This window comes from Martinezella sp. CNPSo 3795, from assembly GCF_057784475.1.
Window position 1 is genome coordinate 1 of sequence record NZ_JBXSOQ010000016.1, and the last position, 56,486, is coordinate 56,486.

Genomic DNA, 56,486 nt, shown 5'->3' on the forward strand with positions numbered 1-56,486 from the left:
TCGAGCTCTGTCCGCCGATGTGACGATTCAACCCCCAATTCAGCATTTTTACGCCTCCTCCGAGGCTCCGTGTGCCTCGGCTAAAATACTGTCCCTTTTTCGTTTCCAAATCGTATACTGGTTGTGGCTTGTTGAAACACCATCACCGATAGGTCTACTGCTTGTAGACTTCTTCCGGATTGAAATGCAGGTGATCGTCGACCACGCTCAGCACCGGCTTCCCATCTTCGAGCTCGACTGTTCGGTAGAAGCAGGAACGGCGGCCAGTATGGCACGTCGCATCATGTCCGGCGACCTCCACTTTCAGCCAGATTGCATCCTGATCGCAATCCGTTCGGATTTCCTTCACCGTCTGAAGGTTTCCGGAGGTTTCACCTTTTTTCCAGATCTTACCGCGCGAGCGGCTGAAATAATGCGCCGTGCCGGTCTTGATCGTCAGCGCGAGCGCCTCGGCATTCATGTGCGCGACCATCAGCAATTCGCCATCATGCGCATCCGTCACGATCGCGGTGATCAGGCCGCGATCGTCGAAACGGGGCGTGAAATCGCCTGCATCCTCCAACTCGGATTTATCTTCGGAAGGAGCATTGAAAATCAGGTTCATTTCCGGCTCTTTCGTTGAAGCTCGGTCAGCGACCCCGGACCAAGGACATGAAACGAGCCTGCTCGGCCGGATCGGCCTTGAAGGCACCCGTGAAGGTCATCGTCAGCGTCGAGGAACCCTGCTTCTTTATGCCGCGCATGGACATGCACATATGTTCGGCGTCGATCATCACGGCGACGCCGCGCGGACGCAGGGACTCGTCGATCGCATTGGCGATCTGAGCCGTCATGGCTTCCTGCGTCTGCAGGCGGCGCGCAAAAATATCGACGACACGGGCGATTTTCGACAGGCCGAGGACACGACCGCTCGGCAGATAGGCGACGTGCGCCTTGCCGATGATCGGCACCATATGATGTTCGCAATGCGAATAGAACGGGACGTCCCGCTCAAGAACGATATCGTCGTAGCCCGAGACTTCTTCAAAAGTGCGGCCGAGCACATCCTCGGGATTCAGCTCGTAGCCGCCGAACAGCTCGCGATAGGCCTTGGCAACGCGCGCAGGCGTATCGAGCAGGCCTTCGCGACGCGGATCATCGCCGGCCCAGCGAAGGAGAACGCGGATTGCGTCTTCAGCTTCCTGCTGCGACGGGCGTTCGAAATCAGTGACTTGCGGAAAGTTCTTTACAATGGCGTCCATTACCTGTGGTTCTCCTGATCCGCTGTGCGGATATCATCTTGTCGGACTCGCCACTGGCATTCCCCGAGGTACGGAGATTTTGTACCTTTGGCGGGCTCCGGGGCGTTCTGGCTGGCGGACAAGCCTGCCGTCCTGCACGGTTTCCCATCAAACTTACAGAAGACCATTGCATTTCGATGGTCTTCGAACGACATACATATAGTATGGCATTGTCCCTGTGAAAGTGTCCTAAACGGACACGCTGTGTTTTTTGTTACGAAACACGAACAGGTGCATCGGAGCAAAATCTGTGATGGACGACATCTACAACAGCAAAATCCTAGAGTTTGCCGGCAATATCGGCCGCATCGGCAGTCTTCCTGACGCCGATGCCAGTGCCCAGGCCCATTCCAGACTGTGCGGTTCTCGCGTAAAAATCTGGCTGAAAATGGACGGCGATGTCGTGACCGATTTTGCCCATGACGTCAAGGCCTGTGCGCTCGGCCAGGCGTCATCGTCGATCATGGCGCGTCATGTGGTCGGCGCTACTGCAGATGAAGTACGCAAGGCCCGCGAGGATATGCTCGCCATGCTCAAGGCCGACGGCGAAGGGCCTGACGGGCGTTTCGAAGACATGCGCTATCTGAAGCCGGTCAGGGATTACAAGGCCCGTCACGCTTCGACCATGCTGACATTCGATGCCGTTGTCGACGCGATCGGGCAGATCGAGGCGGCGCGTCAAGGTGAAATTATCGAGGCTCTATCGTGATTACTTTTATGTGGAGCAGGTATACCCCTCTCTGTCACTTCGTGACATCTCCCCCACAAGGGGGGAGATTATTGGGAATACACTGCAATCTACTAAAAGTACTACCAGGTATAGGGAGGTAGCCGCTCATGTGCTATCTCTGTTCAATACAGGATGATGAGGATGAAGGTGGAGCTGCGGCAGGCTCCAAACGAATCTCCCTCCTTGTGGGGGAGATGTCACGAAGTGACAGAGGGGGGTACGCGGCACGGCAGGTCGGCCGGAACTATTCCGGACCTTTCCGCAAAACACCGGACCGGCTCCTCGGCATGGGCCTCATTCGCCTTTATCAACTGACGCTTTCAGGCTTCACCGGCAACTCCTGCCGCCACATCCCGACCTGCTCGGAATATGGCTATGAGGCGATAGCGCGCCATGGGCTTTGGGCGGGTGGCTGGATGACGCTGTTTCGTGTGGCGCGCTGCGGACCGGGAGGGACGAGCGGGCTCGATCCAGTGCCCAGCGAGCTGGAGCGCCGCTATCATTGGTGGACGCCCTGGCGCTATTTCCGCCTTGGGCAAAAGGCCGCCTGACCGTTGGCAGTCTATGTCGCGCTGCTCTACAGCATAGTCCTTGGCCCAGGCCGCAGAGTTATCATGTCCGATCTCAAGGCCATGGCGGAGAGTTTGGGCTTTCGCAACGCCCGAACGCTTGTTGCGACCGGCAATCTTGTTTTCAAAGCCGAGCCGCAGCCAATCGCATCGGTCGAGGCACAGCTTGAGGCAGGTTTTGCTACGGCTTTCGGCAAGCATGTCGATATCATCGTCCGCGATGCCGATAGATGGCTGAGGCTCGCCGACGGCAATCCCTTTCTCGACGGGATCGGCAGCGAGGTCATCGTTCGGGTGATGCGGCAGCCACTCGAACCCGAAATTATCGATGTGCTTGCGAAATACCGGCAGGACGAGCGCATGGCCGTTGTTGATGGCGATTTATGGATCGATTTCGGCCTCAAGGCCAGCGAGACGAAAATGCTACCGGCTTTGACGACAAAACGGCTCGGCATCGGAACGATGCGAAACTGGAACACCGTGCGCGGTTTGGCCGAGATGATCGGCCGCTAACGCGGCTTTTCCTTTACTAGAATGCGAAATACAGCTATCAGGCGCGCGGACATAAGTAAGCATTTACTTAGTCCCTAACTTTTAAAACCACCCGCATTCGTTGGCGGGACTGGACAAGGAGAATATCGATGTCCCAATCCGTTTCCCTGACATTTCCCGATGGTTCCGTGCGCAGCTTTGCTGCCGGCACGACCGGTCGCGATGTCGCCGAATCCATTTCCAAGTCGCTGGCCAAGAAGGCTGTCGCCATTGCGCTCGACGGCACGGTCCGCGACCTTTCCGATCCGGTGACCGACGGCAGGATCGAGATCATTACCCGCTCGGACGACCGCGCGCTGGAACTGATCCGCCATGACACTGCTCACGTTCTCGCCGAAGCCGTTCAGGAGCTCTGGCCGGGAACGCAGGTGACGATCGGTCCGGTCATCGAAAACGGCTTCTACTACGACTTCGCCAAGAACGAGCCCTTCACACCCGATGACCTCCCGGTCATCGAGAAGCGGATGCGCGAGATCATCCAGCGCAACAAGCCGTTCACCAAGGAAATATGGTCGCGCGAGAAGGCGAGGGAAGTCTTTGCCGCCAAGGGCGAGCGCTACAAGGTGGAACTGGTCGATGCCATCCCCGAAGGTCAGGATCTGAAGATCTATTACCAGGGCGATTGGTTCGACCTCTGCCGAGGTCCGCACATGGCCTCGACCGGCCAGATCGGCAATGCTTTCAAACTGATGAAGGTTGCCGGCGCTTACTGGCGAGGCGACAGCAACAATCCGATGCTGACCCGCATTTACGGCACCGCGTTTGCCGAGCAGGCGGATCTCGACAATTATCTGCACATTCTTGCCGAAGCCGAAAAGCGCGATCACCGCCGTCTCGGCCGCGAAATGGACCTGTTCCATTTCCAGGAAGAAGGCCCTGGCGTCGTCTTCTGGCACGGCAAGGGCTGGCGCATGTTCCAGACGCTGGTGTCCTATATGCGCCGGCGGCTGCAGGGCGATTATCAGGAAGTCAACGCGCCGCAGGTGCTCGACAAGTCGCTTTGGGAGACCTCGGGTCACTGGGGCTGGTACCGTGACAACATGTTCAAGGTCACCGTCGCCGGCGACGATACCGATGACGATCGCGTCTTTGCGTTGAAGCCGATGAACTGCCCCGGCCATATCCAGATCTTCAAGCATGGCTTGAAGTCTTACCGCGAACTGCCGATCCGCCTTGCGGAATTCGGTGCGGTCCATCGCTACGAACCCTCGGGTGCGCTGCATGGTTTGATGCGCGTGCGCGGCTTCACGCAGGACGATGCGCATATCTTCTGCACTGACGAGCAGATGGCGGCCGAGTGCCTGAAGATCAACGATCTCATCCTGTCGGTCTATGAGGACTTCGGCTTCAAGGAGATCGTCGTCAAGCTTTCGACCCGCCCCGACAAGCGCGTCGGTTCGGATGAGCTCTGGGACCGCGCCGAAAGCGTGATGATGGACGTGCTGAAAACGATCGAGGCGCAGTCCGAAGGCCGCATCAAGACCGGCATTCTGCCGGGCGAGGGCGCTTTCTACGGCCCGAAGTTCGAATATACGCTCAAGGATGCCATCGGCCGTGAATGGCAATGCGGCACGACGCAGGTCGACTTCAACCTGCCGGAGCGCTTCGGCGCGTTCTACATCGACCAGCACTCCGAAAAGACGCAGCCGGTGATGATCCACCGCGCCATCTGCGGCTCGATGGAGCGCTTCCTCGGCATCCTGATCGAGAACTTTGCCGGCCATATGCCGCTCTGGGTCTCGCCGCTGCAGGTCGTCGTGGCGACGATCACCTCGGAAGCCGACGCTTATGGCGAAGAGGTAGCGGAAGCGCTGCGCGACGCCGGCCTCGATGTCGAGACCGACTTCCGCAACGAGAAGATCAACTACAAGATCCGCGAGCATTCGGTGACGAAGGTTCCGGTGATCATCGTCTGCGGCAAGAAGGAAGCCGAAGAGCGTTCGGTCAACATCCGCCGCCTCGGCAGCCAGTCGCAGACCTCGATGTCGCTGGACGAAGCGATCGCATCGCTTTCGCTGGAAGCAACGCCGCCGGACATTCTGCGCAAGCGCGAAGCAAGGCGGGCCAAGGCCGCCTGACGGCCGACCGATATCTGGCGGCACCTTCAGGGTGCCGTCAGAGAACTGACATACGACTTTCATATAATTGATGAATCAAAGCGTTGCTGTGGCTGCAGCATGTGACGCAACTGAGACCATAGGAGCGGGGCAGCCCCGTCGCGCACTTGGAATTCAAAGAATTATCCTACGCCAACGAACGGGACACGCGGATCAAGCGCTGGTTCATCCGCTCCATCGAAGGCCTTTCCGGCCGAGACCGTTATGCCCGGCTCTACGATATCTGGCGCACCGATATCGTCGGCAAGAGCGAGCGGGTTTTCGGCAAGATGCTCGATCTCATCGATGTGCGCCTGCTCATCAAAGGCGAATGGCCGCCGAACCAGATCCCCGAGGCGCCGATCGTCATCGTCGCCAATCACCCCTACGGCATCGGCGACGGCATCGCGGTGCTGGCGCTTGCCGAGCAACTGGGGCGCCCCTTTAAGGTCCTGATCAATAACGAATTGTTGAAAGTGCCTGAGATGCACGACTATTCGCTGCCGGTCTCCTTCGAGGAAACCAAGGAAGCGATGGCGATCAATATGAAGACCCGGCATGAGGCTGTTCGCCTCTTAAAGGAAGGCACAACGATCATCGTTTTTCCGGCCGGTGGCGTTGCAACCGCCAAGAAGGGTTTCGGCCGGGCAGAGGATCTGCCTTGGAAGATATTCCCGGCAAAACTCATCCAGGCCGCGCGTGCGAGCGTCATTCCCATCTATTTCGAAGGACAGAACGGCAGGCTGTTCCATCTGGCGAGCCGCATCTCGATGACTTTGCGCATCTCGCTGCTGATCCGTGAATTCCGGCGTCTCTCCGGCAGCACCATAACAGCGCATATCGGTGCTCCCAGGAGCTGGGAGGCCCTCAGCGAGGGCAGTGACCGCAAGGACCTGCTGACGAAGCTCTATGGAGCGGTCTTCTCCATGGCACCCCCTAGAAAGATGCTGCGGCGTAAGGCCGGGTGAGCGGAAAGGGTTTCGAGCTTCTCATCACCGAGCGATGACTGCATTGATAGCGCCAGCCGGTGATTAAACGCGGGGCTCCGCTGTCAATCCATGCTATCGCCGTCGTCGCCACCAGCGGCAGGCGCCAATTGTTCATAGGTGGGCAGCGGTTGCTGGTTGGTCGTGGCCGGCGGCGTCTGGCTCTGGCGCATCGGCGGCATCTGGATCGGCAGCTGCCGGGCCGACTGTTCGGTATCGGCATCCTGCGGCTGCTGCTGCTTCATCAGCACTTCCACATCCGTATTCATACCGGCGGCGACCGTGAAATCGCGCTGATAGATCTTGTCCTTGTTGCGGGCAACGGCAGTGTAGCGGCCTTCCGCAAGCACCATGGTCGGAAATGCACTGACGCTTTCGCCAACGATATCGCCCGCTGCCGTCAGGATCGACCAGGCCGTATCGGCGATCGCCTCGCCGCCGGCATCCGAGACCAGCTTGAACGTGAGCTTTGCCGCCCTGTGTTGAATGGTCGCCTCGGTCACCTTGCCGGCTTCCACCTGGATATCGGCGCGGATGACGGCATTGACCTCGCCATATTCGGAAACGACGTGATAGGTGCCGGCACTGAGGCCAACCAGCGTGTTCGGCTTGACGTCGTCCATGACGAGGCCGCGTTCGCCGTCCTCCTTGGTTTCGCTCGAATAGATCGAGAAGCTCAGTTCGTTCGGAGGAATACGGACATCGGGGCCGGATACGGCATTCAAGACCATGCCGCCGGCGTCGAGAACCATCGTCTGCTTCTGGGTCTCGCCGCTTTCAGGCACGCTCAGCCGCTTGGTGACACCGGCGCGGCCGAAAGAGACATTGACGAAGTAATCGCCCGGCAAAAGGTGAAAGGAGGCCGAGCCTCCGCGCGAGCTGGCAACCAGCGGCAGTTTGCCGTCTGCTCCCGCTATCGGGCTGAAAACGTACCAGGCAAGGCCCTGCTGCTGGGGGCCGCTCTGGGGCGTGAGTTTGGCTTCGAGGGAAACGTCGCGCAATGTGCGCGCAGGCGAATTCTCGCCATTCGGGGCCACGAAGGCGTTGAGCTTCGGCATCTTGACGCTACCGTCGAGCTGCTTGAATTCCTTGAAGGCATCCTGGGCTGCGACGGCGGTGCTCATGCTCGCAAGCATTGCGAAAGCCGCGCTCAATCGGCGAGCGGATGAAATGCCTGACATGGATACCAACCGATTGACTTCCGATAAAACACACGCCACTTCAAAACCAATGCGGTGGCAAATTCAAGACCTCATCATACCACAAGCCAAAATGAAGGCAGTTCCTCAATGAAAACCGATATCAAACTGGTCGACTATCTCGCGGTGCGCCGATCCATCCCTGCGTTCCAGATGTCGGAGCCGGGACCGGACAAGGCTGAGATCGAGGAGATTCTCCGGTTGGCCTCGCGTGTGCCGGATCACGGCAAGCTCGCGCCCTGGCGCTTTATCGTCTATCGCGGCGAGGAACGCGCTCGCATCGGTGAAGAGCTATTGAAGCTTGCACTGGAAGCTAAGCCTGACCTGTCTGAGGAAATGATTCAGGTCGAACGCACTCGTTTCACCCGTGCCCCGGTGGTCATCGCCGTCGTCAGCAAGGCGGCGCCGCATTTCAAGATCCCGGAATGGGAACAGCTCATGTCGGCGGGCGCGCTTTGCATGAACCTGCTGATTTCAGCCAATGCCCATGGCTGGGTCTCCAACTGGCTGACCGAATGGTTTGCCTTTGACGAGCGCGCCTATCCGTTGCTCGGTGTCCAGCGGAGCGAGAAGGTCGCCGGCTTCATCCATATCGGCTCGACAAGCTTTCCTCCGGTCGAACGCCCACGCCCGGAACTTGCCGAAACGGTAACATGGGTCGGCGGCGAGGACGCGTGATGTTCTATACGACGGATACCAATCGTCATGGGCTGGCGCATGATCCGTTCAAGGCGATCGTGGCGCCGCGGCCGATCGGCTGGATCGGCAGCAAGGGCAGGGATGGTTCGCTGAATTTGTCGCCTTATTCCTTTTTCAACGCCGTCAGCGACCGGCCGAAGCTGGTGATGTTCTCCTCTGCCGGCAGAAAGGACAGCGTGCGCAATGTCGAGGAAACCGGCGTCTTTACGGCCAACCTCGTCAGTCGCCATATCGTGGAGAAGATGAACCATTCTTCCGTTGCCGTTCCCTATGGCGTCAATGAATTCGAACTTGCCGGACTAACCGCAAAACCTGGCGAGCTGATCGATGCCCCCTATGTTGCCGAGGCCTTTGCCGTGCTCGAATGCCGGGTAACTGAAATCCTGCAGCCCAAGGGTCTCAATGGCGAGGTATCGGAAAATATCATGGTCATCGGCCAGGTCGTCGGTATCCATATCGACGAGACGATCATTCGCGACGGCAGGCTGGACATGGCGCTGGTGCGTCCCATCGCGCGCATGGGCTACATGGATTATAGCGAGGGCAGTGACGTCTTCGAGATGATCAGGCCAAAGGCGCCCTGATGGGCGCCACTCGTGCTGGTAGGCGAAAGGTTAATAAGCAAGGTAAACGTCCCGTAAACCTTTGCCCGATAACGTGAAGCATATGAATTTGCGGGGCAAGAATCGCCCCGTTGATATCGGGGCGTTACGTGATCATAGAAGCATTCCTTCGCTGGGCTGAGACCGCCAAGGCAGAAAGCAGGACGCGGGCGGCCAATGCACTCGGCAGGGCCTATCTGCAGTCGGAGATGCCGAAGGACGAGCGCGCGGCTGCCGAGATGGCAATGACCTATCTGCTCGACGACCCGTCTCCCCGCGTGCGGCTGGCGCTTGCTGAGGCGGTCGCGCATTCGGCCACCGCCCCGCGGAACGTCATCCTGTCTTTAGCCGAGGATCAGCCTGAAATCGCCGGGCAGATCATCCTATTTTCGCCCGTGTTCACCGATGCCGACCTCGTCGATCTCGCATTGCGGGGTAGCGATGTGACGCGGGTGTTGATCGCGTCTCGCGGCGAGGTGCCACGTGCGGTCTGCGCTGCACTTGCCGAGATCGGCGGCGAGGCTGAAATTCTGTGTCTGCTCGAGAACGATGGTGCCTTGCTTTCGCAGGCCTCGCTCAAACGCATCGCCGAGCGAATGGGTGACTGCGCCGACATACGCGGACTGCTTCTTTCACGAGACATCTTGTCCTCAGATATCAGGCACCTGCTGATGCGCCAGGTCAGCAACGCGCTTTTGGAATCGCCCCTCGTCCAGAGTTTTATCGACAGATCCAGACTACAGCAGGTAACGCGTGAAGCGACCGAATCCGCAACCGTCACGATCGCGGGAACGGCACAGCACGAGCAATTGCCCGATTTGGTCGAGCATCTCAGGCAGGGCGGCTGGCTGACGCCGGCGTTCCTGATGCATGCGCTATGTTCCGGCAAGGTCGATTTCTTTGCCTGCGCGATCACCAATCTTTCCGGATGCGATGAACGGCGCGTGCGCTCGATCGTTTCCAGGGGGCGCGCCCATGCCCTGCGGGCGCTTTACGAAAGCGCCGGACTGCCTCGGGATATCAGCACGATCTTCGTCGAAGCGACGATGATATGGCGCGAATCCTCCCGCAAGAACGGCAGTGCGATGCTGGAAGATGTGTCTTCGCGATTGATGCGCAAGTTCCACCTTGCGGAGCCAGTCCCCGCCGCAGCAACGCAGTTGCTCGACATGGTCGAGAAGCTTGCCAATGCCGAGAAACGGCAAACTGCGCGGAGCTTTGCCGCACTGGCGACGCTCGCCGCCGCGTGATATCCAGCGGGCATTCTATCTCTCAGAGGTTCATCTTGTCACTGACGATTGCTATCGAATCCCCGCGTCAGGAGGGGGTTATCCGCCTTCTCGACATGTCGAGCGCCTATGCGGAATCGCTCTATCCGGCGGAGAGCAACCACATGCTCGATCTCTCTTCCCTGGAGAAGGCCGAGGTGACCTTCTGGGTTGCCAGGGTAGAGGGCGCGATCGTCGGATGTTGCGCCTTGGTGGAAGCCGGCGACGGTACAGCGGAGATCAAGCGCATGTTCGTCGATCCGATCGCCAGAGGCCGCAGTGTCGCGCGCAAGCTCATGGAGACGCTCGAAGCGGCAGCGCTCGAAAAAGGCCTTTCCGCGGTGCGGCTTGAAACCGGCATATATCAGCCGGAAGCGATCGGCTTATACCGGAAATTCGGATATCTCGAAATTCCCGCATTCGGCAGCTATCAGCCCGACCCGCTCAGCCTGTTCATGGAGAAGCGGCTGGAACAAACCAGCTGAGCAATCAGCCTTCGGCAGCGTCCCGAACATGCAGCTGCAGTTCGGGTTCCTGCGCGTGCTGTTCCTCGGTCAATTCAGCCTCACGAATCCATTCGCGCCAGATGGCAACGATGATGGCCATCAGCACCGGACCGATGAAGAGCCCGAGGAAGCCCATGGTCTTTACGCCGCCCACCAGACCGAAGAAGGTGGGGAGGAACGGCAGCTTGATCGGACCGCCGACAAGCTTGGGACGAAGCGTTTTATCGACAATGAAAAGCTCGATCGTGCCCCAGAGAAAGAGGGCAATACCCGCCCAAAGCGAGCCGCTGGCGACGAGATAGATCGACACAAGCGACATGGAAAGCGGTGCGCCGCCCGGCACGAGAGCCATCACGCCCGTCAGTACGCCGAGCGTGATTGCGGACGGAGCGCCGGCGATCCAGTAGGCCACGCCGAGGACGATGCCTTCGCCGATGGCGATTAGCGTCATGCCCATGACGGTCGAACTGATCGTCGCGGGTACGACCCGCGAAATCCGTTCCCAGCGATTTGGGAGAATCTTCTCGCCGAGCAAGTCGACCTGGCGGACGAAGGTCGCGCCGTCGCGATAGATGAAGAACAGCGCAATTAGCATGAAGAGCAAGGTCAGCACGACGTGGAATGCACCACCACCGGCTGCAAGAACCGCTCTGTAGATATTGCCGATATGGGCACCGCTCACCAGCTGCGCCAACTCACCGAGCGAGCCCGGGCTGCCGACATATTGCGTCCATTGCTCGCCGAGCCAGGAGCCGACGACCGGCAAAGCGAGAATCCATTGCGGCGGCGGCGCACCCTCGCGATTCACATGGATCGCCCAGCTGAACCACTCGCGCACCTCACCAGCCATATAGATGGCGGATAGGACGATAGGCAGGACGAGGAAGGTGACGATGAATGCGATGGCGATAGTGGCGGCGAGTGTCGTATTGCCGCCGGTACGACGCACGATATCGCTATAGAGCGGCCAAGTGGCAAAGCCGATCACCGCTGCGGCAAGGACCGGTACGAGAAAGCCATAAAAGAAATAAATACCGGCAATGGCAATCAAAATCAGCAGCCAGCGCGCTGCGGAAATGGATGGGATCAAAGGCATGCGCGCATGCGCACTCGGTCCCAGCCACCGATGCTCCCTCGGCTTATGACGTTCAAATACACCCACCGGTCTTACTTCGCCCCTCTTTACTAGATCATCCGGTTATGGGGTATGATCTAGGCCGTTTCAAGAGCAACGGCTTTAAGCTTCTTATTCAGCCGTCATGACAATAGCACGACCGTCCTGCGCGCCGTAATTAAGTTATCGAGAGGCGACGAAGCATCTTGAACGCAGAAGACTGAGTTTTTGTGTCGAATCTGAAACTTTTATCAGCGAGGAGGATCAACAAATCCGTTTCGGCGGTTGGTCTGCTGTCAGATATCCAGATCCTCGGCAAAGGCGGCCCGCTCCTGAATGAAGCGGAAGCGAGCATCGGCCTTGGTGCCCATCAGATTGTCGACGGCGTCGCGCGTTCCCTCGAAATCGACTTCATCGATCTCGACGCGCAGCAGCGTGCGCTTAGCCGGATCCATCGTGGTCTCCTTGAGTTGGGCCGGCAACATTTCGCCCAGACCTTTGAAGCGGCTGATCTCAACCTTGCCTTTGCCCTTGAATTCCGTGGCCATCAGCTCCTGCCGGTGGGCGTCGTCGCGGGCATAGATGGATTTCGAGCCCTGGGTGATCTTGTAGAGCGGCGGGACGGCCAGGAAGAGGTGGCCCTGACGGATCAGCTCCGGCATCTCCTGATAGAAGAAGGTGATCAGCAGCGAAGCGATGTGGGCGCCGTCGACGTCGGCATCGGTCATCACGACGATGCGCTGATAGCGCAGGTCTTCCTCGCGATATTTCGTGCGGGTGCCGCAGCCGAGCGCCTGGACGAGATCGGTGATCTGCTGGTTGGCCGACAGTTTCTCGCGACCGGCGCTGGCGACGTTCAGGATCTTGCCGCGTAGTGGCAGGATTGCCTGGTTGGTGCGGTTTCGTGCCTGCTTGGCCGAGCCGCCTGCCGAATCGCCCTCGACGAGGAAAAGTTCGGCACCTTCCGCTGCGCTCTGCGAGCAATCCGCCAGCTTGCCCGGCAGGCGCAGCTTGCGCACGGCGGTTTTACGGTTGACTTCCTTTTCCTTGCGCCGCCGCAGGCGCTCCTCGGAGCGCTCGATCACCCATTCCAGCAGCTTTTCAGCTTCAGCCGGATTGTCGGCAAGATAGTGATCGAAAGGGTCGCGCAGTGCGTTTTCGACGATGCGCTGGGCTTCGACCGTCGCGAGCTTGTCCTTCGTCTGGCCGACGAATTCCGGCTCGCGGATGAAGATCGACAGCATGCCGACGCCCGAAATCATCACGTCATCCGTCGTGATATTGGCCGCACGCTTGTTTTGGGTGAGATCAGCGTAGCTCTTCAGGCCCTTGGTCAAGGCAATGCGGAGGCCTGCCTCATGGGTGCCGCCTTCAGGAGTCGGAATCGTATTGCAATAGGAATGGATCTGCGGGTCGCCGCCATACCATGTGATCGCCCATTCGAGCGAGCCGTGGCCGCTTTCCTTTTCCGATTTGCCGGCAAAGATCTCGCGGGTAACAGTGAACTCGCTGCCCATCGTCGCCTTGAGATAATCCTTAAGGCCGCCCGGGAAATGGAAGACCGCCTTTTCCGGAACATCGGCGCCTTCCGGCGCCAGCTCGGGATCGCAGCCCCAGCGGATTTCGACGCCGCCGAACAGATAGGCTTTGGAACGGGCCATGCGGAAAACGCGGGCCGGATCGAAGCGGGCGTGATCGCCGAAGATCTGCGGATCGGGATGGAAGCGGACGCGCGTGCCGCGGCGATTATGCACGTCACCTAGCTCTTCCAAACCGCCAATCGGCAGGCCGCGCGAGAAGCGCTGGCGATAGAGCTTGCGGTTGCGGGCAACCTCGACTTCCAGATCATCCGACAGCGCATTGACGACGGACACGCCGACGCCATGCAAACCGCCCGAGGTCTCATAGGCCTTGCCGTCGAATTTGCCGCCGGCATGCAGCTTGGTCATGATGACTTCGAGCGTCGACTTGCCAGGTACCTGCGGATGGTTTTCCACGGGGATACCACGCCCATTATCCGTGACGGTCAGATAACCTTCCCGATCGAGATAGACCTCGATGAAATTGGCGTGGCCGGCCACCGCCTCGTCCATGGAATTGTCGATGACTTCGGCGAAAAGGTGGTGCAATGCCTTCTCGTCCGTGCCGCCGATATACATGCCGGGACGCATGCGGACGGGCTCGAGTCCCTCGAGAACACGGATTGAGCTTGCGCCATATTCCTCTGACGACGAAGTCGTCGGAGCCGCGCGCTGTGCAGGCGCGGCGGCTGGCTTTTCCGGCTTTGCGGCCGGCTTTTCCGCTGCTTCCGGTTTCGGCGAGCGGGGGAGGCCGGAGAAGAGATCGTTGCTGTTATCCATAGAACTTCGAGCTACTAGATTTGTCCTAGAGGGGCCAAACCCCTTTAATATCGCATTTGTCGCCGCTATTCGCGAATCATCGTGATTCTGCCAGAAACGGCGCACAAGAGCGATGGCGCCCCGTGACGGGGAAGATTCATGAATGAGATTTGCGTTGCTGAGTGACGAATGGCAACCCCGATGGCTGATTTGAGGAAGTATCCGTATGCGAATGTCCACAGCTCATTTGCCTATCCTGCCCGCAATCTCGGCCATTTTGCTTCTGGCGACGGGGCAGACCGCCTCTGCAGATATGTTGAAGCCGTTCAAGGACGAGCTGTTTTCCAGTCAGACGGTCATCGAAAGCCACGACAACGGCGCGTTCCAGACGATCGACTACCAGGAAATGCGAGATATCAACGGCCGCGACCAGATTCCGGAAAAGCGCGTCAAGCCGGCCTATGTCGATACCGGCGTGCGCTGGAAAGCCCAGGAAGACGAAACGCTTGCGATCGGCGGCCGCAAGGTTGATGTCACCCGCATAGGTCCCGCATCGCAACAGGCATTTACCGTGATCTTTATCCATGGCCGCGGCGGCGACCGCCGGCTCGGCTCCAACGACTATACGTTCGGCGGCAATTTCAACCGGCTGAAGAACCTGGCCTATCGCAACGGCGGCACGTATTACGCACCGAGCGTCAGAGGTTTCGACAGCAACGGAGTTGCCGATATCGCCGAGCTCATCCGCTATTCCTACGAGCAATCCGCCGGCAAGCCCGTCATCCTCACCTGCGCTTCCATGGGCAGCTTCATTTGCTGGGGCATTACGCGCGATTCCGAAAGCGTCAAGCGCCTGAGGGGCATGGCGATCCTGAGCGGCGTCACCGATCCTGATTTCACCAAGAGCGCCTTCTACAAGGCAAAGCTGCCGCTCTGGTTCACGCATGGCAGCAAGGATCCGGTCTATGCGGCTGCGGACCAGCAGGCGCTGTTTGAAAAACTCTACAAAGCGCATTATCCGACACGCTTCACGCTTTTCGAGACCGGCAATCATGGGACGCCCGTCCGCATGACCGATTGGCGCAAAGTTCTCAACTGGATCGTTGATCCGCAAGCGTCATAAACGCTCGCGCAATCCGACTTATTTTCCGGGTAAGCATTTTTCAAACGATTTGAGCTGGTTCCGGCCGCATTCGATAACTTTCCTTTCTCTTTCCTTTTTGTTAGTCCGAAGCTGGATCAAGGGGGAGAATATCGGAATGACGAAGACCATACGGCCGCTCCTGGCCGGAAACTGGAAGATGAACGGCACACGCGCGAGCCTGGATCAGATCAAGGCGATCGCGGACGGCGTCAAGGCGCCGCTGTCGGAGAAGATCGATACGCTACTCTGCCCCCCGGCCACCTTGCTCTATGTCGCGACCGCGCTTTGCGACGACAGCCCGCTCGCCATCGGCGCTCAGGATTGCCATCAGCAGGTCAGTGGCGCCCATACGGGCGATATTTCGGCCGAAATGATCGCCGACTGCTTCGGGACCCACGTCATCGTCGGCCATTCAGAGCGCCGCAGGAATCATGCCGAAAGCGACATGCTGGTGCGCGCAAAGGCGCAGGCAGCGCATGATGCCGGGCTGATCGCCATCATCTGCATCGGCGAAACGGCTTACGAGCGCAATAGTGGCCAAACGCTCGAGGTGCTGAAGCGGGAGCTCGTGGGCTCCATTCCGGATGGCTCCACGGCACAGACGACCGTGATCGCTTACGAGCCAGTCTGGGCGATCGGCACCGGCGTGGTTCCAACCCAGGAAAACGTCGAGGAGGCACATGCCTTCATCCGCGCCGAACTCATCGAGCGCTTCGGCAAGGAGGGGGCGAATATGCGAATCCTCTATGGCGGATCGGTCAGCGGCGCCAATGCGCGCGACCTTCTGGATGTTCCGCATGTCAACGGTGTGCTTGTCGGCGGACAGAGCTTGAAAGCGGTCGACTTCCTCGCCATTTATGCCGCATTCGAACGGCAGTTCGCCTGAAGCAACCACTTGCCCGGAATTCCAGCCTTAAAAGGGCTTGGAATAGGCGAGAGCCTCATGTAAAGAGCCGCGAGCTTTTATTTTTGATGCCCGCACCGGGCAGGACTGGATCTATGCAAACCGTACTGCTTGTCATCTATCTCATGGTTGTCGTCGCCCTTATCGGCGTGGTGCTGATTCAGCGCTCCGAAGGTGGCGGCCTTGGCATCGGGGGCGGCTCGGGCTTCATGTCTGCGCGCGGTACGGCCAATGCGCTGACGCGCACAACGGCCATTCTGGCAACGCTGTTCTTCGCGCTTGCCCTCGGCATGAACGTGTTGTCCCGCTTCGAGGCTCGCCCGACCGACATTCTCAACCGCATTCCGAGCACGGCGGGTCAGGGCAACGGCATTCTCGATTCGCTTGGCGGCCAGAAGGGTGCTGCTCCGGCAAACACCCAGCCGAAGCCCGCCGATAATAGCGGTGTTCCGAACAGCGGTGCCGTCGCTCCGCAGTCGCAGGCAACACCGCCTGCCACGACGAATCAGGCAGCTCCTGCCCAGCAGGCTCCGGCCGCGACCGGTCAACAGACCGCGCCGGCGACGACCACTCCCGCGCCAGCCGACAACGGCGGCGTCCCGACCGGTAAGTAATTCCGGTCGCCGAAGATCATCCCCGGCAGGTCCTCGGATCTGCCGGTTTTGTTTTGTCCATATTCCGCGTTCTGTAGCCAAAATTCCGGAAACGAATTTTAGGGCTAGCGGAATCATTTGTGAAAAGGTATCCGGTGACTCCCATGGCGCGATATGTATTCATCACTGGCGGCGTGGTTTCTTCCCTCGGAAAAGGAATTGCGGCTGCGGCTCTCGGAGCGTTGTTGCAGGCTCGTGGTTATCGAGTCCGCCTGCGCAAACTCGACCCCTATCTGAACGTGGACCCGGGCACGATGAGCCCGACCCAGCACGGCGAGGTCTTCGTCACCGACGACGGTGCGGAAACCGACCTCGATCTCGGCCACTATGAGCGCTTCACCGGCCGCTCGGCCACCAAGACCGATAACATCACCACCGGTCGCATCTACAAGAACATCATCGACAAGGAACGCCGCGGCGACTATCTCGGCGCGACCGTTCAGGTCATTCCGCACGTTACCAACGAGATCAAGGATTTCGTCACCGAAGGCAATGACGACTATGATTTCGTCATCTGCGAGATCGGCGGCACGGTCGGCGATATCGAAGCCATGCCTTTCATGGAAGCGATCCGCCAGCTCGGCAACGATCTGCCGCGCGGTACGGCTGTTTACGTCCATCTGACGCTGATGCCCTATATCCCCGCTGCCGGCGAGCTGAAGACCAAGCCGACGCAGCATTCGGTCAAGGAACTGCAGGCACTCGGCATTCATCCTGACATTCTGCTGGTTCGTGCCGATCGGGAAATCCCCGAAGCCGAGCGTCGGAAGCTTTCGCTGTTCTGCAACGTGCGGGAATCTGCCGTCATTCAGGCGCTCGATGTCGCCAACATCTATGACGTGCCGATGGCCTACCACAAGGAAGGCCTCGACAATGAGGTTCTCGCTGCTTTCGGTATCGAGCCGGCCCCGAAGCCGCGCCTGGAGCAGTGGGAAGAGGTCTGCAATCGCATCCGCACGCCGGAAGGCGAGGTGACGATTGCCATCGTCGGCAAATACACCGGGCTCAAGGATGCGTATAAGTCGCTAATCGAGGCACTGCATCATGGCGGCATCGCCAACCGGGTCAAGGTCAAGCTCGAATGGATCGAATCCGAGGTCTTCGAAAAGGAAGATCCGGCGCCGTATCTTGAGAAAGTTCACGGCATTCTCGTTCCCGGCGGCTTTGGCGAGCGCGGTTCGGAGGGCAAGATCCTGGCAGCCCGCTTCGCACGCGAACGCAAGGTTCCGTATTTCGGCATCTGCTTCGGCATGCAGATGGCCGTCATCGAAGCGGCCCGCAATCTGGCCGGTGTCGAACATGCCTCGTCGACCGAGTTCGGCCCGACCAAGGAACCTGTCGTTGGCCTGATGACCGAATGGCTGAAGGGCAATGAGCTGCAGAAGCGCACGGCATCCGGCGATCTCGGCGGCACGATGCGCCTCGGCGCCTACAAGGCGGCCCTGAAGAAGGGCACGAAGATTTCCGAGATCTACGGCTCCACAGATATTTCGGAGCGTCATCGCCATCGCTACGAGGTCAATGTCGACTACAAGGACAGGCTGGAAGATTGCGGCTTGACCTTCTCCGGCATGTCACCGGACGGCGTTCTGCCTGAAACGATCGAATATGCGGATCATCCGTGGTTCATCGGCGTCCAGTATCATCCGGAACTGAAGTCCCGTCCGCTGGAGCCGCATCCGCTGTTCTCGAGCTTTATCGAAGCGGCGACGGAACAGAGCCGGCTGGTTTAAGATTTGCAAATCGCTTGCGGTAGTCGCTCGGGCTCACCGCAAGCCTCTCCCGAAAATGATGGCGCATGGTGGCGAGCGATCCAAACCCGCTCGCCGCGGCTACATCGTCCAATGAAATGGCCGTTTGCTTTTCAAGCAGATCGCGGGCGCGCCGCAGCCGCTCGCTGAGCAGCCATTCCCCCGGCGTCATGCCGGTGGTCGCCTCGAAACGGCGCTGGAAGGTCCGCACACTCATGCCGGCCCGCGCTGCAAGTGCCGCAATGGGCTGATCTTCCTGCAAACGCTCGCGCATCCATTCAAGCAGCGGGCCTAAACGAGCTCCCTCACGCTGTCTCAAAACCGGCGTTTCGATATATTGCGCCTGGCCGCCCTCGCGATGGGGTGGAACCACAAGACGGCGGGCGACGCTGTTGGCAATATCCGGTCCGTAATCGCGGCGCACGACATGCAGACAGAGATCGATGGCGGCGGCACTGCCGGCGGCGGTCAGCACCTTGTCTTCATCGACATAGAGAACATCGGCATCGACTAATATATCCGGATAGCGCGTAGCAATGGAATCGACGTAGCGCCAATGTGTGGTCGCCCTGCGGCCGGCGAGTAGACTGGCCGCGGCAAGGACTGCGACGCCAGAGCAGAGGGACATGATGCGGACACCACGGCGGCTGGCCGCTTGGAGTTCGGCAATCAGCAGGGCAGGGACCGGCGTTCCGATACCGCGCCAGCCGGGCACGATGATGAGGTCGGCATCGGCAAGGACTTCAAGACCGTGGTCGACCTGTACCGTCAACCCGCCCGCGGCGCGCAGAGGGCCATCCTCGATCGCGCAGGCGGAAAAGCGATACCAGTCCTTGCCCATTTCCGGGCGCGACAGGCCAAAGATCTCATAGGCGACGCCGAATTCGAAGGTGCACAGCCCGTCATAGACGAGGGTGACGACATGGGGGCCGCGGAGATTGGGGTGATCTGAGTTTGGCATGATTTTGACGCTATATGGCATTTCGGCCAATTTCAACCATGGGATCGCTCAGGCATGAATGCACCGAACCAAATAAGGAGCGTTCCATGTCCCTCGTCAGTGAAATTCCTGCTGCAGATCCCAGTCTCGTCGCTGAGCACTATGCCAAGAGACTTGGCTTCGAAACCGATTGCTCCGACGTCTACCAATCCATGACATCGGGCAATGTCGATTTCGTCTTGTTCGATGTCCGCGGCCCGGCCATGTTCCAGGAGAAGCATATCCCGGGTGCGATCAACCTGCCGCATGGCAAGATGACCGCGAGGAAGATGGCGGAATGGCCAGACGATACACTCTTCGTCGTCTATTGCGCCGGACCGCATTGCAACGGCACCGACAAGGCGGCCTGGCGTCTGGGCACACTCGGTAAGCGCGTGAAGGTCATGATCGGCGGCATGACCGGCTGGGCCGATGAGGGGTATCCGTTCGAGAAGGACTGAGCGCCAGGGGCAGAACCGGCATAGACGGGTCTGCCCATTTTTACGACACTGCGAAAAACTTCGGCATCTACGTCATTCGACTGTCGCGCTGCTTTCGTTTCCGTGACATTGTGCGAGTAAGCATAACGGGAACAAAAGTATGATTCTCAATCCATTTGATGATCGCGCGGAAAGGCCGCGGGCGAAGATCGCCTTCACCTTCGCGCTGCTGATCGTTTTCAATATTGCCGCCTGGATCTGGGCTTGGGTCGCTTTTGCAGACCGTCCGTCTTTGCTTGGTATTGCCCTTCTTGCCTATATGTTCGGCCTGCGCCACGCCTTCGATGCCGATCACATCGCCGCGATCGACAATGTCGTGCGCAAGCTCATTCAGGAAAAGAAGCAGCCTTATGCCGTCGGCTTCTTCTTCTCGCTCGGTCATTCCTCGATCGTCGTGATCGCCTCGATCCTGATTGCCGCAACGGCGGCTGCCATGCAGAGCCAGCTCGATTCCTTCCACGATATCGGCGGCGTCATAGGTACGACGGTTTCGGCGGTCTTTCTGCTGCTGATCGGCGTTGCCAATCTCTTCGTCCTTAAAGGCGTCTGGTCCGCTTTCAGAAGGGCGCAGAGGGGTGAGCGGATCGCAGAGGAAGACCTCGACACGCTGCTTGCCGGCGGCGGTTTTCTGGCACGCATCTTCCGTCCGATGTTCAAGGTCGTCACCCGCTCCTGGCACATGTATCCGATCGGCTTCCTTTTCGGCCTCGGCTTCGATACCGCAACGGAGATCGGGCTTCTCGGCATTTCGGCCGCTCAAGCCGCACAGGGCATGTCCTTCTGGACCATCCTCGTCTTCCCGGCGCTGTTCACCGCCGGCATGTCGCTGATGGATACGCTGGATAGTACGCTGATGACGGGAGCGTATGGCTGGGCCTTCGTCAAGCCGGTGCGCAAGCTCTGGTACAATCTGACCATCACTGCGGCTTCAGTTGTCGTCGCCGTCTTCATCGGTGGTATCGAGGCTTTGGGGCTCATCGCCGACAAACTCGGCCTCGAAGGCAGCTTCTGGAGCTTCGTCGGCGAACTCAACGACAACCTTGCCAATTTCGGCTTCGCCGTCGTCGGCATCTTCTTGCTGAGCTGGCTGGTTTCGACCGTGCTCTACAAAGCCAGAGGCTACGACAACTTGCAGATCAATCGCTCATGACGCATCATCGCCCCAGGGATCGGGCATACCGTGACTGGAGATCGCCGTCCGCGGCTCCAGTCGCATGCGATGAGGGGCCACAATCATGATCCACGCAAGCAATGTTCGCAGCCTAGTGCTGGCAGCAGGCAGTCTATGCATCGTCAGCGCCGGCACGGCTTCTGCACAAGCCGTCGCAAATTGCCCATTGCAGCCTGCCGTCAGCACGACGCGCCAGGTCTTGAATTGCGAAGCTGGGCTTAGCGTCACCGTCGAGCGTGGCGCTCACTACCGGTTTGCAGACCGAAACCATGATGGTCGGACGGATGCTGTCGTACTCGACAGCAAGGCAGCACTGGTTGATGTCGATCGCAACCGTGTTAAGGGCGGATTCGAAGTGGTGACGCCGCAGGCGATCGCCGCCGTGCGCGGCACGCGCTGGGCCGTCGACGTGAAACGGGGCTATACCTCCGTGCTTGTCCTGCGCGGCCGGGTCGCGGTCAATAAGGTATCGACCGGGCAGGGGGTTACGCTAGGCCAAGGACAAGGCGTCGACGCCGACCGGGGGCGCGCCGCATTGCGTGTCACCCAATGGGGACAGCCGCGCATAAATGCTTTGATGGCGCGCCTCGGCCAGTGAGATTCCGACATCATGCGCAGACCGCCGCTGCAGACGCTGATTGCGCTTTTCTTGACTGCCGTCTGGGGGATGGGCCTGGGCGTCGCGCATCTGCGCGGTGACATTCCCTTTGTCGACGGCGCCGAAGCGACGCTCACGAACCTCCGCAATACGCTCGGCGGCAGCTTCCAGCCACCCGATCTCGTCACGATCATTGCCATAGACGATGAGACGTCGCGTATGGCGGGACACTATCCTTTGCCGCGCGCCACGCTCGCCAAAGTGATCGATGTCATCGCCGCATTGGGGCCGAAAGCCGTCGCGCTCGATCTGCTTCTGGTCGATGCCGGCGACGAGGCCAACGATGCAGCATTGGAACAATCGCTCAAACGGACCAAGGTTGTGCTGGCCGCAGCCGGCATCTTTCCCGAAAGCCGCCAGCGCGTCACAGAAGATAGCAAGGAACCTCTCGCTCGCGTGCCCAGTGCGCTGCAATTCCTCGAACCGCAGCAGCGGTTCGCCGACGTCGCAAGCTATGGTATCGTCAATGTGCAGACCGACAAGGCGGGCACGCCGCGTTTCGTGCCTTTGCTGTTTCGCAGCGGCGAGCGGATCGAACCATCCTTTTCGCTGCGTGTCGTTTCCACCGCAACCAACGAGCAGACAACCGTCATCTCCGATCATATCAAGATCGGTGACAGGTCCATCCAGACCGATACCGGCTATCTCATGCCGCTCTCGTTCTACGGTCCGCGCGGAACGATCCGCACCGTCAGCGCCGGTGCTGCGCTCAATGGGCACTTGCCGGAGGCTGCGATCAGGGATCATATCGTCGTTATCGGCGCGACCGTTACCGGCGGCGGCGATGTCTTTCCAACACCCTTCGATCCCGTTCTACCTGGGGTCGAGGTTATCGCGACCTCGATCACGCATCTGATTGCCGGAGACGGGCTGGTACGCGACCGCAACGTCCGTTTTATCGACCTTTATTTCGCCGTCGGCCTGCCGCTGCTCGTCATTGCCCTTCTCTCCTGGCGGCGCAGTGCCATCGGCCCGATAACAATACTCGGCGTCATGCTTGTCTGGTTCGCAGTCAACGTCAGCGCATTCAAGCATGGAATATGGCTGAGCGCAGCACTGCCGATTGCTGCGACCGTACCACCAATGCTGCTATTTGGCGCTGCGCAGCTTTGGCTCGACCGCAGGCGAGCGACGCGATTTGCCGAGCAAAGCGAGCTCCTGCAGCGCATCGAGGCGCCCGGTCTTACCGAGCATCTTGCGCGCGATCCCGATTTTCTCGCAAGCCCTGTGCAACAGGAAGCGGCCGTCGTCTTCATCGACATCAACGGCTTCACAGGTCTTAGCGAGGCCATTGGCCCAGCAGCTGTTCGGGAACTGCTGAACGGCTTCTACAATCTCGTCGATGAAGAGGTAACCGCATCCGGCGGCGCCATCACCAGCTTCATGGGTGACGGAGCTATGATCCTTTTCGGCCTGCCGCAGCCGAAGCCGAGCGATCCCGCCAATGCGGCGCGCTGCTGCATTCGTCTCGCCGCGCGGATGAAGGGCTGGCTCTCAGCACTGCCGGAGACAGTCGCTTCCCGCATCGGTTTCAAGATCGGTGCGCATTGCGGCACCATCGTCGCCTCCCGGCTGGGTGGTGAAGGACGACAGCAGATCACCGCAACCGGCGACACCGTTAACGTCGCAAGCCGGCTGATGGAGGTCGCCGCCAGCAATCGCGCCGAAATCGCCATCAGCCATGAGCTTTTGCTTTCCGCCGGTCAGGACAGCGCGCCTTTCAATGAGGGCAGCCTCGATGGCCCGATCGAAACAGGCTTGCGTGGTCGCGCCGGGACCTTGACCATATGGCTTTGGCGCAGCCGGCCGTGATCAAACCAGCCTCCATCTGCCTGGTTTCATTCTCCCCACATCGGAATGATTGAAATCACCAGGAGGCACGCAAGAGAGATATTGACCGCGCGCCACTGCCATGCCGCTTTCAGCAGACGTCCGAGCATCTGCCCGAGAAGGCACCATACGGCGAGCGAGAAGGCTGCGATAAGGCAGAAAGTCACACCGAGCAATATACCAAGTCTGACGGGACTTTCTGCCAACGCAGCGAAAGAAGCAGCAGCCCCCATCGTCATGGCCCAGCCCTTGGGATTGTGCCAGAGCATCCATACGCCGGCGAGGAAGCCTGTCGGTCTCGCCATCTGCCCCACCTCGCGCGGCTGGCCGCTTCTGCCGATCCGAACGGCGAGCCAGAGCAGATAGAGGGACCCCAGCGTCTTCATGGCGATCTGCAGCATCGGCAGGGCCATCAACACGCTGCCGAGCCCCGCAGCCGCAGCGCAGGCCATGGAGCCCAAGCCGAAGGCAAAACCGCCCATGACGGGTATGGAGCGACGGAAGCCGAAATGCGCGCCGGACGCAGTCGCGAGCGTGGTCGCACCGCCCGGCGTTATGGTGGAAACCAATGCGAAGAGTATCAGCGGCAGCAGAGGTTCGATTGTCATATCCAGCCCTTCTCTAATTGAAAAAGGCATAGGCGCAGCTCTGGCATCATGAAATCGAATATTGAAGGATCAAGGCATTAGTAATTATAATGCTTAGATGATCCGAAACTTCGATATTACCCTCATCAGAACCTTCGCCACCGTTGCCGACCAGGGCAGCATGACAATTGCCGCCAATATGCTGCATATGACCCAGGGCGCCGTCAGCCAGCAGATCAAGCGGCTGGAGGATATGCTCGGCTGCGCTCTGTTCGAACGGGACAGGCGCGGATTGCGGCTGACGGAGGCCGGTGAACGCCTGCGCGGCAATGCCCGCCGCCTATTGGCGTTGAATGACGAGATCTGGGACGACATGACGGAAAGCACTGTTCGCGGTGGCGTCCGCCTCGGCGTTCCCTATGATCTTGTCGGAGCGACGCTGGCGCCCGTGCTGAAATCCTATGCCCAGCGCCATCCTCAGGTGGAGATTTCTCTGATCTGCGCATCGTCTCCGGAGCTGCTGGATGAGTTGGGGAAGGGAACCGTCGACCTCTGTGTGGCGGAGGAACCATACGGCACGTCGCAGGGCGAATGCCTTGCTGTGGAGCGGCTCGTCTGGGTTGGAGCGAAGGCAGGCAATGCCCATCGCAAGGTACCGCTGCCGATTTCGATGGTTGCCGATACCTGTGCCTTCCGATCATCGGTCTTTGCCGCACTCAGCAAGGATGGGTTGCGCTGGCGGACGGTCTTTGAGAATGGCAATATCGAAGCGACCACGGCGACGGTGCGCACGGATCTGGCTATCACCGCCTGGCTCGCTTCGACCGTTCCAACCGATCTCGATATCCTCACCGGCGAGCAGGGTCTGCCCGAGCTGCCGGTCTTCTCAATCAACCTGCATTTGCCGAAGGGCGGCGCAACACCGCAGGCGCTGGAGCTTGCCCGCCATATCCGCGAGGGCATGACGCGGCCGCGCCAATCCGCGGCCGCCTAAATTCCGTCTCCTTGATAAAACCGCCTATGCCGCCTTCGGCAGCGGACCGACATAGCGCGACTGCGGCCGGATCAGACGCCCATCGAGCGTCTGCTCGCGGGCATGGGCGATCCAGCCGACCGTGCGGCCGATCGCGAAGACGCCGGTAAACGAACTGCGAGGAAAGCCGAGAGCATCGAGCAGCAGGGCGGTGTAGTATTCGACGTTGACGTCCAAGGGCCGATCCGGTTTGCGCTCCTTCAGCAACGCCAGCGCCGCCGCCTCAATGGCTTCCGCCAGCGCGATACGTCCAGCATCTGCCTGGCCGCTCGCAAAGATCGGCTTTAATGCAGTCTTCAGCGCATCGGCGCGCGGATCGCGGACGCGATAGATGCGGTGACCGAAACCCATCAGCCGCTCGCCACGATCGAGCGCGTCAGACAACCATGCCCGGGCATTTTCCGGTTTGCCGACGCCGTCAAACATGTCGAGGACAGGGCCGGGGGCGCCGCCATGCAACGGACCTTTAAGGGCGCTGATTGCGGCGAGCACAGAGGAGGTCAGACCGGCATGAGTCGAGGCGATGACGCGGGAGGCGAATGTGGACGCATTCAAGCCGTGATCGGAAATCGTCACCAGATAGGCATCGAGGCCTGCGGTCTGCTCTGCGGTCGGGCTTCGACCCGTCAGCATGCGCAGGATATCACCGGATTGGGACAAGGATGCATCCGGCTTTATCGGTGCTTCGCCTTTCTGCAATCGCAAGATGGCCGGCAGGAAAACGGCCGGTGCCGCCATCAGGCGGATCGCGGTGGCGAAATCCTCACCGTCGGCCACGCGCGCCAGCAAGGCCCGCACAGCATCCACGGGTGGTAGCGCGAGCAGAGCGGCATCGGCGGCCTTCACATGCGTGAAAAGCGCAACGCGTGCCGCGCCGAGCTGAGTTCGGAGGGAAGCTGCGTCGATATGTTCGTCAAACAGGCCATCCAGCAGCAGCGCCGCAACATCCTCGAAGCGGCTGGTTGCCATCAGATCATCAAGCGACACGCCGCGGATGATCAAGCGACCGGCAGCGCCGTCGACGTCGGACAGCTTGGTTTCTGCGGCAATGACATCTTCAAGACCACTTTTCATTACGGTTCTCCTTTGACTATCCGATTAGATCGGATCTATTCCTATTGACGTCAATCTTGACGCAATTGATCAATATGAGGACCGATGAGCTGGCTGACGGCAGAGCAGGCGCTGAACCTGCTGGGAACGAAATCACAGACGCTCTACGCCAATGTCAGCCGCGGGCGCATTCGTGCGAAAGCCGATCCCACGGATACGCGGCGCAGCCTCTATTTTGCCGATGACGTCAAGCGATTGGCCACCCGCCACGCCGGACGGCGCAAGACCGAGACGGTGGCCGCCGAGGCCATTCAATGGGGCGATCCGGTATTGCCATCGGCACTGTCGACGGTTTCGAACGGAAGGCTTTTCTATCGCGGCAAGGACGTGGCGATGCTTGCCGAAAGCGCAAGCCTCGAAGATATCGCGCGGCTGCTTTGGGACATGAAGCGGCCGTTGCGATTCGATCCAAGCGAGGCGTGGCGGAAGCCGCCTTCCTTGGATAGTGCTTTCTCCGCGCTTGCCGAGCGCATAACAAGCGATCTGCCATCACTCGGGCGTTCGCTTCCGGCACTGCAAAATGAAGCCGAAAGCGTGTTTGGTACGGTGGCTGAGGCCCTGGCCCCGGGCGCGTGGGATCAACCACTGCATCGCCGTCTCGCGACTGCCTGGGACCGCCCTGATGCCGCCGATATGATCCGCCGCAGTTTCGTCTTGCTTGCCGATCACGAGCTGAACGCTTCGACCTTCACCGCAAGGATCACGGCATCCGCAGGCGCCACGCTATCCGCCGCCACTCTATCCGGCCTCTCCACACTGACAGGTCCGCTGCATGGCGGTGCATGGCAGAGCGTGCGTACGCTGATCGCGCGGGCAGCCACGACGGGGGTGGATGAGGCGGTCCGCAGCTATCTCGCGGAAGGACGGCCATTGCCGGCTTTTGGCCATCAGCTTTATCCTGATGCCGATATCCGGGGAGAGGCGTTGCTTGGCTGCTTCACGCTGCCGCCGCTCTTCGCCAGAGTTCGCGATGTCGGCGAGCAGCTGGTCGGAGAACGCGTCAATGTTGACTTCGCCCTGACGGCGATGACCCACGCCTATCATCTCCCGGAGAATGCGCCGCTAATCATCTTCGCGCTGGCACGGACGGTCGGATGGCTTGCGCATGCCATGGAGCAGGCGACCAGCGGTAGGCTCATTCGGCCGCGCGCGCGTTATGTCGGTCTGCCGGTACCATGATCTCATCCTTACCGGACGTAGGGCGCTTTTTGCTCAACTCACCGGCAGGTGACAAACAGCTTCGATATTGTGGCCATCAGGATCGAGAATGAAAGCGCCATAGTAGTTCGGATGATAATGAGGGCGCAGACCTGGGGCACCGTTATCGGTGCCGCCGGCGATTATCCCGACCCGATGGAAGTCATCGACGAGCTCCCTGTTTGGGGCGGCAAAGGCGATATGGGTGCCTGTTTGCAAAGCATCGCGCTGACCGATCCAGAAGAAAGCCTTCTGGCCAATGCCGTAACCCGCAAATCTTTCGCCTTCGGCATAAAGGCGTTCTATGCCTATGGAGCGCAGTAGTGTGTCGTAGAAGATCTTCGATCGCTCGATATCGCGAACCCCGATCGTCACATGATCAAGCACATCACCCTCCAAAAGTGCGATTGAACTCTATTAACGCTGACCAACGGCGCCAACGTCGCGGTCGGCAAGCTCGACCCAACCAATGACAAGTTTGCGGTTGGCAATCAGCCAGATCGTTGCCAGCGCGACCAAACCGACGACGATATTGGCAGCGACGAAGAGAATGGGAGCAAGTTGCGTCACTGGACCGACATCGCCACGTTCGACAAGGCGCATGGGGGCGGTTGCCAGTGCGGTCGCGCCGAAGGTGAAGGCCCAATAAGCGGGGCTGAAGCCTTCTTTCATGATCCAGGGCAGGAGGCGCAACATGATCAGGGCCTGCAGCAAGCCGTAGCCGATCATTGCGTGGACGAGCATGTCGGGAGGGCTTTGTGTGGCGCTGATATAGGCTAACGCACCGACAGCCGGCGGAGCCAGTTGAATTCCGAGGGTTGGTCGCAGCGGCGCGGCCAACGCCGGCCCCGTCAGCAGGCGATGCAGCAGGGCGGATTCGATAGCAAGCCAGGCGAAGAAGCCGGCGCCGAAGAAAAGCTGCGCCCATTGCGGAAAGCCGAGTGCGGCGCCGACAATAGCAGTCACGAAACTGCCGGCGACGTTTGGCAGATAGAGCACGGCTGTCGTCGTGGCAATATCGCGTTCGCCCTGCCAGAGCCCTCCGGTTCGCCAGACGGAGAACGCCAGGGTATAGACGGCGCCGATCAGGAATATTGTTTCGGCGCCGATACGCGAATAGGGCAGCAGGCCACCGGCCACCAGCATGGTTGCGACACCGACAAGGCCGATAAAGCAGCATTGGACAGGGTGCGCCACTTCCTTGAATGCCTCCTCGCGCGCCACCATCCACTTCAAAGCGTAGAGCACGATCAGCACCAGCCAGACGGCCAGCGCAATAAAGGTCAGAAATTCACCGATCAGTACTGGCAGATGCCAGATGCGGGCACCCACGCGCCAGGCATTGGCTAGACCGGAAAGCCCAAGAACCATGCCGAAAAACGAAGCTGGAACCAGCGGTAGTTTCAAAGACGCAGCCATATGCCCCCTTTGACGCTCTATGTGAGCGCCACCCTAAAGAGAATGATGCAAAGAACCCGAGATCGATGCTAAATCCATCAACATGAATGAAGCGCAAAATACAGCTTTCCTCGAAACCGGCAAAGCGCGATCATGGCGAAAAGCGGGAGGTCAGACCAGGCGACATCACAGATGCGTGAACGGGCGAATTTTCCTTCGCTGACCGGCTTATGCATAGCTCGCCCGTCATTTGTTCATTGGAAAATGCTGCGAAATGTCTCTATTGAACATTCAAACGATTAAAACCGTCCTAGGAGACTGACATATGCAAATCGGAATGATTGGCCTTGGCCGTATGGGCAACAACATGGTGCAGCGCCTGATGAGAGGCGGTCACAGTGCGGTTGTTTTCGATGCGCGTCCGGAAAGCATCGCCGGGCTTGAGCAGCTCGGCGCCACCGGCAGCAAGTCTCTCGCGGATTTCGTATCGAAGCTCGCTAAGCCGCGCGTTGTCTGGCTGATGTTGCCGGCGGCAATCGTCGATCAGGAATTGGCGGCGATCGTCCCGCTGCTGGAAGAGGGCGACATCGTCATCGATGGCGGCAATTCCTATTATCACGACGATATCCGCCGTGCCGAAGAGCTGAAGCCGAAGGGCATCCATTACGTCGACGTCGGCACCAGCGGTGGCGTTTTCGGTCTGGAGCGCGGCTATTGCCTGATGATCGGCGGCGAAAAGGAAACCGTCCAGCATCTATCGCCGATCTTCGCGACACTTGCCCCCGGTGTCGGTGACGTCGCTCCGTCGGCAATGCGCTCGGAAGAGGCTGCCAAGAACAGCACGGCGGAGCAGGGCTATCTGCATTGCGGCCCATCCGGCGCCGGCCATTTCGTCAAGATGGTCCATAACGGCATCGAATATGGCCTGATGGCTGCCTATGCCGAAGGCTTCAACGTTCTGCGCCATGCCAATATCGGCAAGCAAGACGCGGAGAAGGACGCCGAAACCGCGCCGCTCTCCCACCCGCAGTATTACCAGTATGATCTCGACATCGCCGAAATCTCGGAAGTCTGGCGCCGCGGCAGCGTGATCACCTCTTGGCTGCTCGACCTCACGGCCGATGCCCTGCACGGCGATGCAGCGCTTTCGCAATATGCCGGCCGCGTTTCCGACTCCGGCGAAGGCCGCTGGACGATCTCGGCCGCGATCGACGAAGGCGTTCCAACGCCGGTGCTGAGCGCTGCGCTTTACGGCCGTTTCGCTTCGCGCGGCAATGACGACTACGCCAACAAGGTTCTCTCTGCCATGCGCGCCGGCTTCGGCGGCCACCATGAGAAGCCGGCGAAGTAATTGGTTGGTCTATCGATCTGATGATAGCGAGCCGGGTGGGTCAAACCTCCCGGCTTTTTCTTGTCCGCTTTTATTATCCCGATACGTCGAGCCGGAAACCGCCTTGCACTTTTCCTGGGGGACCTTCAGCCCAGCAGATCGGGCCGCAGGAATATGACCGGAGTGGGCGAACCGACTTCCAGCTGCGAGGCATGTGGCGGGCGGACGACCAGGCAATCGGCACGCGAAAAGACTTTCATCATCGACGAATCCTGCTTCGAGAAGGGCTCGGCGAGCCAGCCGCCGTCGGCAGCTTTCGTCAGCGTTGCGCGGACGTAATCCTGTCGCTGATCGTTCGCCGCAAAGGACATGGCGGCGCGTGCAAAGCCTTCGCGCTTTATCGGCGGCAGGGATGCGAGCTTTCTTATCAATGGCTCGAGAAAGAGCAGGCCGCAGACAAGGCTGGAGACGGGATTGCCGGGGAGGCCGAGGACATGCATGTCGCCGAGGCTGCCGACCATCAGCGGCTTGCCGGGGCGCATGGCAATGCGCCAGAAATCCAGCTTCATTCCTGCAGCCACCATTGTCGCCTGCACCAGATCGTGATCACCGACAGAAGCGCCGCCGAGCGTGACGATGATGTCGGCCTTGGCCACCTGCGCACGGCCGATGGCGGCGGTGATATCGTCGCTGTCGTCGGCGACGATGCCGAGATCAAGCACATGCGCGCCTGCATTGCGGGCCAGTGCAGCGATGCCGAACGTGTTGGACGCGATGATCTGCGAGGGACCCGGTTCATTGCCGGGAGCCACGAGTTCATCGCCGGTCGCGAGAATCGCCACCAGCGGCCTCCGGTAGACATCCAAGGCCGGATGGTTCATGGCCGCGGCGACGGTGAGCCGCGAAAAATCCATCACCGTGCCGGCGGGAAGCACCGATTCGCCTTCCAGGAAATCCTGTCCGCGCGGGCGAATATGCTGCCCCTTGCGCAAGGGATAGGTCGTACGGATGCGATCTCCCTCCAGGCGCTCGGCGTCCTCCTGCAAAAGTACCGAATCGGCACCGGCCGGAACCGGCGCACCGGTGAAAATGCGAACCGCTTCGCCCTTGCTGACGGTTCCGTCGAAAGCATGGCCGGCAGCCGAGGCGCCGATGACCTGCAGCTCAGAACCCGGCAGTGCCGCATCATCGAAGCGCAGCGCGTAACCGTCCATCGCCGAGGCATCGAAAGGCGGTTGGGTCAGGCGGGCGGCAAGATCCTTGGCCAGAACCCTGCCTTCGGCCATATCGAGCGGAACGCTTTCAACACGGTGGATCGGCGCGGCACTGTCCAACAAGCGCGCTTGCGCTTCGACAACGGGTAGCAGGCTCATATATCAGGCCCTCGGATGGCGGAAATCCCCCGATTTGCCGCCGGATTTCTCCAATAGAGTGATTCCGCCGATTTCCATGCCGCGATCGGCGGCCTTGGCCATGTCGTAGATCGTCAGGCAGGCGACGGAAACCGCCGTCAGCGCTTCCATCTCGACGCCGGTGCGGCCGGTCAGCTTTGTCGTCGCGGTGACCCGGAGACCGGGTAGGGCGGCATCCTCTGCGATATCGACGGAAACCTTCGTCAACATGAGGGGATGGCAGAGCGGGATGAGATTGCTGGTCTGCTTCGCTGCCATGATGCCGGCAAGCCGCGCCGTGCCGATCACATCGCCCTTCTTAGCGTTGCCGTCGCGAATCAGCGCCAAAGTCTCGGGTTTCATCTTGACGTAACCGGCCGCGGTGGCGCTGCGGGCCGTCTCGGCCTTATCGCCGACATCGACCATGTTGGCTTCGCCCGAAGCGTCGATATGCGTGAGAGCAGCCTTCTCGGTGCTCATCTCACTCGGCCGCCAGAATGCCGGTTTCGCCGTTCAGCAGCAGTTTGGTTGCCGCCGTCACATCGTCCTTGCGCATGAGGCTTTCGCCGACGAGGAAGGTGCTGATACCGACGGCCTCGAGACGCTTGCAGTCGGCGTGTGTGAAGACGCCGCTTTCGCCGACCAGCAGCCGGTCCTTCGGTACCATGGGCGCCAGCTTCTCGCTGACCGTCAAGCTTACTTCGAACGTGCGCAGATTGCGGTTGTTGATGCCGACCAGCGGCGAGGACAGTTTTAGTGCACGATCCATCTCTTCGGCGTCGTGGACCTCCACCAGCACATCCATGCCGAGGCCGAAGGCCTCGTCCTGAAGACGCTCGGCGTCATCGTCCGAAAGCGATGCCATGATCAGCAAGATGCAGTCTGCACCCCAGGCACGGGCTTCCTGGACCTGGTACGTGTCGAACATGAAATCCTTGCGCAGTGCCGGCAGCGAGCAGGCCGCGCGGGCAGCCGTCAGGAATTCCGGAGCACCCTGGAAACTCGGTGTATCCGTCAGCACCGAAAGGCAAGCCGCACCGCCGGCCTCGTAGGCCTTGGCGAGGGCAGGCGGGTCGAAATCGGGGCGTATCAGGCCCTTGGACGGGCTTGCCTTCTTGATTTCGGCAATCAGGCCGAACACACCGGATTCCTGCCTGGCAAGCAGCGCCTTGTGAAAGCCGCGCGGTGCGGACTGGTCAGCCTGCATGGCCTTGAGATCGGAAAGGGAAAGCTTGGCCTTGGCAGCGGCGATTTCCTCGCGCTTGTAGGCCTCGATCTTTCTAAGGATATCGCTCATGATGTCCTAGTCCTGTCCTTCTTCATTGGAAACGGCAATGAGCTTTTCCAGTGCAACGGCGGTGGCGCCGCTATCGAGCGAATGAGCCGCGAGCTTCATGCCATCATGCAGCGTTTCCGCCTTGCCGGCAATGACCAGCGAGGCCGCCGCATTGGCAAGGGCGATGTCGCGATAGGCGTTCTTTTCGCCGGCGAGCACTGCGCGAAGGGCTGCGGCGTTCGCAACGCCGTCACCACCCTTGAGATCGGCAAGGTCAGCATGTTGCAGGCCGAAATCGGCCGGTGTCAGTTCGAAGCTACGAATCCTGCCGTTTTCCAGGGCCGCTACGGAGGTCTTGCCCGTCGTGGTGATCTCGTCCAAGCCGTCGCCGTGCACGACCCAGACGCTCTCTGCGTTGAGATCCCTCAGCACCTCGGCCAGCGGCAATACCCATTGTGGCGCGAAGACGCCCAGCAGCTGACGACGAGCGCCGGCAGGATTGGACAACGGACCAAGGAGATTGAAAATCGTGCGCGTGCCGAGTTCGACACGCGAGGGGCCGACATGGCGCATGGAAGAATGATGCAGCTGCGCGAACATGAAGCCGATACCGGCTTCCCGAATGCAGCGAGCAATCGTCTCAGGTCCGATATCGAGCTTGATACCCAATACGGATTGCGTGTCGGCGGTGCCGGCCTTGGAGCTTTGGGCACGATTGCCGTGCTTGGCGACGGGCACACCCGCGCCGGCGACGATGAATGCCGCCAGCGTCGAGATATTGTATGTGCCAAAGCCATCGCCGCCGGTGCCGACGATATCGATCGCATCGGCAGGCGCTTCCACCGGCAGCATCTTGGCGCGCATGGTCGTCACGGCGCCGACGATTTCATCCACCGTCTCGCCGCGAACGCGCAGCGCCATGAGAAATGCACCGATCTGCGACGGCGTGGCCTCGCCCGACATCAGGATTTCGAATGCCTGCCGGGCTTCGTCCCGCGTCAGCGCCTCACGATTGGCCACCTTGGCGAGGAAAGGCTTCAATTCTGTCATTGATGATCCATCCTCCCGTATGGGTCTAGCGGGACATCGCCTGTTCGGCGAGGCTCTGGTTGACCGTTACGGCGTATTTGGACTGCAGCTGGCCGACTATCTGGTCGAGGATGTCGTCGCCGGCAGCATTGGCGATCTGGGCCACCTGCTGATCGTCGTTGCTCAGCGCATCGGTCGTCGGATTGTCGTTGACATCGGTGACTTTGAGCAGGATCTGCGTCGTGTCATCGGCGCCGACAGCGTTGGCGGCCGTATCGACCGGACCGGAGAAGGCGGCAGCGATACCGCCGCGACCCAGAACCGGATCATCCGTCGAGCGCGTGATGCCGGTCTTGCTTTCAACAGCGATGCCAAGCGGCGCGGCGATATCGGCGAGCGACTTGCCTTTCTGCGCTTCCTGCTTCAGCTCGGCGGCCTTGGCGGCAAGCGCGACCTTCTGCTGCTCGGCGGTCCAGTCGGCAACTGCCTTTTCACGGACTTCGGAAAGCGGGCGATCATGATCGGGCGTGACGTTCATGACATCATACCAGATGTAGCCATCATTGCCGACCGTCAGGGGAGCAGGGTTGCCACCCTGATCGGCCTTGAAGACCTCCGAGATCAGCTGCTGGCGGGCCGGCAGATCCTTGATCTCATTGCCATTCTGATCGAGGCCGGTCTGGTCGATCGCATCGATGGTAACGAGCTTCAGCTTGAGTTGCGATGCTGCATCCTGCAGCGATGCGCCGGAGCCGCGCAGGTCTTCGAACTTGTCGTGGACGCTGGTGATTTCATTGGCAGCGTTGCCGAGCGCAATCTGCTTGCGGATATCTTCCTTGACGTCGTCGAAATTCTTGGCCGTTTCGTTCTTCACATTGGTTACACGCAGGATGACCGGACCGAATGAACCGTCCACGACGGGCGTGGTGCCACCTTCCTTGGAGACGGCAAACGCCGCTTCGGCAACGGTCTTGTCCGGAACCTGATCCTTGGTGAAGGTGCCGAGCAGCACGTCGGACGGCTTCTTGCCCTGATCGGAGACGAGCTGATCGAAGGTGGTTCCCGTCTTCAGCGCATCGGCTGCGGCATTGGCGAGATCCTTGTTGGCGAAGGTCAGCTGCTCGATGGTGCGCGTTGCCGGCGTGGTGAAGCTGTCCTTGCGCTTGTCGAACTGCGCCCGCACTTCGTCATCCGTGACACTTGCCACATCGGCAATATCCTCGGCCTGCAACTTCACATAGGCGAACTTGCGGTATTCAGGCGCACGATATTTCGACTTCACGCCATCGAACCATTTCTGCAACACGTCGTCGGCCGGCGCCTTGACGGGATCGATATTGGCATTGGTCAGCAACAGATAATCGATGCTGCGGGTCTCGTCGTGATACTGCTTGACCGCATCGGCAAGAACCGCCGGTGCGACAAAGCCGTTGGACACAGCTTCGACGATTTGGCTGCGGATCGCGACTTTGCTGCGCTCCTTGATATAATCATCGGGCGATATGTTGCTGTTGCGCAGAAGCATATCGAACTTTTGGCGGTCAAAGGCACCGTTCGCAGCCTTGAAGGCCGGATCGTCGCCGATGAGCTTGGCAAGGCGGTCTTGCGAGAGGCCGAGGTTCATGTCAGCGGCGAGCTGATCGAGCGAAGCGCCGGCGACGAGCTGCGCCACCGTCTGTTGCCCGATGCCGAAGGCGCGAGCCTGCTCCGGTGTGATCTGCATGCGCAGCTGCTGGCTGATCGCCTGGATCTGGCGGCGATAGGCAAGGCGGAACTCATTGGTATCGATGTGCTGATCGCCGACTGTGACAACGGTATTGCTGCCACCGCCCGTGATAAGGGACCGCTCGACGCCCCACACGCCGAAGGCCGCCGCAAGAAGAAGCAACAAACCTTTGGCAACCCAGGTCTGGGCGATTTTTCTCAGCACGTCGAACATCGGAAAGCAAACCTCGTCATCATCAAGTCTTCGCCCGCAGGCGAAACAATCGGAGTTCCTTAGAACAATCCGAACCGGAATTGAAGAGCCAGTGGGGAAATCGCCTGATGAGGTGCAGCCATGCCGGAACCTTTGAGAAGCGGCAGCGTTCTAGCAATGCGGAAACATAAGGAGCACACGATGGCAGAGACCAAATCAGCCTCTACTCAGTCGTCTTCGGCGCGAGCACAAACGGAAACGGCAATGGAGGATCTTGCCGCCCAGGTCGCAGCCTTACGCGAAGATCTGGCAAAGCTGTCACAAAGCGTGGCGGCTGTGGGGCAGGGAGCGAAATCTGTCGTCGCGGAGGAAGCCCAGGAGATCACGGAGCAGTTGCGCGAGAGAGTTCGAGAAGAGCCGATTTTCATGGTCGCTGCCGCAGCAGGCATCGGTTATCTGATCGGCCTTCTGAGCCGACGCTAGTCAGGACGAGCTCTCGACGGGTGGACGAGCCACTCCGAGCGACCGCAGCTGCGAAACCGCCGAAAAAGGCGCGGACGATTCGTCCGCGCCTTTTCAATTGGTAACCGCAAACGCCCGTATGCAAGAATTGCAGAATATATGCATTGCACCACAACCGAAGCCTGCTGCGATATCTTTGTGACACTCCCTGCGACATGTTGACCATCGCCATTTGTTGAACGCGCACCCTCTTGTATCACGTGGGCGCTTACTATACGTAACAACAATTATAAGGTTGCTTATGAATAGCAGGCTCCCCATACAATGATTTCGACCCCCACCGTTGGTTTTCTCCTCCATGACGTTGCGCGACTCCTTCGGAAGAGATTCGAGCAGCGTGCGAAGGATTTGGGCCTGACGCGCTCGCAGTGGCAAACCCTTGCCTACCTTGCAAACAATGAAGGTATCCATCAGGCCGGACTGGCCGAAATTCTCGAAATCGAGCCGATCACGCTGGTGCGTATTCTGGACAAGCTCAGCGAACGGGGGCTGGTGGAGCGCCGGCAGCATCCGAATGATCGGCGCAGCTGGCTACTCTATATGCGCGAAGAGGCCCGGCCGTTGATGGACGCCATGCGCAGCATTGGCGAACAGTCGCGCAAGGAAGCGCTCGAGGGCGCCTCTCAGGAAGATCAAGAGCGCCTCTATGAATTGCTTACCCTTATGAAATCGAACCTGGTTAGCGCCTGCCGTTCAAAAGCAGTCGATAAAGAGTTACAACATGGCTGAAGCATCCTCCCCACTTCGCGTACCCGCGAACGCAAACTCCTCCGAACAAAATCAAGCTCCCGTCGCCGAGGCTCCATCCTCAAACCCGGCGCCCCAGCCTTCCACGACTGCGCCGGCCGCACCGGCAGCGCCCCCGGAGGCGCCGCGCAAGCGCCGTGGCATGACGCGACCAGTCCTGTTTGCGCTGCTTCCGGTCGCGCTTGTCATCGGTGGCTACTACTACGTCACCGGCGGGCAGATCATGTCCACGGACAATGCCTACATTCAGGCCGATATGGTCGGTGTTTCCACCGACGTTTCCGGCACGGTAATCTCGGTCGACGTGCATGAAAATGAGGTGGTGAAGAAAGGACAGGTGCTTTTCCGCCTGAAGCCCGATTCGTTCCGGATCGCGCTTGAAGGTGCGAAAGCGCAACTCGGCAATGCCAGGAACCAGATCCTGAACCTGCAGGCGAGCTACAAGCAATCCCTGTCGGAAATTGCGCAGGCGCAGGCCGACATCCCGTACTATCAGACGGAATTCGACCGCCAGCAGAACCTGATCACCAATTCGGTCGCTTCCAAGGCGGCTCTCGACCAGGCCAGACACAATCTCGAAGCCGCGCAGCAGAAGGTATTGGTCGCAAAGGCCACAGCCGCCGCGACTCTCGCCCAGTTGGGCGGCGAAGGCACTGCCGATCTGCCTCCGGAGCAGAACCCGCTCTATCTGCAGGCAAAGGCTGCGGTTGACAATGCGCAACGCGAACTTGACGACACCGTCGTCAAAGCCCCCTTCGACGGCGTGACCGCAAACGTACCCTCGCTGCAGGTCGGCGCTTATCTGACGGCTTCCCAGCCAGGATTCTCGCTGGTTTCCACCACGCATCTATGGATCAACGCCAGCCCGAAGGAAACCGAACTCACCTATGTCCGGCCCGGCCAGAAGGTCGATATCTCGGTCGACGCCTATCCGGGTGTGACCTGGAAGGGCACGGTTGCCAGCATAGCGCCGGCATCCGGTTCCAGCTTCTCGCTTCTGCCGGCGCAGAACACGACCGGCAACTGGGTGAAGGTCGTCCAACGCATACCGATGATCATCAATATCGACGACACGGCGGGCAAGCCTCCGCTGCGCGTCGGAATGAGCGTCGTCGCCGATGTCGACACCGGCCATGCCCGCGGCCTGCCTGATTTCGTCACCAACCTGCTGGGTCATTCCCGCGGTCAGGATCATGAGTAATACCGCCACCGCTTCTCCCGCGGCGCCCGTTGCCAATCGTGGTGCGATCACCGCCTGCGTCATCCTGTCCGTCATCATGCAGGCGCTGGATACCACCATCGCCAATGTCGCCCTGCCGCATATCCAGGGCGACGTTTCCGCCAGCGCCGACCAGATCAACTGGGTCCTGACGTCCTATATCGTCGCTGCGGCGATCATGACGCCGCCCTCCGGCTTCCTCTCGGCAAAATTCGGCCGCAAGCGGGTCTTGCTGGTGGCAATCGCCGGCTTTGTCGTTGCCTCGGTGCTGTGCGGCCTGTCGGAATCGCTGATACAGATTGTGGGCTTCCGCCTGCTGCAGGGCCTGTTCGGCGCTTCGCTCGTACCGCTGTCACAGGGCATCCTGCTCGATATCTACAATGTCGAGGAGCGCGGCCGTGCCATGGCGCTGTTCGGGGTCTCGGTCATGGTCGGGCCGGTTCTGGGTCCCGTCATCGGCGGCTGGCTGACCGACAATATCAGCTGGCGCTGGGTATTCTACATCAACGTGCCGATCGGTGCGCTCGCCTTCTTCGGCATCGTCGTCTACGTGACGGAAACCAAGCTCGATGCACTCGCCAAGCTCGACTGGTTCGGCTTCGGCATGCTTTCGATCGCGATCGCCGGTTTGCAGCTGTTCCTCGATCGCGGCGAGCAGCTCGACTGGTTCTATTCGAGCGAGATCATCGTCGAGGCGCTCGTCTGCGTCAGCGCCTTCTATCTCTTTCTGGTGCACATGTTCACGGCCGAGCGAAGCTTCGTCAATCCGCGGCTCTTCATGGACCAGAACTTTGCCGTCAGCATCCTGTTCATCTTCATCGTCGGCGTAACCTATCTGGCTTCGCTGGCGCTGATGACGCCTTATCTGCAGACGCTGATGGGCTATCCGGTCGTCACTGCCGGTATCGTCATGGGGCCACGCGGCCTCGGCACCATGTTCTGCATGTTTCTGGTTGGGCGGCTGATCGGCAAGGTCGACACCCGCTGGCTATTGTTCATCGGCCTCGCGCTGACGGCCTGGGCCATGTACGACATGACGGGCTGGACGCCGGATGTTTCGCAATGGACGCTGATTTCGGTCGGCTTCGTCCAGGGTGCCGGCCTCGGCTTCCTCTTCGTGCCGCTGACAACCATTGCCTTCGCGACGCTACCTGCGCAGATGCGCGGCGAAGGGACCGGCCTCTACAACCTCTCGCGTAATATCGGCTCCAGCGTCGGCATTTCGGTCGTCTCGATGCTGATTACCGAGAATACGCAGGTCAACCATGCCAATATCGCCGCCTATGTCACGCCATTCAATCGGTATTTCGGCCTCACGGCCGCGCAAGGGGTGAGCCCGATGACGGCAGTCGGTCGTGCGACGCTCGATGGGATGATCACGACGCAGGCGACCATCATCGCCTATATGGACGATTTCAAGCTGCTGATGCTGATGTCGATCTTCGCCATGCCGCTGCTAGTGCTCTTGCGCAAGCCGAAGGCACCGCCGGCGGTCGATCACAGCGTCGCGATGGAATAGCTACGCAGCCTTTCCAGTTTCACTGCGTGGCTCAACGGCTGCCGGGCACCACCCCGGCGGCCGTTTTTGTTCGATCATGGAAAACGGCGGCTGATAAAGCGTGAGCCGGCAGCACCGAAACGCCAAAGGGGATCGATGTTCTTCGTGATGCCGATGCGCTTGCCGGCAACGATCGGCACCGGTTCCGCAAGCGAAAGCGAAAACGGCGCCGCATCCAATGAACGGCCATTGAGATCGATATCGACGGCCAGGGCCTGCGAGAGCTTACCCGGCCCGTTGCAAAGCGAGACGATGTCGGCCAGCCCCCGCCGCTGGATCATGTGCGCGATGCCGTTTTCCGGCTCGATCGCCCGGATGAGCACGGCGCTCCCCTTGGTGCAAACGAAATTCAGACACCAGTGAATGCCGTAGGAGCGGTAGACATAGACATGGCCGGCCGGTCCAAACATGGCCGCATTGCGCGATGTCGGACCGTTATAGGCGTGAGATGCCGCATCATCCGGTCGATAGGCCTCCGTTTCGACGATTCGGCCGCCCACCTCCGCAACAGTGAAGCGCATCCCGATCAGATCGGACGCGACCACGACGGCGTCCCGGCTGAAAAAAGCGGTGAGGGCAGGGCCGGCGAGGGGGGTGATACCAAGAGACAGGGAATGATCGTCAGAAGCCATGGAAGGAAACTATCCCGGATAGCCGAAGCCATCAACATGGCGGCGATCATCAAGTGCTTGGTCCGGCGTACTGATAATTGACAAAAGATAAGTATCACTTATTAATAGCTTGCTTCAGTCAGATTTGACCCCTGACCTGGCGAAGGTGGCCCGGCCATTTCAGCGGCCGGGCCACCTTATTTTTAGCGCGCTGACGATATGAAGTTCCCGCAGCGCCACCCGGCTCGATGAATATTCCTCAATCGCCGTTCCAGCCGACATCGAGAATGCGAAGGAGCTAGGCGGAACAAGTTGACGCGGCGACCAAAGCTGCTAAAAAGCCAGCCGTCGAGTGATTGGGCAGAAAACCGGTAGCCACACCCGGTTTCGAAAAATCAGCACTATGTGGATTTTTCAGGCCTTTTCAGTTGCTTGGAAGAGTGTCCGAGTGGTTTAAGGAACCGGTCTTGAAAACCGGCGTGCGGGAAACCGTACCGTGGGTTCGAATCCCACCTCTTCCGCCATATCCATATGAAATCATTAGATTTTATGGCCGATGGCCCTCCCATCCCATACACACCATATTAGCCATTCTTGATATTCTTAGTCACGCAGATTGCCATCGAAAATGAAGCGCGACGTGTCACATTAAGAATCCTTGCCTTGTCATGCCCTTCACAACACCAATTTCGAAGGAGATGACAATGATCCGGCAGAGCATCGCAATCGTGTATCATAGCGGCTACGGACATACCGGCCGACAAGCCGAGGCCGTCAGGGCGGGGGTCGAAGAGGTTGATGGCGCGGAGGCTATGCTGTTGACCGTAGATGGGGTGGAGCGCCACTGGAGTGATCTCAATGCGGCGCACGCGATCATCTTTGGCTCCCCGACCTATATGGGCGCAGTTTCTGCACCATTCAAAGCGTTTCAGGAGGCGACGTCGAAGACAGTTCTTGCGAGGGGCTATTTGTGGAGGGACAAGATTGCAGCCGGTTTCACTACCTCTGGGTCACGATCCGGTGACAAGCTTTCGACGCTGATGCAGATGGTGATCTTCGCAGCCCAGCACGGAATGCATTGGGTCGGTCTCGATCTGCCGCCGGCCAACTGCTCTTCGACAGGTTCGGAAGAAGACATGAACCGCCTCGGCTTCTGGCTTGGTGCAGCGGCGCAGGCCAATACAGACGAAGGCCCGGAGACGGCGCCACCGGCATCCGATCTCGCGACCGCACGCCATCTTGGCCGTCGGGTAGCGCTGACGGCGCTGCAGTTTACTCGTGGCCGCGAGGTCAATCCATTTGCGCGCGAGTTCGCAGCCAATGAATGAGGCGCCGTCCGACCCAATCTTCGCTGAGCTGCGTCCGCGCCTTGTCAGGCTCGCCTACAGAATGCTCGGATCGGTCACGGATGCCGAGGATATCGTGCAGGATAGCTGGTTGCGCTGGCTGGCGACCGATCGCGCTTCCATTCGCGAACCGGCGGCATTCCTGCGGACAGTCGTCACCCGGCTTTGTCTGAACGAGCTGAAATCGGCCCGTCGTCGCCGGGAGTCCTATGTGGGTTCCTGGCTGCCCGAGCCGATTTTCGATCCGGAAGATGGCGATGCCGCTGACGATATAACCATGCCGCTGATGCTGGCCTTGGAGCGTCTTTCGCCGCTGGAGCGAGCCGCCTTTCTTCTGCATGACGTGTTCGGCATGAGTTTCGATGAGATCTCGTCGGCAATTGGTCGTGAGGCTGCCGCATGTCGCAAGCTTGCCAGCCGGGCGAGGGCACATGTCACCGAGGCCCGGCCGCGTTTTGCGGTCGGGAAGGAAGAAGGGCTCAAGCTTGCCGAGGCTTTCTTCACGGCGTCGAGAACGGGAGACATGGCCTCCCTTCAGGCTCTGCTTTCAGAGGATGTCGTTGTCTATGCCGACGGCGGCGGCAAGGTGCCGACATCGCAGCGACCACACATCGGGCTTTCTGCCACCATGCGGCTTCATGAGCGACTGGCGCGAATTTTCCGCGCGCATCCCTCGCAACTGATCCACTATGCCGTCATCGATGGCTTGCCGGGCTTCGTGACAATAGAAGGCGACAGTGTCGTACAGACCACCGCGCTGCAGGTCGAACGGGAAAAAATCGTCGCCATCTATTGCACCCGCAACCCGGACAAACTGCAGCACATTATCGGCGCGTTAGAATCGGCGACATCTATCACGACAAACTATTGATGCATCTTGATACAGCAGCCTGAGAAAACTGCGCCAAATCTCTCCTTCGCAATCCCAGCGCAATGACAAACCGAGTGCATCTGTTGCAGTCCGGCACGACTGGTGGCGTTCAGAAAGCAGACCGTTACCGTCGCGGGATGGATGTGATCGACACGACTTGCGGCCGGCAGCGCTTTACTGAGCGTTAACCATGATCTTCGGAAATTCTTCGGTGCGCTCAATTTGCATCGCAAAATGGACAAAGTGCAATCATGATTAAAGCACCGTTAGGTGATTGGAGCGTAGCAGGATACCGGAGCGAGGGATTACCGGTAGCAGACCTCCGTCAAAGTAATGAGTAGCGGCTTGGGACAGATGACATTCGAAAATCGGGCGGTGACATACACAACGGCCATGCGTTGGTTTGCTCTCTCACTGATGTGCGCAACCATTACGGCCTGCGGGACGTCTCAGAAGGTTGCTTCGACACGCAAGCACGGCAAGGAATATTTCTCCGAGAAGGAATATGGCGTTAAGGCGAGCCCTCGCGTCGTCAATAACGGACCGGTGCCGAAGGGCGGCGGCCGCTTCATGGTCGGCAATCCCTATCAGGTGAAGGGCAAGTGGTATTACCCCAAGGAAGATTTCGGCTATAACAAGGTCGGCATCGCTTCATGGTACGGCTCGGCTTTTCACGGTCGTCTCACCGCCAACGGTGAAGTCTACGACCAGCAGTCGCTGACTGCCGCCCATCCGACCTTCCCGCTGCCAAGCTATGCCCGCGTCACCAATGTTGAGACCGGATCCTCCATCATCGTTCGCGTCAACGATCGCGGCCCATACCATCCCGGCCGCATCATCGACCTTTCGAACAAGACGGCACAACTGCTCGACCTTCAGCATAGCGGCACGGGCAATGTGCGCGTGCAATATGTCGGCCGCGCCCGCATGGACGGTCATGACGAACCCTATCTGATGGCCTCTTACATCCCGAAGGGTTCGCGTCTGCCCAGCATCAACCCGGGTGGCCAGATCGCAACCGGCGTGATGGTGGCCTCTGCCGGCCGGATGACTGCCGATCAGCTGCCGGATTCATATACCCCAACACCGACGCGCGCCAGCCGCGAGGTGCGCAGCTTTGATGCCGCGCCGGCGATTGCACCCGTCCCGCGCCAGTCGCCCTATTCAGCAACGGCCTTCGCCGACTCCACCCCGGATGGCGGTTACAACGCCACCAAGCGCAACGACCCGCCGCCGATGACGTGGAATGGCGGAGCGATGCCTGCGGCGGAAGCGGCGGACCCGACCATGATCGTGCTTCCGCGGATCGGCCCGATCCCCCGCGAGCGGCCGGATTTCTCTCCGCGCCTGGCAAGCCAGAAGGACCAGTCCCTTGGCTCCATGGCTGCCGGATATCAGGAAGCGCCGGTTAAAACAGTTTATGTCGACCTCGCTTTCGATGCCGTCATGGTTCGCAATGACGGCCTCACGCAGGAATCGATTCTCTCGTCCTATCGCCGCCAGCATCAGGGTACGACGCAGGTCGATTGATCGGCGTCATTGCCTGAATCTTAACCCGTCACTAAAATAATCGTGCCGGTGGTCGGATGAAGGGGACGATATGCCAAAGCGCTTGATTCTTTTGTTCCTTTTTCTCCTCGGGTTCGCGAATGTCACGGCCGTCGCGCAGCCGGCCGCACCGGGCGCTTTCGACACGAAAGCCGCGCAGGCGTTCATGATTGAAGCCTCGACCGGCACTATCCTGCTTGCCAAGAACGAGGATCAGCTGATTTCGCCGGCGTCGCTTGCGAAACTGATGACGCTGGATGTCGTTTTCGACGCGATCGGGCGAGGGGAGATCAACCTCGACACGGAATATCCCGTCTCGGAAAATGCCTGGCGCACCGGCGGCGCTCCCTCGCGTGCATCGACAATGTTCGCAGCCCTGAAATCGCGTATCCGCGTCGGCGATCTGATCCAGGGTATAGCCGTACAGCAGGCGAACGACGCCTGCATCGTTCTGGCCGAGGGTATGTCGATCAACGAACGCGAATTCGCGCGGCGCATGACGGCGCGTGCCCGCGAGATCGGCATGTCGCGGTCGACCTTTATCAATTCGACCGGACTGCCCGATGCCAACGACCCCAATGGCGGCGGCAGGGTTTCCGCGCGGGAGATGGTCATGCTGGCGCAGGACCTGCAGGAGAAGCACCCGGATCTTTACAAATATTTCGGGCAGGCCGACTTCACCTGGAATAAGATCTACCAGCGCAACAAGAACCCGATGCTTCTGCTCAATATCGGTGTAGATGGCCTGGGGCTGGGTTTTGCCGAGAGTGAGGGCTTTTCGATCGTCGCCTCCATTCAGCGCGATGGACGCAGGCTGTTCCTGGCACTCGGCGGGCTGAAGAGCGACAAGGAACGCATCGAGGAGACGCGACGCGTCCTCGAATGGGGACTCAGCAATTTCAAGAGCCAACGCATCTTCGCCGATGGCGAAGTGATCGGCAACGCCAGCGTCTATGGCGGCGCTGCTTCCACCGTCGGCCTGCAGGCGAAAATACCCGTCGACGTCTATGTGCCGATCGAGACACCGGATCGGCTTTCGGCGCGTATCGTCTATCGCTGGCCTCTGACAGCGCCGGTGGCCGCGGGTTACGAAGCCGGCACCCTTCGCGTGTTCCTGGGTGCGCGTTTGGTGCGGGAGCTGCCACTCTACACGAAAGAATCGGTCGGGCAGGGCACATTGGGTCGCCGCGCCTTCGATGCCCTCATGGAACTGACGGAATCACTGCTGTTCTCCTGGCTGTGGGACAAGCCTTTGCCGACCTGAGTGGGCCGCAAGGCTCGCGAAATCTCTGTTCACACCCCATATAGAGTGGCGGAGACCGGGACATGCACGGTTCCACCTGGACATGTCTTGGGTTAAACAGGATGCGTATCGCACGCCGCACGCATGGCATGCGAAAAGTGCAGGACATGATCATTGGCTGATGCAAACGGATTATTCGTAAGCTTCGAAGGCGGCGAGGGGGCCGGCAAGTCCACCCAGATTCGCCGCCTGGCTGAACGGTTGCGCGAGCGTGGCCATGAGGTCCTGGTAACGCGCGAACCCGGGGGCTCGCCCGGAGCGGAAGCGGTGCGGCACGTCCTGCTTTCAGGTGCTGCGGAAATGTTCGGCACGCGCATGGAGGCGATTCTGTTCGCTGCTGCCCGCAACGATCATGTCGAGGACGTCATTCGCCCGGCACTTTCGCGCGGCACCATCGTCCTTTGCGATCGGTTCATGGATTCCTCGCGCGTCTATCAGGGCGTAACGGGCAATCTCGAGCCTGACTATATCGAGGCTCTGCAGAGGGTTGCCGTCAACGGCGTCATTCCGCATTGCACGCTGATTCTCGACATTCCCGCCGAAGTCGGTCTGGCGCGCGCACGCAAGCGCGCCTCCGCCGTAACCGCACCAGATCGCTTCGAGAAGGAGGAGATGCAGACCCACGAGAAGCGCCGCGAGGCGTTCCTCGATATCGCCGCCCGCGAGCCCGAGCGTTGTCACGTCATCGATGCCCAGAGGTCGGAAGATGAGATCGCCGCTGAAATCGCCGGGATTGTCGACAAGCGGCTTGGTGCAGCCAATATCGCCGCGGGATCGGAAGCGGCGCAATGAGCGATGAACGTCCGGGCGTCCTCGACGGCGCTATTCCTCCGCAAGACAATGCGAAGCTCTTCGGCCATGAAGAGGCGGAAACTTTCCTCGCGCAATCCTATCGCTCCGGCAAGGGCCACCACGCAATGCTGATCGAAGGGCCTGAGGGCATCGGCAAGGCGACGCTCGCCTTCCGTTTCGCCAATCATGTCCTCTCCCATCCCGATCCGGCGTCAGCGCCGGAGACGATCGGCGATCCCGATCCGGGATCGGTCGTCTCCAGGCAGATTTCCGGCGGAGCATCGCACAATCTGCTGCATTTGAGCCGGCCGGTCGACGACAAGACCGGCAAGATGAAATCCGCGATCACCGTCGACGAAGTGCGCCGCGCCGGAAAATTCTTTTCGCAAACCTCTGGCACCGGCAACTGGCGCATCGTCATCATCGATCCCGCCGACGATCTCAACCGCAGTGCGGCCAACGCCATCCTGAAAATCCTCGAGGAACCGCCGAAGCGCGCTTTGTTCCTCGTGCTTTCGCATGCACCGGGCCGGCTTCTGCCGACGATCCGCTCACGCTGCCTGCCTTTGAAACTTGCGCCGCTCGGCAATGATGCCTTGCGCAAGGCACTCGAAAATCTTGGCGTGCCGGCCGGGCAGGGGAGTGAATTGCTCTCCGCTGCCAAGGGTAGCGTCAGCGAAGCGCTCAAGCTCCTGAACTACGGCGGCGGCGAGATCATCGAGGCCTATCGGCAGGTGCTTTCGGCTGATGGGCCGGCGGCTCGCAAGGCGATGCACCGCCTCGCCGACGCGCTTTCCGGCAAGGACAGCGACACGATCTTTGGCTTCTTCCTGTCGCATATCGGCGATGACATCATAGACCGGGCTCGCGCTGCCGCGCTTGGCGGCTCCATTTCCACGGCCGAGAGGCTGGCCCGGCTGCACTCTGAGACCACTGAGCGATTGAACGTGTCCCAAGCGTACAATCTTGACCGCAAGCAGACGCTTATCACCATTCTCGGCGAACTCAAGCAGCAGCTTTCGGCATAGACAGATCGTAATTCCCTGCGAAAGCCACCGCGAAGTTTCCTGTGAATCGTGTCAGGGAAAGATCAGCTTCCAGGCGACAACCGCCAGCGTGACGGCAAGGATGATGCGCACGGACCGCTCATGCAGGCGCGGCGCCAGCAGACTGCCTGCGACGATGCCCGGGATCGACCCTATCAGAAGGGCGAACAGCATCGTCCAGTTGATCTCGCCGATAAGCCAATATCCCATGCCGCCGATCAGGGTCAGCGGCACTGCGTGGACGATATCGGAGCCGACGATTTCGCGCACGTCCGTCTGGGGATAGAGCACCAGCAGGACTGTGACACCGAGCGCACCCGCGCCGACCGAGGTCATGGTGACAAGAATGCCAAGTATAAGGCCGAGTATGACGGTCAACAGAGCGATATTGCGTGGTGATATCGTTCCGCGTTCGCCGCGCCATTTACGGATGGCCTCAATGATCTGGCCACGAAAAATCAGCATCAGAGCCGTCAAAAGCAGCAGGCAGCCCAAGGACAGCGTGATGGTATGAGCAACGGCGGGGCTCTCGCGGTTGACGCCGGCCATGATCCAGAGCATGGCGAGCGCCGCCGGCACGCTGCCTGACGCCAGAAGGCTCACGACCTTCCAATTGACCCGCCCGTGCATGCCGTGCACGGCCGTTCCCGCCGTCTTGGTGATTGCCGCGTAAAGGAGGTCGGTGCCGACCGCTGTTGCCGGATGAACGCCAAAGAGAAGCACGAGGAGGGGAGTCATCAGCGAACCGCCGCCGACCCCTGTAATGCCTACAAGCATGCCGACGAAAAAGCCGGAAAAGGAATAGAGCGGCTGAAAGGAATCAATCAAACTCAATATCACGGCCTCTTGAAGCCGTTAGGCAGACCAATACATAAAATGATGAAATCCACGGCCACTTCTGTCCTGCGCTCCACTCTTCGGAAGGGGTAAAGGCGAGGCGGAGCCGAGTCAAGCAAGGCACCATCCCGAAGTTCCGAATGCTGCGGGCGCGAAACTTGGTGTTTCGCTCATGACAAACATGCGCTAAAGCGAGCGGAGCAAGAATAACAGCGACGTAACAGTAAAAGCGGGCCATTGCCTCACATGACCGAAAAAACTCCGTTCTACATCACCACCGCGATCGCCTATCCCAACGGCAAGCCACATATCGGCCATGCCTATGAGCTGATCGCCACCGACGCGCTGGCGCGATTCCAGCGCCTCGATGGCCGCGACGTCTTCTTCCTGACGGGTACGGACGAACATGGCCAGAAGATGCAGCAGACGGCGCGGGCCGAAGGCATGGACCCGCAGCAGCTCGCCAACCGCAATTCCGATGAATTCCAGGCGATGGGGAAGCTGCTGAACGCGTCGAATGACGACTTCATTCGCACGACGCAGCCGCGCCACCATGAGACCTCGCAGAACATCTGGAACCTGATGGCCGATGCCGGCGACATCTACAAGGATTCCTATGCCGGCTGGTATTCGGTGCGCGACGAAGCCTATTACCAGGAAAACGAAACCGAACTGCGCGCCGACGGCGTGCGCTACGGGCCTCAGGGCACGCCAGTCGAGTGGGTGGAGGAGGCAAGCTACTTCTTCAAGCTCTCCGAATACCAGGACCGGCTGCTGAAGCACTACGAGGAAAATCCGGATTTCATCGGTCCGTCCGAGCGCCGCAACGAAGTCATTTCCTTCGTCAAATCCGGCCTCAAGGATCTGTCGATCTCGCGCACGACCTTCGACTGGGGCATCAAGGTGCCGAACGACCCGTCGCATGTCATGTATGTCTGGGTCGACGCTCTGACGAACTACATCACAGCGACCGGCTACATCGAAGATCGGAACAATCCGCGGGCGAAATACTGGCCGGCCGACCTGCATGTCATCGGCAAGGACATCATTCGCTTCCACGCGGTCTACTGGCCGGCCTTCCTGATGTCGGCGAAGCTGCCCCTGCCGAAGCGCGTCTATGCCCACGGCTTCCTGCTCAACAAGGGCGAGAAGATGTCGAAGTCGCTCGGTAACGTCGTCGATCCGGTCAATCTCGTGAACCATTTCGGCCTCGACCAGGTGCGTTACTTCTTCCTGCGCGAAGTCTCCTTCGGCCAGGACGGCAGCTATAGCGAAGAGGCGATCGGCACGCGCATCAATTCCGATCTCGCCAACGGCATCGGCAACCTCGCCAGCCGTTCTCTGTCGATGATCGTCAAGAACTGCGACGGCAAGATCCCGGAATGCGGACCGCTGACGGACGAGGACAAGGCGCTGCTCGCACAGGCCGACGCCTTGCTCGCTTCGACCCGCGAAGACATGGGCAAGCAGCTCATTCATCGTGCTCTTGCGTCCATCATCGCTGTCGTTTCCGAGACGGACCGCTATTTCGCGAGCCAGGAGCCCTGGGCGCTGAAGAAGACCGATCCTGCCCGCATGGCGACCGTGCTCTACGTCACGGCCGACGTCGTGCGCCAGATCAGCATTCTGCTGCAGCCGTTCATGCCGGAATCCTCGGGCAAGCTCCTGGATCTTATTGCCATCCCATCCGACAAGCGTGATTTCGCGGCGCTCGGCGAGGCGGGCCGCCTCGTTGCCGGAACGCCGCTGGAAGCCCCGAAGCCGGTCTTCCCGCGCTATGTCGCGCCGACCGCCGAATAAGGTTCTCCATGCTGATCGATACGCATTGCCATCTGGATTTTGCCGATTTCGAAGAGGAGCGCGACGCGATCGTCGCCCGCGCTCACGAGGTTGGCGTCAAGCAGATGGTCACCATTTCGACAAAGGTCAGGAAGCTCGACGGATTGCTTGCGCTCACCGAGCGTTATCCGTCGGTTTTTTGCTCCGTCGGCACCCATCCGAACAGCGCCGACCAGGAGTTGGACATCCAGACGGAAGACCTCGTGCGGCTAGCAAATCAGCACGAGAAGATCGTCGCGATCGGCGAGGCGGGTCTCGATTACTTCTACGATACCGTCAAGCCGGAAGACCAGAAGACCGGCTTCCTGCGCCATATCGCTGCCGCTCGCGAAACACAGCTGCCGCTCGTCATTCACAGCCGCAGCGCCGATGAGGACATGGCCGCGATCCTGACGGAGGAAACAGGGAAGGGGGCTTTCCCCTTTATCCTCCACTGCTTCTCCGCCGGCCCTGCCCTTGCCCAGACCGGCGTGGAGCTTGGCGGCTATATCTCCTTCTCCGGCATCCTGACCTTCCCGAAATCGGAAGAGTTGCGCGAGATTGCCAAAACGATCCCGCACGACCGGCTGCTGGTCGAGACCGACGCGCCTTATCTCGCGCCGAAGCGCTGGCGCGGCAAGCGTAATGAACCGTCCTATGTCGTCAACACGGCCGAGGTGCTGGCCGACACGATCGGCGTCAGCATGGCTGATATCGCCGAAATCACCACAGCGAACGCCTTCCGCTGCTTCTCCAAAATGACGAGGGTCTGACGTCGTGACATACCGGCGGCGCTTCACCATTTTGGGCTGTTCATCGTCGCCGGGCGTTCCGCGTATTACCGGCGACTGGGGTGCCTGCGATCCGAAAAATGCAAAGAATCGACGGACACGTGCCGCCTTTCTCATCGAGCAGATCGCGCCGGATGGCGGCATCACCACGGTCGTCATCGATACCGGTCCGGATTTCCGAGAGCAGATGATCCATGCCGGCGTCAGCTTCATCGACGCCGTGCTCTATACCCACGCCCATGCCGACCATATTCACGGCATCGACGATCTGCGCGGCTACTTCCATATTTCAAACGAGCGCATCCCGATCTATGCCGATCCGCCGACCATGGATCGCATTCGCGAAGGCTTTCGCTACTGCCTGGAAACACCACCCGGCAGCAGCTATCCGCCGATCGTGCGGCCGGTGCTGATCGAAAATCTCGAGAAAAGTTTCGTGATCGATGGGGCAGGCGGTCCGATCCGCTTCTGGCCGCACAAGCAGATACATGGTGATATCCATTCGCTGGGCTTCCGTATCGGTAAACTCGCTTATTGCAGCGATATCAGTGATTTCCCGCCGGAATCGATAGAAAAAGTTCAAAACCTAGACATCCTGATCATCGACGCATTGCAGTATCGGCCTCATCCAAGTCATCTGTCGTTGGAACAGTCGCTCGAATGGATCGAACGCCTGGCGCCGAAACATGCCATCTTGACCCACATGCATACGCCGCTCGATTATGAAACCGTGCTGGCTGAAACGCCCGATCATGTCGAGCCGGCCTACGATCAAATGCAGATCGAACTCGACGTGGAGGATGACGAGCTATGAGCGAAGATATCAAGAAGCTTTCCAGCCTGGAGCGCGTCGAACTTGCGGCGCGCGCGCTGGGGCTCGACATCTCGATCAAGCGCATGGAGCAATCGACACGAACCGCCGAAGAGGCTGCCAAGGCTGCAGGATGCGCCGTTGGTCAGATCGTCAAATCGCTGGTCTTCGTCAATGCCGATACGCACGCGCTGACGCTGCTTCTGGTTTCAGGCGCCCATAACGCCGATACGGCATATATTGCAACAGCTTATGGAATTCGATTGAAGCGTGCCGATATCGATCGCGTGCGCGATGAGACCGGTTTCGCTATCGGCGGCGTTGCGCCAATCGGCCATCTGGTCGATCTGCCTGTTTTCATCGACGAAAGCCTTTTGGCCTACGATCAGGTCTGGTGCGCAGCCGGGCGCCCGGACAGCATTTTCTCCTGCAATCCAACGACGCTGGCCGAAAAGATTGCGGCCAAGGTGATCCGCATCAAGGCGAGCTAAGAATAGCGAATACAACCGGCGCCGGCAGAGATTCCATGGGATCCCCGCGGTGCGACAGGGAGGATGCGATGAGCAAGGCTTCAGACGGCAAAAGGACCGATACGGCTTCGCGGATAATTCGCTCGACGCCACACGCGATCTTCAAAGCATTCCTCGATCCCGAAGCATTGGCCTCATGGCTTCCGCCGAAAGGCATGACGTGCCGCATACACGTCTTCGAACCGCATAAAGGCGGCCGTTATCGAATGGCGCTATCCTATGACGCACTGGATCATTCAACGCCTGGAAAATCCTCCGAGCATACCGACATTGTTTCCGGTCGATTCCTCGAGATCATGGCGGATGAACGCATCGTTCAGGCGGTAGATTTCGAATCCGATGACGCCGCATTCGGCGGAACGATGACCATGACCTGGTCCTTGACAGAGGTTCCAACCGGCACAAGGGTCACCATAATTTGTGAGGACGTGCCGCACGGCATCCGCAGAGAAGATCATGACGAGGGACTGAAATCGACCCTCGAAAATCTGGCCAACCATCTAGAATAAAAGCCAAAAGCGTCTGCACCATCGCCATATCGATATCCGCTTTAGTTCCATAATCTATCTTATCTGATATTTGCTTGTAGCCGGGTGGGTTCAAGGATGAAGTGCGACTTGCGAATGATACCAATGGGTTGTCACTCGCAAGGAAGACGTGAGAGCATACCCGCCCCCACGTCGATGTGGATAACAGCGCTTATCCTTCAGCGTCGGCCCGATGCATCTCGGTAGCTTCCTCGCCATTATGGCTGGCTGAACTTCAATGGCCCGGCAGGCCCGTCATGCTTCCAAAGCCATGACGACGATCCAGGCTTGCCATCTGACACCCGGGATTTTCAGCAGCAGATTATCGATCCGCTTGCCGGTGCCCCGAACCGCGGCGCCGAACGGGCTCTTGCGAAACGGAATGGACGCGAGTGCAGCGAGCCCGAAGAATTCCAGATCGCACTTCGAGAAATATTTGCGCACGACCTCGAAGTCCGATTTCAAAAGCGGATGCTCATCGACAGTACGAGCCTCTGGCGTCCGGTTGCGATAGAGATTGATCACGGGATTGTGGCCGAGCGGCTCGAAGAAGAAAGCTTTGCCGTCGGGTCGCAGCACGCGCCGGATCTCGCTCAGCGATTTATCCAGGACGAGGTGGTGGAGGATGCCGCTGCCGAAAACGACGTCAAAGCTCGCTGACGGCAAATTCATATCCTCTGCATTATCGACCTGGAACGTCACGTTCTCGATCCCACGGAGAGCCGCCGTGTTCGTGGCCTGCTGAATGGCGACATCCGAAATGTCGATCCCGGTAATCCACCTGGCGGAGTGTGCAAGACCAATGCTGCTCATGCCGTTTGAGCATCCGTATTCGAGCACGTCCTGTTCGGGACAGGCCGCCCTCACCAGCCGCCAATAGGCATCCACGGCGGGCTTTACCGCGAAATAGAACGAGTCCTCCTTGCGCTCCTCCACTGCACCGAAGCGTTCATTATGAAAGTCGCGCTCACGCGCCAAACGTGCATCATACGTCATCCCGGTCCTCCCAACTTGACCTAATGCGTTGAAATGTTTGCGAAATCTATATTGCAAGGAGCATCAGACCGGTCGCGGCCCATGATGGATCCTTCATTTACGGAGAATAACAAACTGAAACCAGATATCTCCGCCTACGCGAATTCGCAGTTCGGCGCTGTTTCCTACCAGAACATGATAAGCGCAGCGAACGAGCAACTTCCGCTGTAGACATAGGGCAGCCCGCCAGTTCGGCAATCGCTACTTGATTATTCGCCACGAGAGAGCCCTCTCAGCGAGTAGTAGTCGGGATTTTCATCGCACGTTTGCACGAAGAAACGCGATCCCTGCCCTCCGCGACAGGCGCGATGCGGCAGGATCGGCTTCTCAGCGGAGCCACCCTCTTGGTGGCCACCCAAAGATGAATGGCTGGCTGGATTCTGAAATCAGGCCGAACTCAGTTGGCAGAGCTTTGCTTGGGAGTTCCGGTCGACACCGTGGCTGTTGTCGCCACAGGGGCCAGATACGTATCCAGAAGGCTTGCCATCTTGTTGTCGCGAATTTCAGCGGTCTTCTCACCCATTACCACGCCGACAACACGGCGGCCGTTCTTCGCCGCCGAGGTCACGAGATTGTAGCCGGAGGCATCGGTATAGCCGGTCTTGATGCCGTCGGCTCCAGCGTAGCGATACATGAGGTTGTTGTGGCCGCGCAGCTTCATGCCGCGGAATTTGATGCCGCGCATTGAGAAGAGCTTGAACTCTTCCGGGAACTCACGCATCAGCGCAACGCCGAGGGTTGCCATGTCACGGGCCGTCGTGACCTGCTCCGGGTCCGGCAGGCCCGAAGGATTCTTGAACACCGTATTGCTCATGCCGAGCTGATGCGCCTTTGCAGTCATCATCTTGCCGAAATTATCCTCGGAACCGCCAAGCTGCTCGCCGATCGCAACCGCTGCATCGTTGGCGGACAGCACGATGATGCCCTCGACAGCTTCGCGTACAGTGACCTTGCGACCTGCGCCAATGGCGAATTTGAACGGTTCCTTGCTCTCGGCATTCTCCGACATGGTCAATTTCTGATCCCATTTCAGATGACCGGCATGCAGTGCTTCAAAAGCGAGATAGAGCGTCATCATCTTGGTGAGCGATGCCGGGAAATTCAGCTCGTTCTCGTTCGATGCCTCCAGTACCTGGCCGCTATGCACATCCACCACATAACTCGCCTGCCCGGCCTGCGCCAACGAAGCTGCGCCGAGGAGCGACGCGGTCGAAATTGCTGCGGCGAGCAACATGGAGGTCTTCTTGAGCATGGTTTGTCTGCGTTTCCTGTGAGTGAAATCTGTGACGGGGCGCGGGCGATCGAAAATGAATATTCGCCGTTTTTCGAAGGCGATGGATCGGGCAAATCTATGGCGGAAAAAAGAACGGCGCCATGAAAAAAGGGTTAGGCAGCAATACCCCCCTGCTCTTTTCAATATTGGTTGGCTTTCAATATTGGTTGGCCGGATCACAAGCGGTTGATTGCGCCGGAATGAGTTACGATTTCGCGCCGCGAATAAGGATTATGCCGGCCTGATTGCAGCGATGAACGTGCCAAACACAGTGAGAATCGCGACGCTATTTAAGGCGTTCGGCCCGATGGCTCGCGCGCTTTGAGCGACTTGCCTCATCCCCAAAACCAGGACTTATTGACCTCGGCACGCGCTTCGGCGCGCGTCATGCCGATATCGCGAAGCTGATCGTCAGTAAGATCACGCAGGTCCCACCTCGTTTCACGCTTTTCGAGATAGACCAGAAACTTCGCCAGCGCCCTTCGCAAAATTCCACGCCTTCGCGGACCACGACCTGCGCCTGTCGCTGCAGGCATCGAGCTATCGACGTCGGTGGTCATTTTCATGCTCCTCGGGGCTCGTATCAACATGGCCTCAGGATGCACTGGCGTAAGCAATGAATGAAGCTTATGGTATTTATACAATCCATAAGGAATTTTTCTATTGCTCAATCTGGATCAGCTGGCCGCCTTTGTCAGTGTCGTCGATCTCGGCAGTTTCACGGCTGCCGCCGATAAGGTCGGGCTGACGCAACCAGCCGTCAGCCTGCAGGTGAAGCTGCTGGAACAACGGCTCGGCGTGAAGTTGATCGAGCGCGTGGGACGACGGGCGCAGCCCTCGCCGGCCGGACTTGATCTGCTGCCGCATGCGCGGCGCATCATCGAAGCCTGCTCTGTGGCGGAGGAGGCGATGACGCCCTTTCGTGAGGGATCGATCGGCCGTGTGCGGATCGGTAGCGGCGGCACGGCCTCAATTCATCTCTTGCCGCGCGCCATCGCCATGGCAAAGAAACGCATGCCTGATCTCGAGATCATCGTACGCATCGGTAATATCGACGAGATTCTGCGGGATCTCGAAGCCAATGCGCTGGATCTCGCAGTGGTGGCCCTGCCCGCCGTCGGCCGTTCTCTCGAGGTCGAAGCATTCCATGAGGACGAGCTTTTGGCCGTCGCCCCCAAAGGAAGCCCAATGCCGGATGGCGGGCCGGATGTGGAATTCATGAAAGACAGGACTCTGTTGCTCTACGAAGGCGGCAACACACGTCGCGCGACGAACGAATGGTTCGAGGCAGGCGGCGTCCGCCCGGAACCGGCCATGGAGTTCGGTAGCGTCGAAGCCATCAAAGAGCTGGTCGCCGCGGGTCTCGGATGGTCCATCCTCCCGGACATGGCGCTGAGACGCGACAAGTCCGATCTTCTGGTGACGTCACCGCTCAGGCCGAGACTGGTACGGCAGCTCGGGATAGTCCTGCGCCGGGACAAGCATCTCACCAAGGGCCT

Annotated in this window: 56 protein-coding genes and 1 tRNA gene (1 of these 57 running past the window's edge); 37 read left to right on the forward strand and 20 right to left on the reverse strand. The window is 59.7% G+C overall.

Annotated features, from left to right (window positions below):
* Window positions 1-154: 154 nt before the first annotated feature.
* Window positions 155-604 carry a phosphoribosyl-AMP cyclohydrolase gene (gene hisI / locus AC13QY_RS29080; protein WP_112721279.1) on the reverse strand — a complete coding sequence of 150 codons (450 nt, stop codon included), beginning with the start codon at window positions 602-604 and terminating at the stop codon, window positions 155-157.
* Window positions 605-629: 25 nt separating this feature from the next.
* Entirely contained in the window at window positions 630-1,241 is a 612-nt protein-coding gene (folE, locus tag AC13QY_RS29085) for a GTP cyclohydrolase I FolE (protein ID WP_069612233.1), read from the reverse strand.
* A gap of 292 nt (window positions 1,242-1,533) precedes the next feature.
* Here folE and AC13QY_RS29090 point away from each other — a divergent pair, with 292 nt between their 5' ends.
* The 5 genes from AC13QY_RS29090 (at window position 1,534) to AC13QY_RS29110 (ending at window position 6,195) form a co-directional block, all read left to right on the forward strand.
* On the forward strand, window positions 1,534-1,989 hold the full coding sequence (locus AC13QY_RS29090; RefSeq protein WP_112721280.1) for an iron-sulfur cluster assembly scaffold protein: 456 nt from the start codon (window positions 1,534-1,536) through the stop codon (window positions 1,987-1,989).
* A 128-nt stretch (window positions 1,990-2,117) separates the two neighbouring features.
* Window positions 2,118-2,561, forward strand: coding sequence for a membrane protein insertion efficiency factor YidD (yidD, locus tag AC13QY_RS29095; RefSeq protein WP_113352498.1), 444 nt, complete (start codon window positions 2,118-2,120; stop codon window positions 2,559-2,561).
* A 3-nt stretch (window positions 2,562-2,564) separates the two neighbouring features.
* Window positions 2,565-3,092: a DUF1697 domain-containing protein gene (locus tag AC13QY_RS29100; RefSeq protein ID WP_113352499.1), complete on the forward strand. Its 528-nt coding sequence runs from the start codon at window positions 2,565-2,567 to the stop codon at window positions 3,090-3,092.
* A 128-nt stretch (window positions 3,093-3,220) separates the two neighbouring features.
* A complete protein-coding gene (gene thrS, locus AC13QY_RS29105; RefSeq protein ID WP_113352500.1) occupies window positions 3,221-5,209 on the forward strand; it encodes a threonine--tRNA ligase in 1,989 nt (662 codons plus the stop codon).
* 146 nt (window positions 5,210-5,355) lie between these two features.
* Window positions 5,356-6,195: a lysophospholipid acyltransferase family protein gene (locus AC13QY_RS29110; protein WP_069612228.1), complete on the forward strand. Its 840-nt coding sequence runs from the start codon at window positions 5,356-5,358 to the stop codon at window positions 6,193-6,195.
* Window positions 6,196-6,278: 83 nt separating this feature from the next.
* Here the strand turns inward: AC13QY_RS29110 and AC13QY_RS29115 are convergent, their stop codons facing one another.
* Window positions 6,279-7,349 (reverse strand): hypothetical protein, encoded by a 1,071-nt coding sequence (locus tag AC13QY_RS29115; RefSeq protein WP_488487071.1) that lies wholly within the window; start codon window positions 7,347-7,349, stop codon window positions 6,279-6,281.
* A gap of 153 nt (window positions 7,350-7,502) precedes the next feature.
* Between AC13QY_RS29115 and AC13QY_RS29120 the strand changes: the two genes are divergently transcribed.
* The 4 genes from AC13QY_RS29120 to AC13QY_RS29135 all read left to right on the forward strand — a co-directional run bounded on the left by AC13QY_RS29120 (window position 7,503) and on the right by AC13QY_RS29135 (window position 10,466).
* Window positions 7,503-8,090, forward strand: coding sequence for a nitroreductase family protein (locus tag AC13QY_RS29120; RefSeq protein ID WP_113352502.1), 588 nt, complete (start codon window positions 7,503-7,505; stop codon window positions 8,088-8,090).
* The gene (locus AC13QY_RS29125) at window positions 8,090-8,695 is read left to right on the forward strand and encodes a flavin reductase family protein (protein WP_113352503.1); all 606 of its coding nucleotides are present in this window, start codon (window positions 8,090-8,092) and stop codon (window positions 8,693-8,695) included. The genes AC13QY_RS29120 and AC13QY_RS29125 overlap by 1 nt, the downstream gene beginning before the upstream one ends.
* A 113-nt stretch (window positions 8,696-8,808) precedes the next feature.
* Window positions 8,809-9,963 (forward strand): DUF2336 domain-containing protein, encoded by a 1,155-nt coding sequence (locus AC13QY_RS29130; RefSeq protein WP_113352673.1) that lies wholly within the window; start codon window positions 8,809-8,811, stop codon window positions 9,961-9,963.
* 35 nt (window positions 9,964-9,998) lie between these two features.
* On the forward strand, window positions 9,999-10,466 hold the full coding sequence (locus tag AC13QY_RS29135; protein WP_173002447.1) for a GNAT family N-acetyltransferase: 468 nt from the start codon (window positions 9,999-10,001) through the stop codon (window positions 10,464-10,466).
* 4 nt (window positions 10,467-10,470) lie between these two features.
* Here AC13QY_RS29135 and AC13QY_RS29140 read toward each other — a convergent pair whose 3' ends face one another.
* Together AC13QY_RS29140 and parE are read right to left on the reverse strand one after the other, a co-directional pair.
* On the reverse strand, window positions 10,471-11,649 hold the full coding sequence (locus tag AC13QY_RS29140; RefSeq protein ID WP_113330659.1) for an AI-2E family transporter: 1,179 nt from the start codon (window positions 11,647-11,649) through the stop codon (window positions 10,471-10,473).
* A gap of 248 nt (window positions 11,650-11,897) precedes the next feature.
* Window positions 11,898-13,961 (reverse strand): DNA topoisomerase IV subunit B, encoded by a 2,064-nt coding sequence (parE, locus tag AC13QY_RS29145; RefSeq protein ID WP_113352505.1) that lies wholly within the window; start codon window positions 13,959-13,961, stop codon window positions 11,898-11,900.
* Between the two features lie 205 nt (window positions 13,962-14,166).
* Between parE and AC13QY_RS29150 the strand changes: the two genes are divergently transcribed.
* From AC13QY_RS29150 to pyrG, 4 genes are all read left to right on the forward strand, one after another.
* Entirely contained in the window at window positions 14,167-15,063 is an 897-nt protein-coding gene (locus tag AC13QY_RS29150; RefSeq protein ID WP_113352506.1) for an alpha/beta fold hydrolase, read from the forward strand.
* A gap of 136 nt (window positions 15,064-15,199) precedes the next feature.
* On the forward strand, window positions 15,200-15,970 hold the full coding sequence (gene tpiA / locus AC13QY_RS29155) for a triose-phosphate isomerase (RefSeq protein ID WP_113330662.1): 771 nt from the start codon (window positions 15,200-15,202) through the stop codon (window positions 15,968-15,970).
* 113 nt (window positions 15,971-16,083) lie between these two features.
* Complete coding sequence (gene secG, locus AC13QY_RS29160; RefSeq protein ID WP_113330663.1) at window positions 16,084-16,602, forward strand: preprotein translocase subunit SecG; 519 nt, start codon at window positions 16,084-16,086, stop codon at window positions 16,600-16,602.
* Between the two features lie 143 nt (window positions 16,603-16,745).
* The gene (pyrG, locus tag AC13QY_RS29165; RefSeq protein WP_069612218.1) at window positions 16,746-18,374 is read left to right on the forward strand and encodes a CTP synthase; all 1,629 of its coding nucleotides are present in this window, start codon (window positions 16,746-16,748) and stop codon (window positions 18,372-18,374) included.
* Here the strand turns inward: pyrG and ftrA are convergent.
* The gene (gene ftrA / locus AC13QY_RS29170) at window positions 18,337-19,374 is read right to left on the reverse strand and encodes a transcriptional regulator FtrA (RefSeq protein WP_113352507.1); all 1,038 of its coding nucleotides are present in this window, start codon (window positions 19,372-19,374) and stop codon (window positions 18,337-18,339) included. The two genes, pyrG and ftrA, sit on opposite strands and share 38 nt — an antisense overlap.
* A 65-nt stretch (window positions 19,375-19,439) precedes the next feature.
* On the opposite strand from ftrA, the gene AC13QY_RS29175 reads away from it, so the two are divergent.
* From AC13QY_RS29175 to AC13QY_RS29190, 4 genes are all read left to right on the forward strand, one after another.
* On the forward strand, window positions 19,440-19,832 hold the full coding sequence (locus AC13QY_RS29175) for a rhodanese-like domain-containing protein (RefSeq protein WP_113330666.1): 393 nt from the start codon (window positions 19,440-19,442) through the stop codon (window positions 19,830-19,832).
* 139 nt (window positions 19,833-19,971) lie between these two features.
* A complete protein-coding gene (locus AC13QY_RS29180; RefSeq protein ID WP_113330667.1) occupies window positions 19,972-21,021 on the forward strand; it encodes a HoxN/HupN/NixA family nickel/cobalt transporter in 1,050 nt (349 codons plus the stop codon).
* An 85-nt stretch (window positions 21,022-21,106) separates the two neighbouring features.
* A complete protein-coding gene (locus AC13QY_RS29185) occupies window positions 21,107-21,640 on the forward strand; it encodes a FecR domain-containing protein (protein WP_113352508.1) in 534 nt (177 codons plus the stop codon).
* A gap of 12 nt (window positions 21,641-21,652) precedes the next feature.
* Window positions 21,653-23,512, forward strand: coding sequence for a CHASE2 domain-containing protein (locus AC13QY_RS29190; protein WP_269245344.1), 1,860 nt, complete (start codon window positions 21,653-21,655; stop codon window positions 23,510-23,512).
* 26 nt (window positions 23,513-23,538) lie between these two features.
* Here the strand turns inward: AC13QY_RS29190 and AC13QY_RS29195 are convergent, their stop codons facing one another.
* Window positions 23,539-24,138 (reverse strand): LysE family translocator, encoded by a 600-nt coding sequence (locus AC13QY_RS29195; protein WP_113352510.1) that lies wholly within the window; start codon window positions 24,136-24,138, stop codon window positions 23,539-23,541.
* A 97-nt stretch (window positions 24,139-24,235) separates the two neighbouring features.
* Here AC13QY_RS29195 and AC13QY_RS29200 point away from each other — a divergent pair, with 97 nt between their 5' ends.
* Complete coding sequence (locus AC13QY_RS29200) at window positions 24,236-25,111, forward strand: LysR family transcriptional regulator (RefSeq protein WP_113352511.1); 876 nt, start codon at window positions 24,236-24,238, stop codon at window positions 25,109-25,111.
* A 24-nt stretch (window positions 25,112-25,135) separates the two neighbouring features.
* On the opposite strand, the gene AC13QY_RS29205 is transcribed toward AC13QY_RS29200, so the two are convergent.
* Window positions 25,136-26,224: a citrate synthase/methylcitrate synthase gene (locus tag AC13QY_RS29205; protein WP_113352512.1), complete on the reverse strand. Its 1,089-nt coding sequence runs from the start codon at window positions 26,222-26,224 to the stop codon at window positions 25,136-25,138.
* 84 nt (window positions 26,225-26,308) lie between these two features.
* Here AC13QY_RS29205 and AC13QY_RS29210 point away from each other — a divergent pair, with 84 nt between their 5' ends.
* Entirely contained in the window at window positions 26,309-27,442 is a 1,134-nt protein-coding gene (locus AC13QY_RS29210) for a citrate synthase (protein WP_113352513.1), read from the forward strand.
* A gap of 33 nt (window positions 27,443-27,475) precedes the next feature.
* Here the strand turns inward: AC13QY_RS29210 and AC13QY_RS29215 are convergent, their stop codons facing one another.
* The gene (locus tag AC13QY_RS29215; protein ID WP_113352514.1) at window positions 27,476-27,847 is read right to left on the reverse strand and encodes a VOC family protein; all 372 of its coding nucleotides are present in this window, start codon (window positions 27,845-27,847) and stop codon (window positions 27,476-27,478) included.
* 30 nt (window positions 27,848-27,877) lie between these two features.
* Window positions 27,878-28,879: a dicarboxylate transporter/tellurite-resistance protein TehA gene (gene tehA / locus AC13QY_RS29220; RefSeq protein WP_113352515.1), complete on the reverse strand. Its 1,002-nt coding sequence runs from the start codon at window positions 28,877-28,879 to the stop codon at window positions 27,878-27,880.
* A 304-nt stretch (window positions 28,880-29,183) separates the two neighbouring features.
* Here tehA and gnd point away from each other — a divergent pair, with 304 nt between their 5' ends.
* Window positions 29,184-30,209 carry a phosphogluconate dehydrogenase (NAD(+)-dependent, decarboxylating) gene (gene gnd / locus AC13QY_RS29225; RefSeq protein ID WP_069612206.1) on the forward strand — a complete coding sequence of 342 codons (1,026 nt, stop codon included), beginning with the start codon at window positions 29,184-29,186 and terminating at the stop codon, window positions 30,207-30,209.
* 125 nt (window positions 30,210-30,334) lie between these two features.
* On the opposite strand, the gene AC13QY_RS29230 is transcribed toward gnd, so the two are convergent.
* From AC13QY_RS29230 to AC13QY_RS29250, 5 genes are read right to left on the reverse strand one after another with little or no spacing between them, the layout of a single operon-like run.
* A complete protein-coding gene (locus AC13QY_RS29230) occupies window positions 30,335-31,561 on the reverse strand; it encodes a molybdopterin molybdotransferase MoeA (protein ID WP_113352516.1) in 1,227 nt (408 codons plus the stop codon).
* A 3-nt stretch (window positions 31,562-31,564) separates the two neighbouring features.
* Window positions 31,565-32,059 carry a cyclic pyranopterin monophosphate synthase MoaC gene (moaC, locus tag AC13QY_RS29235; RefSeq protein WP_113330677.1) on the reverse strand — a complete coding sequence of 165 codons (495 nt, stop codon included), beginning with the start codon at window positions 32,057-32,059 and terminating at the stop codon, window positions 31,565-31,567.
* A 1-nt stretch (window position 32,060) separates the two neighbouring features.
* A complete protein-coding gene (gene trpC, locus AC13QY_RS29240) occupies window positions 32,061-32,876 on the reverse strand; it encodes an indole-3-glycerol phosphate synthase TrpC (protein ID WP_113330678.1) in 816 nt (271 codons plus the stop codon).
* 6 nt (window positions 32,877-32,882) lie between these two features.
* Complete coding sequence (gene trpD / locus AC13QY_RS29245; protein WP_113330679.1) at window positions 32,883-33,905, reverse strand: anthranilate phosphoribosyltransferase; 1,023 nt, start codon at window positions 33,903-33,905, stop codon at window positions 32,883-32,885.
* A 25-nt stretch (window positions 33,906-33,930) separates the two neighbouring features.
* Window positions 33,931-35,823 carry a peptidylprolyl isomerase gene (locus tag AC13QY_RS29250; RefSeq protein ID WP_113352517.1) on the reverse strand — a complete coding sequence of 631 codons (1,893 nt, stop codon included), beginning with the start codon at window positions 35,821-35,823 and terminating at the stop codon, window positions 33,931-33,933.
* Between the two features lie 180 nt (window positions 35,824-36,003).
* Between AC13QY_RS29250 and AC13QY_RS29255 the strand changes: the two genes are divergently transcribed.
* The 4 genes from AC13QY_RS29255 to AC13QY_RS29270 all read left to right on the forward strand — a co-directional run bounded on the left by AC13QY_RS29255 (window position 36,004) and on the right by AC13QY_RS29270 (window position 39,809).
* Window positions 36,004-36,285 (forward strand): hypothetical protein, encoded by a 282-nt coding sequence (locus AC13QY_RS29255; protein WP_069612302.1) that lies wholly within the window; start codon window positions 36,004-36,006, stop codon window positions 36,283-36,285.
* Between the two features lie 303 nt (window positions 36,286-36,588).
* Window positions 36,589-37,053: a MarR family winged helix-turn-helix transcriptional regulator gene (locus AC13QY_RS29260; RefSeq protein ID WP_069612200.1), complete on the forward strand. Its 465-nt coding sequence runs from the start codon at window positions 36,589-36,591 to the stop codon at window positions 37,051-37,053.
* Window positions 37,046-38,272: an HlyD family secretion protein gene (locus tag AC13QY_RS29265; protein ID WP_113330681.1), complete on the forward strand. Its 1,227-nt coding sequence runs from the start codon at window positions 37,046-37,048 to the stop codon at window positions 38,270-38,272. Before AC13QY_RS29260 ends, AC13QY_RS29265 begins: the two co-directional genes overlap by 8 nt.
* Window positions 38,265-39,809, forward strand: coding sequence for a DHA2 family efflux MFS transporter permease subunit (locus tag AC13QY_RS29270; protein WP_113352518.1), 1,545 nt, complete (start codon window positions 38,265-38,267; stop codon window positions 39,807-39,809). The genes AC13QY_RS29265 and AC13QY_RS29270 overlap by 8 nt, the downstream gene beginning before the upstream one ends.
* Before the next feature lie 74 nt (window positions 39,810-39,883).
* On the opposite strand, the gene AC13QY_RS29275 is transcribed toward AC13QY_RS29270, so the two are convergent.
* Window positions 39,884-40,480: a DNA-3-methyladenine glycosylase gene (locus AC13QY_RS29275; protein ID WP_152096128.1), complete on the reverse strand. Its 597-nt coding sequence runs from the start codon at window positions 40,478-40,480 to the stop codon at window positions 39,884-39,886.
* Between the two features lie 413 nt (window positions 40,481-40,893).
* Between AC13QY_RS29275 and AC13QY_RS29280 the strand changes: the two genes are divergently transcribed.
* The 7 genes from AC13QY_RS29280 (at window position 40,894) to AC13QY_RS29310 (ending at window position 47,347) form a co-directional block, all read left to right on the forward strand.
* Window positions 40,894-40,983: transfer RNA gene (locus AC13QY_RS29280), tRNA-Ser, on the forward strand.
* 180 nt (window positions 40,984-41,163) lie between these two features.
* A complete protein-coding gene (locus tag AC13QY_RS29285; RefSeq protein WP_488487064.1) occupies window positions 41,164-41,787 on the forward strand; it encodes a flavodoxin family protein in 624 nt (207 codons plus the stop codon).
* On the forward strand, window positions 41,780-42,676 hold the full coding sequence (locus AC13QY_RS29290) for a sigma-70 family RNA polymerase sigma factor (RefSeq protein ID WP_113352521.1): 897 nt from the start codon (window positions 41,780-41,782) through the stop codon (window positions 42,674-42,676). The genes AC13QY_RS29285 and AC13QY_RS29290 overlap by 8 nt, the downstream gene beginning before the upstream one ends.
* Window positions 42,677-43,030: 354 nt before the next feature.
* Window positions 43,031-44,206 (forward strand): septal ring lytic transglycosylase RlpA family protein, encoded by a 1,176-nt coding sequence (locus AC13QY_RS29295; protein ID WP_233789764.1) that lies wholly within the window; start codon window positions 43,031-43,033, stop codon window positions 44,204-44,206.
* A 70-nt stretch (window positions 44,207-44,276) separates the two neighbouring features.
* Window positions 44,277-45,488: a D-alanyl-D-alanine carboxypeptidase family protein gene (locus AC13QY_RS29300; RefSeq protein ID WP_152092832.1), complete on the forward strand. Its 1,212-nt coding sequence runs from the start codon at window positions 44,277-44,279 to the stop codon at window positions 45,486-45,488.
* A 153-nt stretch (window positions 45,489-45,641) separates the two neighbouring features.
* Window positions 45,642-46,319 carry a dTMP kinase gene (gene tmk, locus AC13QY_RS29305; RefSeq protein ID WP_152096148.1) on the forward strand — a complete coding sequence of 226 codons (678 nt, stop codon included), beginning with the start codon at window positions 45,642-45,644 and terminating at the stop codon, window positions 46,317-46,319.
* Window positions 46,316-47,347: a DNA polymerase III subunit delta' gene (locus tag AC13QY_RS29310; RefSeq protein WP_488494366.1), complete on the forward strand. Its 1,032-nt coding sequence runs from the start codon at window positions 46,316-46,318 to the stop codon at window positions 47,345-47,347. Before tmk ends, AC13QY_RS29310 begins: the two co-directional genes overlap by 4 nt.
* 51 nt (window positions 47,348-47,398) lie before the next feature.
* Here the strand turns inward: AC13QY_RS29310 and AC13QY_RS29315 are convergent, their stop codons facing one another.
* Window positions 47,399-48,142, reverse strand: a complete 744-nt coding sequence (locus AC13QY_RS29315; protein ID WP_488494373.1) for a sulfite exporter TauE/SafE family protein — start codon at window positions 48,140-48,142, stop codon at window positions 47,399-47,401.
* Window positions 48,143-48,448: 306 nt separating this feature from the next.
* On the opposite strand from AC13QY_RS29315, the gene metG reads away from it, so the two are divergent.
* From metG to AC13QY_RS29340, 5 genes are all read left to right on the forward strand, one after another.
* Window positions 48,449-50,002 carry a methionine--tRNA ligase gene (metG, locus tag AC13QY_RS29320; protein ID WP_113389622.1) on the forward strand — a complete coding sequence of 518 codons (1,554 nt, stop codon included), beginning with the start codon at window positions 48,449-48,451 and terminating at the stop codon, window positions 50,000-50,002.
* A gap of 8 nt (window positions 50,003-50,010) precedes the next feature.
* Window positions 50,011-50,793: a TatD family hydrolase gene (locus AC13QY_RS29325; RefSeq protein ID WP_112340749.1), complete on the forward strand. Its 783-nt coding sequence runs from the start codon at window positions 50,011-50,013 to the stop codon at window positions 50,791-50,793.
* 4 nt (window positions 50,794-50,797) lie between these two features.
* A complete protein-coding gene (locus tag AC13QY_RS29330) occupies window positions 50,798-51,625 on the forward strand; it encodes an MBL fold metallo-hydrolase (protein ID WP_113330691.1) in 828 nt (275 codons plus the stop codon).
* A complete protein-coding gene (locus AC13QY_RS29335; protein WP_113330692.1) occupies window positions 51,622-52,113 on the forward strand; it encodes a YbaK/EbsC family protein in 492 nt (163 codons plus the stop codon). Before AC13QY_RS29330 ends, AC13QY_RS29335 begins: the two co-directional genes overlap by 4 nt.
* 68 nt (window positions 52,114-52,181) lie before the next feature.
* Window positions 52,182-52,661, forward strand: a complete 480-nt coding sequence (locus AC13QY_RS29340) for an SRPBCC family protein (protein ID WP_152092837.1) — start codon at window positions 52,182-52,184, stop codon at window positions 52,659-52,661.
* Window positions 52,662-52,934: 273 nt separating this feature from the next.
* Here AC13QY_RS29340 and AC13QY_RS29345 read toward each other — a convergent pair whose 3' ends face one another.
* From AC13QY_RS29345 to AC13QY_RS29355, 3 genes are all read right to left on the reverse strand, one after another.
* The gene (locus tag AC13QY_RS29345; protein ID WP_113352529.1) at window positions 52,935-53,675 is read right to left on the reverse strand and encodes a class I SAM-dependent methyltransferase; all 741 of its coding nucleotides are present in this window, start codon (window positions 53,673-53,675) and stop codon (window positions 52,935-52,937) included.
* 436 nt (window positions 53,676-54,111) lie between these two features.
* Window positions 54,112-54,966, reverse strand: a complete 855-nt coding sequence (locus tag AC13QY_RS29350) for a D-alanyl-D-alanine carboxypeptidase family protein (RefSeq protein ID WP_152096152.1) — start codon at window positions 54,964-54,966, stop codon at window positions 54,112-54,114.
* Between the two features lie 356 nt (window positions 54,967-55,322).
* Entirely contained in the window at window positions 55,323-55,547 is a 225-nt protein-coding gene (locus tag AC13QY_RS29355; protein ID WP_113352531.1) for a DUF1127 domain-containing protein, read from the reverse strand.
* A 103-nt stretch (window positions 55,548-55,650) separates the two neighbouring features.
* On the opposite strand from AC13QY_RS29355, the gene AC13QY_RS29360 reads away from it, so the two are divergent.
* Window positions 55,651-56,486 carry the 5' portion of a LysR family transcriptional regulator gene (locus AC13QY_RS29360; RefSeq protein WP_113352532.1) on the forward strand. It continues 55 nt past the right edge of the window, so the window shows 836 of its 891 coding nt (coding positions 1-836); its start codon is at window positions 55,651-55,653; the stop codon falls past the right edge of the window.

Coding starts and splice junctions, on each gene's coding strand:
- hisI (WP_112721279.1), bottom strand. CDS start 604: ATGAACCTGATTTTCAATGCTCCTTCCGAAGATAAATCCGAGTTGGAG.
- folE (WP_069612233.1), bottom strand. CDS start 1,241: ATGGACGCCATTGTAAAGAACTTTCCGCAAGTCACTGATTTCGAACGC.
- AC13QY_RS29090 (WP_112721280.1), top strand. CDS start 1,534: ATGGACGACATCTACAACAGCAAAATCCTAGAGTTTGCCGGCAATATC.
- yidD (WP_113352498.1), top strand. CDS start 2,118: ATGTGCTATCTCTGTTCAATACAGGATGATGAGGATGAAGGTGGAGCT.
- thrS (WP_113352500.1), top strand. CDS start 3,221: ATGTCCCAATCCGTTTCCCTGACATTTCCCGATGGTTCCGTGCGCAGC.
- AC13QY_RS29115 (WP_488487071.1), bottom strand. CDS start 7,349: ATGCTTGCGAGCATGAGCACCGCCGTCGCAGCCCAGGATGCCTTCAAG.
- AC13QY_RS29120 (WP_113352502.1), top strand. CDS start 7,503: ATGAAAACCGATATCAAACTGGTCGACTATCTCGCGGTGCGCCGATCC.
- AC13QY_RS29125 (WP_113352503.1), top strand. CDS start 8,090: ATGTTCTATACGACGGATACCAATCGTCATGGGCTGGCGCATGATCCG.
- parE (WP_113352505.1), bottom strand. CDS start 13,961: ATGGATAACAGCAACGATCTCTTCTCCGGCCTCCCCCGCTCGCCGAAA.
- AC13QY_RS29150 (WP_113352506.1), top strand. CDS start 14,167: ATGCGAATGTCCACAGCTCATTTGCCTATCCTGCCCGCAATCTCGGCC.
- tpiA (WP_113330662.1), top strand. CDS start 15,200: ATGACGAAGACCATACGGCCGCTCCTGGCCGGAAACTGGAAGATGAAC.
- secG (WP_113330663.1), top strand. CDS start 16,084: ATGCAAACCGTACTGCTTGTCATCTATCTCATGGTTGTCGTCGCCCTT.
- pyrG (WP_069612218.1), top strand. CDS start 16,746: ATGGCGCGATATGTATTCATCACTGGCGGCGTGGTTTCTTCCCTCGGA.
- ftrA (WP_113352507.1), bottom strand. CDS start 19,374: ATGCCATATAGCGTCAAAATCATGCCAAACTCAGATCACCCCAATCTC.
- AC13QY_RS29175 (WP_113330666.1), top strand. CDS start 19,440: ATGTCCCTCGTCAGTGAAATTCCTGCTGCAGATCCCAGTCTCGTCGCT.
- AC13QY_RS29180 (WP_113330667.1), top strand. CDS start 19,972: ATGATTCTCAATCCATTTGATGATCGCGCGGAAAGGCCGCGGGCGAAG.
- AC13QY_RS29185 (WP_113352508.1), top strand. CDS start 21,107: ATGATCCACGCAAGCAATGTTCGCAGCCTAGTGCTGGCAGCAGGCAGT.
- AC13QY_RS29190 (WP_269245344.1), top strand. CDS start 21,653: ATGCGCAGACCGCCGCTGCAGACGCTGATTGCGCTTTTCTTGACTGCC.
- AC13QY_RS29195 (WP_113352510.1), bottom strand. CDS start 24,138: ATGACAATCGAACCTCTGCTGCCGCTGATACTCTTCGCATTGGTTTCC.
- AC13QY_RS29200 (WP_113352511.1), top strand. CDS start 24,236: ATGATCCGAAACTTCGATATTACCCTCATCAGAACCTTCGCCACCGTT.
- AC13QY_RS29205 (WP_113352512.1), bottom strand. CDS start 26,224: ATGAAAAGTGGTCTTGAAGATGTCATTGCCGCAGAAACCAAGCTGTCC.
- AC13QY_RS29210 (WP_113352513.1), top strand. CDS start 26,309: ATGAGCTGGCTGACGGCAGAGCAGGCGCTGAACCTGCTGGGAACGAAA.
- tehA (WP_113352515.1), bottom strand. CDS start 28,879: ATGGCTGCGTCTTTGAAACTACCGCTGGTTCCAGCTTCGTTTTTCGGC.
- gnd (WP_069612206.1), top strand. CDS start 29,184: ATGCAAATCGGAATGATTGGCCTTGGCCGTATGGGCAACAACATGGTG.
- AC13QY_RS29230 (WP_113352516.1), bottom strand. CDS start 31,561: ATGAGCCTGCTACCCGTTGTCGAAGCGCAAGCGCGCTTGTTGGACAGT.
- moaC (WP_113330677.1), bottom strand. CDS start 32,059: ATGAGCACCGAGAAGGCTGCTCTCACGCATATCGACGCTTCGGGCGAA.
- trpC (WP_113330678.1), bottom strand. CDS start 32,876: ATGAGCGATATCCTTAGAAAGATCGAGGCCTACAAGCGCGAGGAAATC.
- trpD (WP_113330679.1), bottom strand. CDS start 33,905: ATGACAGAATTGAAGCCTTTCCTCGCCAAGGTGGCCAATCGTGAGGCG.
- AC13QY_RS29250 (WP_113352517.1), bottom strand. CDS start 35,823: ATGTTCGACGTGCTGAGAAAAATCGCCCAGACCTGGGTTGCCAAAGGT.
- AC13QY_RS29255 (WP_069612302.1), top strand. CDS start 36,004: ATGGCAGAGACCAAATCAGCCTCTACTCAGTCGTCTTCGGCGCGAGCA.
- AC13QY_RS29260 (WP_069612200.1), top strand. CDS start 36,589: ATGATTTCGACCCCCACCGTTGGTTTTCTCCTCCATGACGTTGCGCGA.
- AC13QY_RS29265 (WP_113330681.1), top strand. CDS start 37,046: ATGGCTGAAGCATCCTCCCCACTTCGCGTACCCGCGAACGCAAACTCC.
- AC13QY_RS29270 (WP_113352518.1), top strand. CDS start 38,265: ATGAGTAATACCGCCACCGCTTCTCCCGCGGCGCCCGTTGCCAATCGT.
- AC13QY_RS29275 (WP_152096128.1), bottom strand. CDS start 40,480: ATGGCTTCTGACGATCATTCCCTGTCTCTTGGTATCACCCCCCTCGCC.
- AC13QY_RS29285 (WP_488487064.1), top strand. CDS start 41,164: ATGATCCGGCAGAGCATCGCAATCGTGTATCATAGCGGCTACGGACAT.
- AC13QY_RS29290 (WP_113352521.1), top strand. CDS start 41,780: ATGAATGAGGCGCCGTCCGACCCAATCTTCGCTGAGCTGCGTCCGCGC.
- AC13QY_RS29295 (WP_233789764.1), top strand. CDS start 43,031: ATGACATTCGAAAATCGGGCGGTGACATACACAACGGCCATGCGTTGG.
- AC13QY_RS29300 (WP_152092832.1), top strand. CDS start 44,277: ATGCCAAAGCGCTTGATTCTTTTGTTCCTTTTTCTCCTCGGGTTCGCG.
- AC13QY_RS29310 (WP_488494366.1), top strand. CDS start 46,316: ATGAGCGATGAACGTCCGGGCGTCCTCGACGGCGCTATTCCTCCGCAA.
- AC13QY_RS29315 (WP_488494373.1), bottom strand. CDS start 48,142: ATGCTTGTAGGCATTACAGGGGTCGGCGGCGGTTCGCTGATGACTCCC.
- metG (WP_113389622.1), top strand. CDS start 48,449: ATGACCGAAAAAACTCCGTTCTACATCACCACCGCGATCGCCTATCCC.
- AC13QY_RS29325 (WP_112340749.1), top strand. CDS start 50,011: ATGCTGATCGATACGCATTGCCATCTGGATTTTGCCGATTTCGAAGAG.
- AC13QY_RS29335 (WP_113330692.1), top strand. CDS start 51,622: ATGAGCGAAGATATCAAGAAGCTTTCCAGCCTGGAGCGCGTCGAACTT.
- AC13QY_RS29340 (WP_152092837.1), top strand. CDS start 52,182: ATGAGCAAGGCTTCAGACGGCAAAAGGACCGATACGGCTTCGCGGATA.
- AC13QY_RS29345 (WP_113352529.1), bottom strand. CDS start 53,675: ATGACGTATGATGCACGTTTGGCGCGTGAGCGCGACTTTCATAATGAA.
- AC13QY_RS29350 (WP_152096152.1), bottom strand. CDS start 54,966: ATGCTCAAGAAGACCTCCATGTTGCTCGCCGCAGCAATTTCGACCGCG.
- AC13QY_RS29355 (WP_113352531.1), bottom strand. CDS start 55,547: ATGACCACCGACGTCGATAGCTCGATGCCTGCAGCGACAGGCGCAGGT.